General features: G+C 70.4%; 33 protein-coding genes and 1 pseudogene. 23 read left to right on the top strand and 11 right to left on the bottom strand.

What is annotated here, in order from left to right; translation table 11 throughout:
* Positions 1-62: 62 nt before the first annotated feature.
* The 3 genes from ABT300_RS19635 to eccE form a co-directional block, all read right to left on the bottom strand.
* A complete protein-coding gene (locus ABT300_RS19635; protein ID WP_502977961.1) occupies positions 63-3,857 on the bottom strand; it encodes an SCO5717 family growth-regulating ATPase in 3,795 nt (1,264 codons plus the stop codon).
* Positions 3,858-4,229: 372 nt separating this feature from the next.
* Positions 4,230-5,006, bottom strand: coding sequence for a hypothetical protein (locus ABT300_RS19630; protein WP_351677176.1), 777 nt, complete (start codon positions 5,004-5,006; stop codon positions 4,230-4,232).
* Complete coding sequence (eccE, locus tag ABT300_RS19625) at positions 5,003-6,325, bottom strand: type VII secretion protein EccE (protein WP_351677173.1); 1,323 nt, start codon at positions 6,323-6,325, stop codon at positions 5,003-5,005. Before eccE ends, ABT300_RS19630 begins: the two co-directional genes overlap by 4 nt.
* A 208-nt stretch (positions 6,326-6,533) precedes the next feature.
* On the opposite strand from eccE, the gene eccB reads away from it, so the two are divergent.
* The 11 genes from eccB to ABT300_RS19570 all read left to right on the top strand — a co-directional run bounded on the left by eccB (position 6,534) and on the right by ABT300_RS19570 (position 17,194).
* Positions 6,534-8,060 (top strand): type VII secretion protein EccB, encoded by a 1,527-nt coding sequence (gene eccB, locus ABT300_RS19620; RefSeq protein ID WP_351677170.1) that lies wholly within the window; start codon positions 6,534-6,536, stop codon positions 8,058-8,060.
* A gap of 14 nt (positions 8,061-8,074) precedes the next feature.
* A complete protein-coding gene (gene mycP / locus ABT300_RS19615) occupies positions 8,075-9,469 on the top strand; it encodes a type VII secretion-associated serine protease mycosin (RefSeq protein ID WP_351677169.1) in 1,395 nt (464 codons plus the stop codon).
* 622 nt (positions 9,470-10,091) lie between these two features.
* Positions 10,092-10,670 carry a hypothetical protein gene (locus ABT300_RS19610; protein WP_351677166.1) on the top strand — a complete coding sequence of 193 codons (579 nt, stop codon included), beginning with the start codon at positions 10,092-10,094 and terminating at the stop codon, positions 10,668-10,670.
* The gene (locus tag ABT300_RS19605; RefSeq protein WP_351677164.1) at positions 10,670-10,972 is read left to right on the top strand and encodes a DUF6317 family protein; all 303 of its coding nucleotides are present in this window, start codon (positions 10,670-10,672) and stop codon (positions 10,970-10,972) included. Before ABT300_RS19610 ends, ABT300_RS19605 begins: the two co-directional genes overlap by 1 nt.
* Entirely contained in the window at positions 10,972-12,246 is a 1,275-nt protein-coding gene (locus tag ABT300_RS19600) for a WXG100 family type VII secretion target (protein ID WP_351677161.1), read from the top strand. The genes ABT300_RS19605 and ABT300_RS19600 overlap by 1 nt, the downstream gene beginning before the upstream one ends.
* A 112-nt stretch (positions 12,247-12,358) precedes the next feature.
* Positions 12,359-12,754, top strand: coding sequence for a hypothetical protein (locus ABT300_RS19595; RefSeq protein ID WP_351677158.1), 396 nt, complete (start codon positions 12,359-12,361; stop codon positions 12,752-12,754).
* A gap of 173 nt (positions 12,755-12,927) precedes the next feature.
* Positions 12,928-13,359 (top strand): DUF2563 family protein, encoded by a 432-nt coding sequence (locus ABT300_RS19590; RefSeq protein ID WP_351677156.1) that lies wholly within the window; start codon positions 12,928-12,930, stop codon positions 13,357-13,359.
* Positions 13,359-15,059, top strand: a complete 1,701-nt coding sequence (locus ABT300_RS19585; RefSeq protein WP_351677153.1) for a WXG100 family type VII secretion target — start codon at positions 13,359-13,361, stop codon at positions 15,057-15,059. The genes ABT300_RS19590 and ABT300_RS19585 overlap by 1 nt, the downstream gene beginning before the upstream one ends.
* A 202-nt stretch (positions 15,060-15,261) precedes the next feature.
* Entirely contained in the window at positions 15,262-16,380 is a 1,119-nt protein-coding gene (locus tag ABT300_RS19580) for a S8 family serine peptidase (protein WP_351677151.1), read from the top strand.
* 87 nt (positions 16,381-16,467) lie between these two features.
* Positions 16,468-16,806, top strand: a complete 339-nt coding sequence (locus ABT300_RS19575; protein WP_319280847.1) for a WXG100 family type VII secretion target — start codon at positions 16,468-16,470, stop codon at positions 16,804-16,806.
* 85 nt (positions 16,807-16,891) lie between these two features.
* Positions 16,892-17,194, top strand: coding sequence for a WXG100 family type VII secretion target (locus ABT300_RS19570; RefSeq protein ID WP_107441627.1), 303 nt, complete (start codon positions 16,892-16,894; stop codon positions 17,192-17,194).
* 93 nt (positions 17,195-17,287) lie between these two features.
* Here the strand turns inward: ABT300_RS19570 and ABT300_RS19565 are convergent, their stop codons facing one another.
* Positions 17,288-17,566: a GntR family transcriptional regulator gene (locus ABT300_RS19565; RefSeq protein WP_351677146.1), complete on the bottom strand. Its 279-nt coding sequence runs from the start codon at positions 17,564-17,566 to the stop codon at positions 17,288-17,290.
* A gap of 161 nt (positions 17,567-17,727) precedes the next feature.
* Between ABT300_RS19565 and ABT300_RS19560 the strand changes: the two genes are divergently transcribed.
* Entirely contained in the window at positions 17,728-18,102 is a 375-nt protein-coding gene (locus tag ABT300_RS19560; RefSeq protein WP_351677143.1) for a hypothetical protein, read from the top strand.
* A gap of 17 nt (positions 18,103-18,119) precedes the next feature.
* Positions 18,120-18,317 carry a hypothetical protein gene (locus ABT300_RS19555; RefSeq protein WP_351677140.1) on the top strand — a complete coding sequence of 66 codons (198 nt, stop codon included), beginning with the start codon at positions 18,120-18,122 and terminating at the stop codon, positions 18,315-18,317.
* A gap of 790 nt (positions 18,318-19,107) precedes the next feature.
* Here ABT300_RS19555 and ABT300_RS19550 read toward each other — a convergent pair.
* From ABT300_RS19550 to eccCa, 4 genes are all read right to left on the bottom strand, one after another.
* The gene (locus ABT300_RS19550) at positions 19,108-19,761 is read right to left on the bottom strand and encodes a hypothetical protein (RefSeq protein ID WP_351677137.1); all 654 of its coding nucleotides are present in this window, start codon (positions 19,759-19,761) and stop codon (positions 19,108-19,110) included.
* On the bottom strand, positions 19,754-21,925 hold the full coding sequence (locus ABT300_RS19545; protein WP_351677134.1) for a hypothetical protein: 2,172 nt from the start codon (positions 21,923-21,925) through the stop codon (positions 19,754-19,756). The genes ABT300_RS19550 and ABT300_RS19545 overlap by 8 nt, the downstream gene beginning before the upstream one ends.
* Positions 21,926-21,929: 4 nt before the next feature.
* Entirely contained in the window at positions 21,930-22,376 is a 447-nt protein-coding gene (locus tag ABT300_RS19540; protein WP_351677132.1) for a hypothetical protein, read from the bottom strand.
* A 305-nt stretch (positions 22,377-22,681) separates the two neighbouring features.
* Positions 22,682-26,659: a type VII secretion protein EccCa gene (gene eccCa, locus ABT300_RS19535; protein WP_351677130.1), complete on the bottom strand. Its 3,978-nt coding sequence runs from the start codon at positions 26,657-26,659 to the stop codon at positions 22,682-22,684.
* A gap of 220 nt (positions 26,660-26,879) precedes the next feature.
* Here eccCa and eccD point away from each other — a divergent pair, with 220 nt between their 5' ends.
* Positions 26,880-28,391 (top strand): type VII secretion integral membrane protein EccD, encoded by a 1,512-nt coding sequence (eccD, locus tag ABT300_RS19530; protein ID WP_351677127.1) that lies wholly within the window; start codon positions 26,880-26,882, stop codon positions 28,389-28,391.
* 174 nt (positions 28,392-28,565) lie between these two features.
* Here eccD and ABT300_RS19525 read toward each other — a convergent pair whose 3' ends face one another.
* The gene (locus ABT300_RS19525; protein WP_351677124.1) at positions 28,566-28,871 is read right to left on the bottom strand and encodes a DUF397 domain-containing protein; all 306 of its coding nucleotides are present in this window, start codon (positions 28,869-28,871) and stop codon (positions 28,566-28,568) included.
* Positions 28,872-29,240: 369 nt separating this feature from the next.
* Between ABT300_RS19525 and rpsO the strand changes: the two genes are divergently transcribed.
* From rpsO to ABT300_RS19500, 5 genes are all read left to right on the top strand, one after another.
* Positions 29,241-29,528 carry a 30S ribosomal protein S15 gene (gene rpsO / locus ABT300_RS19520; protein ID WP_057579463.1) on the top strand — a complete coding sequence of 96 codons (288 nt, stop codon included), beginning with the start codon at positions 29,241-29,243 and terminating at the stop codon, positions 29,526-29,528.
* A gap of 406 nt (positions 29,529-29,934) precedes the next feature.
* Positions 29,935-32,154: a polyribonucleotide nucleotidyltransferase gene (locus ABT300_RS19515; RefSeq protein ID WP_351677120.1), complete on the top strand. Its 2,220-nt coding sequence runs from the start codon at positions 29,935-29,937 to the stop codon at positions 32,152-32,154.
* Complete coding sequence (locus ABT300_RS19510; protein WP_351677117.1) at positions 32,151-33,530, top strand: M16 family metallopeptidase; 1,380 nt, start codon at positions 32,151-32,153, stop codon at positions 33,528-33,530. The genes ABT300_RS19515 and ABT300_RS19510 overlap by 4 nt, the downstream gene beginning before the upstream one ends.
* A gap of 53 nt (positions 33,531-33,583) precedes the next feature.
* Entirely contained in the window at positions 33,584-34,336 is a 753-nt protein-coding gene (dapB, locus tag ABT300_RS19505) for a 4-hydroxy-tetrahydrodipicolinate reductase (protein ID WP_351677116.1), read from the top strand.
* Positions 34,337-34,348: 12 nt separating this feature from the next.
* Positions 34,349-34,804 carry a hypothetical protein gene (locus tag ABT300_RS19500; RefSeq protein ID WP_351677114.1) on the top strand — a complete coding sequence of 152 codons (456 nt, stop codon included), beginning with the start codon at positions 34,349-34,351 and terminating at the stop codon, positions 34,802-34,804.
* Between the two features lie 96 nt (positions 34,805-34,900).
* On the opposite strand, the gene ABT300_RS19495 is transcribed toward ABT300_RS19500, so the two are convergent.
* Together ABT300_RS19495 and ABT300_RS19490 are read right to left on the bottom strand one after the other, a co-directional pair.
* Positions 34,901-35,452, bottom strand: a complete 552-nt coding sequence (locus tag ABT300_RS19495) for an SCO5741 family PH domain-containing membrane protein (protein ID WP_351677111.1) — start codon at positions 35,450-35,452, stop codon at positions 34,901-34,903.
* 105 nt (positions 35,453-35,557) lie between these two features.
* Complete coding sequence (locus tag ABT300_RS19490) at positions 35,558-35,791, bottom strand: hypothetical protein (protein ID WP_351677108.1); 234 nt, start codon at positions 35,789-35,791, stop codon at positions 35,558-35,560.
* A 186-nt stretch (positions 35,792-35,977) separates the two neighbouring features.
* Here ABT300_RS19490 and ABT300_RS19485 point away from each other — a divergent pair.
* From ABT300_RS19485 to ABT300_RS19465, 4 genes and pseudogenes are all read left to right on the top strand, one after another.
* A pseudogene (locus ABT300_RS19485) lies at positions 35,978-36,268 on the top strand (FAD-dependent thymidylate synthase); the annotation flags it as partial.
* Positions 36,248-37,477, top strand: a complete 1,230-nt coding sequence (gene thyX / locus ABT300_RS44515; protein WP_502977962.1) for an FAD-dependent thymidylate synthase — start codon at positions 36,248-36,250, stop codon at positions 37,475-37,477. The pseudogene ABT300_RS19485 and the gene thyX, both read left to right, overlap by 21 nt.
* A gap of 205 nt (positions 37,478-37,682) precedes the next feature.
* Complete coding sequence (gene dapA, locus ABT300_RS19470) at positions 37,683-38,582, top strand: 4-hydroxy-tetrahydrodipicolinate synthase (protein WP_351677106.1); 900 nt, start codon at positions 37,683-37,685, stop codon at positions 38,580-38,582.
* A 128-nt stretch (positions 38,583-38,710) separates the two neighbouring features.
* Complete coding sequence (locus ABT300_RS19465) at positions 38,711-40,396, top strand: ribonuclease J (RefSeq protein WP_351677104.1); 1,686 nt, start codon at positions 38,711-38,713, stop codon at positions 40,394-40,396.
* Positions 40,397-40,456 lie beyond the last annotated feature (60 nt).

Below are 40,456 nucleotides of genomic sequence, written 5' to 3'. Positions count from 1 at the left end.
GTGTCCTGAACACCGGCCGCCCCTCGGCCGTTTCGCTGCTCCTGCTCCTGCTCCTGCTCCTGCTATTGCTGCTGTGGCGGCTGGGGCGCGTGCGGCGCTTCGGGAGCCTGCGGGTACTGCGGCCGCTCGGTCGGCTCGGGCTGCTGCGGGTAGCCGTAGCCGGCGGGGGGATAGCCGGGCTGCGGCTGCTGGGGCTGGGCGTAGAAGTCCTGGCCCGGGTGCGGTTGCTGCTGCGGCGGATACGGCTGGGCCGGCTGACCTGGCTGCTGGGTGTACGGCTGGGCCGGCGGCTGCCCCTGGGGCGGGCCCTGCTGCGGATACGGCTGCGGGTACGGCTGACCGGGCTGGGGCGCCTGCGGCGGGTACGCATAGCCCGCCTGGGACGGATAGGGCTGCCCCGGCACGGGCTGTGCGGGCATCGGCTGCCCCGGCACGGGCTGCCCCGGCATGGGCTGTCCGGGCATGGGCGGGGCGGCCACCGGGGGCGGGTTCCCGTCGTTGGTCCACAGTCCCTGGTGCTGCTGGTGGCGGATGAAGTCCTCCGCGACCAGCGCCGTGAGGTTGAAGTAGGCCTCGCGCACCTTCGGTCGCATCATGTCGAGGTCCACCTCCGCGCCCGCGGCGAGGTGCTCGTCGAACGGCACGACGACGACACCGCGGCAACGGGTCTCGAAGTGCGACACGATGTCGTCCACCTTGATCATCTTGCCGGTCTCGCGGACCCCGGAGATCACCGTGAGGGACCGCGAGACGAGCTCGGCGTACCCGTGCGCGGACAGCCAGTCCAGCGTCGTGCTGGCGCTGCTCGCGCCGTCCACGGACGGTGTCGAGATGATGATGAGCTGGTCGGCGAGGTCGAGCACACCGCGCATCGCGCTGTAGAGCAGACCGGTGCCGGAGTCGGTGAGGATGATCGGGTACTGGTTGCCCAGCACCTCGATCGCGCGCCGGTAGTCCTCGTCGTTGAAGGCCGTGGACACCGCCGGGTCGACGTCGTTGGCGATGATCTCCAGACCGGACGGCGCCTGGGAGGTGAACCGTCGGATGTCCATGTACGAGTTGAGGTACGGGATCGCCTGGACCAGGTCCCGGATCGTCGCCCCCGTCTCCCGGCGCACCCGTCGGCCGAGCGTGCCGGCGTCCGGGTTGGCGTCGATCGCCAGGATCTTGTCCTGGCGTTCGGTGGCCAGCGTGGCGCCGAGCGCGGTGGTGGTCGTGGTCTTGCCCACGCCGCCCTTGAGACTGATGACGGCGATCCGGTAGCACGACAGCACCGGCGTGCGGATCAGCTCCAGCTTGCGCTGCCGCTCCGCCTCCTCCTTCTTGCCGCCGAGCTTGAAGCGGGAGGACGCGGCGGTCGGCCGGCCGCTCTTGGCCTTCTGCTTCTTGTTGTTGAGCAGCCGGTCGGACGACAGCTCCACGGCGGCCGTGTAACCGAGCGGCGCGGCACCGGGGTTGACCGGCTGCCGCTGGTCGTGCTGGATCGGCTGCGGCCAGGCGGCCCCGGCCCGGGGGTCGACCGGCTGCTGGGGAGCCTGCGGTGCCTGCGGCTGTTCAGCCTGCGGGGCATGCGGGACCTGTGGCGCGGGCGGCTGCGGGAAGCCGTAGGCGCCGGGTGCGCCGGGTGCGGCGGGTGCGGCATACGGAGTCGGCTGAGGCACCGGGGGCGGCTGCGGTCCGGCGGAGCCGGGAGCGCCGGGCGCCTGGGGCGCGGGCGGCTGCGGGAAGCTGTGCGGCCCCGCCGGCGGGAAGTCCTGACCGCCGGCCGCCGGGGGCTGTCCGTCGCCCGGCTGCGGAGTCCCGGGCTGCGGGAATCCGGGCGCGGCCTGGGCAGCCTGAGGCTGCTGCGGGGCCTGCGGAGCGGGCGGCTGCGGGAAGCCGTATCCGTCGGGGGCGGCGGGCGGCGTTGGGTACGGGTGCGGCTGCGGGGCGGCTGCGGCGGGAGGCGCTGCCGGGTCCGTGTCGTGCTGCGGGAAGCCGTAACCGCCGGGCACGCCGGGCGGGTTCGGGGTGGGGGCGACGCCGGGCGGCGGGAAGCCGTACCCCGGCTGCGGGGCCTGGGGCTGCGGGGCCGGAGCGTGCGGCGCGGCCGGGGCCTGCGGAGCGGGCGGCTGCGGGAAGCCGTAACCGCCGGGGGCGGCGGGCGGCGTCGGGTACGGGTGCGGGGCGGCTGCGGCGGGAGGCGCTGCCGGGACCGCGTCGTGCTGCGGGAAGCCGTAACCGGGCTGCGGTGCGGCGGCCGGAGCGGGCTGCTGGGCCGCCGGGTTCCCGCCTGCCGGCGGCTGGCCGGCCGGCGTCTGAGCCGCGGCCTCGGCGGGTTGCGGCTGTGCCGGCCACTGGGCCGCCGCTGCAGGGGCCGCGGGCTCGTACGACGGCGGCAGCGGCGGCAGTTCGCCGTGCGGGGGCGGCGGGGGAGTCCATGCGGCTGGGGCGGCGGGAGCGGGCTCCTGGGGCGCGGGAGCGTCGTTCTGCGCAACGCTGTCCTGCGGCTCAGCGGCACCTTCCGGGGCGGCGGCGGCGACGCCGGCGGCGGGGCTATCAGGCGTCGGTTCCGTCACGCCGTCGGCGTCCGGGGCCTCGGGCTGGGCCTGGGGCCCGGTACCGGGCGCGGCTGCGGGCTGGGCTCCGGCCGTAGCGTCCGCCTGTGCCTGTGCCTGTGCCTGTGCCTGTGCCTGAGGCTGTGCCTCCGGCTCCGGCTCCGGGTCCGCGTCTGCGTTCGCCTCAGCGTCGGCCGGGGCTTCCGCGTCGGCGGCGGTGTCACCGTCTGCGTCCACCGCATCCGTGGAAGCGGTCGGCTCAACGCCCTCGGACACCGGGGAGACCTCCGGGGAGGGCTCCGTCGACGGCCCGGGGGAGTCGGCCGGCTCGTCGGACGCGAGGGGCTCGTCGGGCGCCTCGACGGCGCCGGCGGGACCCGTGGCGTCGACAGGTGATGCTTCGCCCTCGGCGGCGGGGCCGTTGGCCGTCTCCGCGGGGTTCTCGTGTCCGGGCTGCACGGCAGCGGCCTGTTCCGCGATGTCACGCCGGAGAGCGGCCGAGGAGAAGCGCATGGTGGCGCCGCTCTCCAGGTCGCCGTTGCCCGCGTCGCCCTCCGCTGCGGCGACTGCGTCGGCGCCCGCGCCCGCAGCCCCCCAAGGCGCACCCGGCTGCCCCAGGGGCTGCGGCTGGAAATGAGCCGGGGCCGGGGCCGGCGCTGAGACGTGTGGCTGGGCCTGTGGCTGGGCGTGTGGTTGGGGCTGGGCCTCGGGCTGCGGCTCGAAGCCGCCGCCCGGCGGAACGCCCGGCGGAACGCCCGGAACGGGAGTCGGCTCCGCGACGAAGGGCGCGGCAGGAGCCACCGGACCCGCAGGAGCCACCGGACCGCCAGGAGTGACCGGACCGCCAGGAGCCACCGAACCGCCAGGAGTGAACGGGCCGGCAGGGTTCATCGGTTCCGCGGCCCCAGTGGGCCCGGTCGGCGCGGGAGGGGCCGTGGGCGCGCCGGGCGGCGGAGGCGGGGCGGCCACGAACGGCGCGCCCGGAGCAGGCGGAGCGGCCGGACCACCCGCACCGCCCGGACCACCCGCACCGCCCGGACCACCCGCACTGCCCTGGCCGCCAGGGCCGCCCGGGGCTCCGGGCGCCGGCGGCGCGGGAGGAGCGGCAGGCGTTCCCGGCGCGGGCGTCGCACCCGGTGCCGAACCGCCGCCCGCGTTCTGCGTGTACCAAGCCGGCGGCGCGTAGTCGATGGTGAACTCGCCCGTCGCCTCGACGGCGGATTCCGCGTCGGGCTGGTCATCGCCGGGTGTGGCCCAGCCCCCGCGGATGCCGTCCCGATCGCTGCTCACAGTTCCTCCTGGTTGGTCGAGCACCCTCATGCCGTGCCGAAGCGACCATGTCTGTCGTCCGATGTGGGTTCGCGGCCGTCTGACGTCGTCGGATGTGCGGGCCCTCCCCCGGGGACGCCGACGTCCACCCCACGGTTTCCGGCCCTGCGCCCCGTACCAGCCTAATCACCGAACGGCCCGCCCCGGCAGGCCCGCCCACCCCTCGGCACCGGTCCGTCACGTCACGGACCGTCAGAGAGGCCGCGGGGGCAGGTCAGGGCGCCGGGAAAATCCTTCGTAGTGACGGAAAACGCCTGAACTGCCCCAAGTGGTGCCCGAACTGCCCCGAGCGGTGCTCGACCTGCCCCCGGGGGTGCCTGAACTGCCTTGAGCGTCACGCAGGGGGACAGCGCGGCGGCTGCCTCAGTCGATCCGTCTCGGCGTGCCCAGCAGGCCGATCTCCGCGTCGGTGGGCTGGGTCATCACGTACTGCCGGTCCCGGTCGCCGCACCACAGCGTGAAGCCGTCGGCGAGAGCGGGCAGGGCTTCCACGTCACGTGGGGGCAGTGCGAGGGCGCGGCCGAGTTCCGTCGCCTCGTCCGGCGAGATCCGCTGGACGCCCACGAGACGGGCCTGCCGGATCAGCCGGGGGGCGACCGGGCTGAGGTACGGCAGAAGGGTCAGCACGGACTGCCAGGGCCCGGAGGCGACCCGTCCGCGCGGCGGGCGCATGCCGCAGTCCCGCACCACCAGCGCGGGCGTGCCCGCCGAGGCGCCCTGCGGGGGCACCCGGCCGACCTCGTACACCGCCAGCCCGTTCTGTCCGCCGCCCATCGCGTGCACCATCTGCACCCAGGCCTGCGGCCGTCCCGTCTCCACGGCCACCCGCGCCCCCGTGGCCGCCGCCCTCAGCGCCAGCACCTGCGCCGTCCACAGGCCGCCGATGAGGACGACGTCGTACGGCGTGGGCCGGTTGACGCCCAGCACGGCCGGCCGCCCCTCGGCGTCCACGCCGATCACGACACCGTCGTCCCCGATGGGCAGGGCGAGCGCCGCCAGTTGCTCCAAAGACGCCGAGTGGCGGCCGTGCCGTGGCCCGAGGAGGCCGAACCCACTGCGCGGCGACCGGCGTCCCGGCCGGCCCGCGGGCGGCTCCGGGTCGCCGGAAGCGGTGGTTCCGTGCGCTGTCGTCGCCGTCATCGAGCACCTCCGAGGGGCAGCGTCGCGAGCATGCCGGGCACCTGCTCCCGGTCGAGGCGGGCGAGGCCCGCGCCGGTGTGCCGGGCCGCGCCCTGCACGGCGCGCCGGGCCGCCACGAGTTCGTCGTCACTGCGCCCGGTCACCCGGATGTGTCCGGAGAGGGACACCTCCTGCCGGTCGCCGCGCGCGAGCGTGACGCTGAACGTGGTGGCGAGCGCGGGAACGGCCGTCACCAGGGCGACGAACTGCGGCAACGACGGGCCGGCGCCGCCCAGCGCGGGCCAGCGGCGCAACCAGTACGTGGTGTGGCGGCGGTTGTCGCACCGCCAGCTGCGGCCGGTCTCCTCGGTCCGCCGCTCCAGCTGCCCCGTGCGGCCGGCCTCGGCCGTGACCAGCGGGTTGGCGCAGGCCGACGTGGCGACCGCGGCCGTCAGCTCCTCCTCGTCGAGGACGCTCGCCCGGAAACCGGCGCCCGTCAGCCGACTCGCGAGATGGTCCGCCGCCCGCACGACGCACTTCTGAGCGCCGGTCAGACCGCCCCCGCGGACCGCGACGGCCTCCGGACACAGCTCCGGATCCAGCTTCAGCGCGATCCAGGTGATCCGCACCGCCGGCGCTCCCGTCTGCTCCTGCAGCGGCGCGTAGTTGGCCACCGCCACCGACTGCCGGGGCAGGTGCAGGGCGGGCGCGGGCTGGGTGTGCAGCACGATCTGCGCGGACTCCAGGACGATGCCGTCCACTTCGAGGGCGTCCGCCACCAGCGCGAGGGGCAGCGGCTGCCGGTCGCGCTCTGCCCGCAACGCGGTCGCGTCCGCCTGCACCTGCAGGACGGCGGTGACGAACGTGCCGTCCCCGACCAGTCCGACCGGCCGCCGGTCGCGTCCGCCGTACGTATAGGTGCGCAGGCCCGGATCGCACTCCACGGCCGGCCCGAACCCCGGTTCCGTGCCGGCCGGTATCCCGAGCCGGTCGGCACGGCGTCGACGCGCCTTCAACGCCCGTGCGGTGGCCAGCCATTCCGGCAGCGAGCGGCCCCGGCGACGGGCGAAGGCGAGGACCACCAGCGCGACGGCGACGACCGCCGCCGCGACCAGCGCCACGGGCCCCGCCACCCAGCCGACGACCACCGCCGCAGCCGCGATCTCCAGCAGGACCAGGCGTTGCAACCGGAATGCCCCGCCTTGCACGGTGCGCGCCCTGAGGTGCGGCGCCCCGGACGCCGACGAGGCGCCGCCCCGCTCGGGCGGCTGCGGACCGGGGGGCGCCGAGCCCCGGTTCCGCGACCGGCCGGCGGAGCGCACGCCCGTTCCCGAAGCCATCACTCCATCTCCCCGTTCCGTTCACGAATCGCCCGTGTTCCAGCACCGCACACGGCACTCGACGGCCCAGGAACCCTACCCGCTCCCCGAGTCCCCAGAGTTACCGGGCATAGTAGGTGGCCGCTCTGACATCGGAGACGGGGAACCGGGCCCGCCCGCGCAGCAGATCACGCGGGATCGGCCGGAAAACGGGGAGTGACGAGCACAGATGGCATCTCGGCGGGACCAGCTCAACGCCTACACCTTCGCGAAGCGCAGGATGCTCGCGGCCTTCCTCCAGTCGTCGCCCGACGGCTCGGAGGAGGGGGCGCCGCGACCGTTGCGCGGGATCCTGCCCGGCATCGTGGTCGGGGTGATCGTGATGGCCGTCTTCGGGGCGTGGGGCATGTTCAAGCCGACCGCCCCCAAGGGCTGGGACGAGCCCAACGCCAAGGTGATCGTCGCGAGCAAGTCGACCACCCGCTACGTCGTCCTGCGCACCGGCAAGGAGGTCCAGCTGCACCCGGTCCTCAACATGGCCTCCGCGAAACTGCTCCTCGAGGAGGGGCAGGGCGACGTGGTGACGGTCTCGGAGTCCGTCCTCGACAGCGGCAAGGTCCCGCACGGCGTGACCGTCGGCATCCCGTACGCCCCCGACCGGCTGCCGTCCGCGTCCGAGGCGGGCAGCGCCAAGCGCTGGGCGGTCTGCGAGCGGCCGGGGGCCGGCGGCGGCGCCTCGGTCCAGAAGGCCGCACTGGTGCTGGCGTCCCGTGAGAAGGACGCCACCGAGGGCTCGGAGCGCCTGCACGGCGGCCAACTGCTCTACGTGGCGGGCCCGGACGGCAAGCGCTTCATCGTGGACGCGGCCGGCACGGCGTATCCGGTGGGCGGCGGCGACGAGTTGCTGCTGCGCGCGGTGGTCGGCTCCGGCCGGCAGCCGCAGCGGGTCTCCGCGGAATGGCTGGCGACCCTGCACCAGGGCGATCCGATCGCCTTCCCTGACGTCCCCGGACGGACGGGCTCCGCGGCTGCCGCGCCCGGCCAGCTGGACGATGCCGAGAACAAGATCGGCATGGTGCTCAAGGCGTCCGACAACCACAAGGACCAGTACTACGTGGTCCTGCAGGGCCGGGTCGCTCCCGTGTCCGCGTTCGTCGCCCAGCTGCTGCTGTTCAGCAAGGAACTGGCCCCGCTCGGCCAGGCCGGCCACGCCCGCGAGATGAGCCCCGGCGCGATCGTGCCGGGCGGCCCCTTCGGCACCGAGCACCGCTGGCCGACGGGGAGCCCCGTGCCGGTCAACGAGGCGTCGTCGGCCGCCGGGAGCCGCAGCACCGTCTGCACGGTCCTGCGGGGCGTGAACGCGGGGTCGGGCGCCACGACCCTGAGCACCTGGGCGGGCGACGACTTCCCGGCCAAGCTGCCCACGGGCTCCTCCAGCGCCTACGTCACCCCGGGCTCCGGCCAGCTCTACCGCCAGTTCCAGGGCGAGGAGACCAAGGCCGGGCCGGTCTTCCTCGTCACCGACACGGGACTGCGCTACGTCCTGCAGTCCAACGGCGACAGCGCGACGGACGACGCGGGCATCGGCACCACCCCCGAGCAGCGCGAGAAGCAGCAACAGGAGGCCAAGCAGGCCCAGACCCTGCTGGGTTACAAGGACGTCGACCCGGCGCCGATCCCGGCCGCCTGGTCGGAGTTCCTGCCCACCGGCCCCCGCCTGTCGACGGCGGCGGCCCGCCAGCCCCAGGGCTCGTGAGAAGGGAGACGGCCATGGCGCCGCGTACGGCGACGGAGGCGTGGGAGACGGCCGTGACGCCGCGTACGGCGACGGAGGCGACGTGGCGATCCACGCCGTGGCGTTCCGCGGCGTCACGGCGGTCCGCGCGGTCGCGGCCCGCGACATGGGCCCTGCGCACGACGCTCGCGACGGCCGCCGCCCTCCTCACCACCGCCACCGTCCTCGCTCCTCCCGCGGCGGCCGCGCCGACGGCGGGCAAGCTCCCCTACTCCGACCAGTGCGCCTTCCCCAACGGCGACTATCCGGGACGCCCCTGGTCCCTGCAGCGGGTCCTGCTGGACGAGCTGTGGAGCCGCTCCCGGGGCAAGGGCGTCCGTGTGGCCGTCATCGACACGGGCGTGGACGTCAAGAACCCGCAGCTCGCCCGCGCGGTGGACGTGAAGGCCGGCCGCAACCTCCTGCCGAAGAACCTCAAGGACGAGGACGGCGACCCGATCGAGCGCGGCAACGAGAACGGCACGACGGACACCGTCGGCCACGGCACCAAGGTCGCCGGCATCATCGCGGCCCGCCCCCGCGAAGGAACCGGCTTCGTGGGCCTGGCCCCCGAGGCGACGATCATCCCGATCCAGCAGAACGACGCCGAGGGCCACGGAGACACCAAGTCCCTCGCCCAGGCGATCCGGTACGCCGCCCAGGCCGGGGCCGGCGTCATCAACATCTCGCAGGACACCTCCAACGCGCTGAAGCCGTCCCCCGACCTGGAGAAGGCGATCGACGAGGCGCTGGCCCGCAAGATCGTCGTCGTGGCGTCGGCGGGCAACGACGGCCTCGGCGGCAACGTCAAGGAGACCTACCCCGCCTCCTACGAGGGCGTCCTCGCGGTGGCCGCCTCCGACCGCAACAACGAGCGCGCCTCCTTCTCCCAGTCCGGCGACTTCGTCGGCGTCGCAGCCCCCGGGGTCGACATGATCTCCACGGTGCCCCAGGGCGGCCACTGCTCCGACAACGGGACGAGCTTCTCCGCGCCGTACGTGGCGGGCGTGGCCGCACTGCTCAAGGCGCGGCACCCCGACTGGACCGCACGCGAGATCGTCGCCCAGATCGAGCAGACCGCGGAGCGCACCATCGCGGGCCACGACCGTCTGGTCGGCTGGGGCGTCGTCGACCCGGTCCGCGCCCTGACGGAGGACGACCGCCCCGTCGAGTCGCCGCGCCCCGAAGGCGGCCTGGGCAAGGCCGAGGCCCCGTCCCCCGCCAAGTTCCAGATCGGCGAGACCCCCGACGAACGCAACACCCGCCTCGCCACCTACGTCACCGTCGGCGCTGCCGTCCTCGTCGCCGGCCTCGCCGGCACAGCGGTGGCGATCCGAGACGCCCGCAAACGCTCCCGCAGACTTGCGGGGGCGGGTGCGGGAGCCGAGTAGCGGCGGCGCGAATAGGCCGACGCACGCGGCCACGGGGCGAGTTGAGGCGTGCAGGGGGCACGGAATACGACCATCACAACAGTCAGCGACTTGTGATGCCGATGTGTCGGGGGACGGAGGTACACCATCGGCCGAGGACGCCGTATGCATCCGTGAAGTGATGAAGCAGCCCCGCCGGTCGTGCTCCTGACGTCCATGCCCCAATGGCGAGCAGAAGTCGACGATGACCGAATTCGATGAGCGTTCGTGGTCCGAGGCGATCGACATCTACGAGCGCCGGGCGACCGTGCCCGACGAGTCCGACTAGGCCCCTGCCGTGGCCGAGTTGGGCATGGAGGTCGAGCCTCCGCCGCCGTACTGACCCGGCGGTTGGCTCGCCCTCGTCGCGGGCCGATTGAGCGCCCCACGCGCCGACTACGGCACCGGAACCCCGACGGACGCGCCCTGACGGACGTGCAGGTCATCTCGCGGTCAAGCGCTGATCTGGCCCCGGCCAAGCACTTGTATGCGTTCCGCATGCCCGGTCCCCGCCGCCCCGACATAGCCGGACTTGCCCGAAAGAAGCCTGGCTACGGTGGTGCCGCCACAGCATCCGCAAGTCCACGGGGAACAGGAGACGGCGGTGGGCACACCCATGCGTTCACGCCTCCTCGACTACATCGAGGCAGCACCGGTCGCAGCACCGCCCGCAGGGACGGACCCGACGGCTCCGCGGACGCCGGAGCCGGGACCGGAACCCGGTAGATCGCGCCTCCTCGAATACGTCGAGACCGCGAGCTCCACAGCAACCCGGCCCGCATCTCCGGGCGCCAGGCCCGGCGTCCCCGCCTACCACACCCCCGTGTTCGTCCCGGCCCATCCCCGGTACGCCGAGGTCACGGACGCGGACGGCCGTCCGGCCCGGGTGCCTTTCATCACGTACGAACTCTTCGAACGCCCAGCGGCAGGAACCGGGACCGAATCCGGGCCCGGAGCCGAAGCCGCGACCGTCACCGGGACCGTGGCCTTCGCCTTCACCACCCGCGACCGGCTCGTCGCCGCGCTCGGCGACGCCCAACCCTGGGTCGCCACCTCGATCGGCCCCCTGGCCGAAGCCGTCGGCGCGTACGACGCCACGGTCCTCCTCGACCCACGGATCGCCCCCGGCCGGCACAACTGGCAGCCGGACGACCTCGCCGCCTACGCCCGCGAGGTGCGCTGATGCCGCCCGACTTCAAGGCCGTCCTCGGCGACCTCACCTCGATGTCCAAGACCCTCCACGACGAGGCGGTCAACTACCGGAAGCTGCACGCCGACGTCGCCCCGCCTCTGGCCGGCGGCGGCGACGCCGGCCTGGACCACGCGCTCAAGGAGGTCGCCGACCTCATCGTCGCCCTGCACATCGGCTTCGCCGACCGCCTCGACGACCACGGCGACAAGGTGGCGTACGCCCGCGACTCGTTCCGACGGCACGACATCGACGTACACGGACTCTTCGAGGACCTGATGGCGGGTGACGGCTGATGAACGACAGCTGGGTGGGCGGCGACATCGGCGGACTGCGCACGATGGCCGAGACGTACAAGAACGCCAAGGACAAGCTCGACGACGTCATCACCCCCGTCAGTCGCGCCGTCGAGGCGCTCGTCGGCGACGCCGCCTGGAAGGGCGAGGCGGCCGAGACCTTCCGCGCAACCTGGAGCGAGGACGCGCTGACGGCCGGGGCCTTCGCCACGCTCGTGCACAGTGCGGGCGACATCCTCGACACGCTCGTCGGCGCGCTCTCGGCCTGCGAGACGGCTCTGCAGAACGCCGAGCACGTCGCCACGGGCAAGGGCGTCCCCATGGGGGAGAAGGGCGTCCCGCTGGAGATGCTCACGGCGAGTCCGCCCAGTGCCGACGACCAGAAGACGATCGCCGCCCTCGTCGAGTACGGCAAGGTCCGCGACGAGATCCTGCACACCGCCCAGCACGCCCGTCTCGTCGCCGCGGACGGCCTGCGCGGCCTCTACGCGCAGGTGACGGCACCGGTCTCGACCGGAGACAAGATCACCATCGTGGACGCCCTCCGCGGCCTCTACGCCTACGACGCCGAGGACGCTCGGGCCGGCGGCAGAAAGGCCCGCGCACTGATCGACGACGCCAAGGCCGAGGAACGTGCCGCCAAGAAGGGACTGCGCGCCGAGCGCAAGGCCTTCCAGAAAGCCGGCCGCGCACTGCCCGACGACCTCCCCGCCAAGAGCGCCTACCGGGACGCGGTGACACAGGTCGACTCGCTCGAGGACGCCATCGCCCGCGCCGACCACGGGAGCACGGCCCTGCCGTACGACCGGGCCCTCAACGTCAAGCTGGCCGACGCGGCGGATGCGCTGCGCCTCGGGGAAGGCGTCGCCAAACTCCCCGAGTTCCTCAGGGAGATTCCGGTCCTGGACGTCGCGGCGGCCGCCGCCTGCGGCCTGGTGGAGGCCAAGGACGACCATGACAAGGGCTGGTCCTGGCAGCACTCGGTGGTCGTCGACGGCGGAGTGGCGCTCGGCGGCCTGGCCGTCGGCGCCGCCGTGGTGGCCGCCCTGCCGGTCGAGGGCGCAGCGGCGGTCGCCGTGGTCGGCGTGGGGACGACGATCCTCGCGACCGACGTGCTGGACCACACGTTCCACGAGCACTGGAGCGAGGACATCCACGACCACGGGGTGGTCGGCGGCGTGCTGCACGGCGCCGGAAACGTCATCTCCGAGACCGGGGACGACTTCGTACGACTCAAGGATGACGTCTGGCATGGCATCAAAGGCATCTTCTGATGTTCCGGTCGCAGGGGTCCCCCCGAAGATCCCCAAACTGCCCGGCCTCGGAACGAGTTGGTACCGACGAGGTGCACGTTACTGGGCACGCAGGGTCCGGACGGCGCTCATCATGTTCTCCGTCCTGGCCTTCCTCTGTTACGTCGTCGTCCGGATGTACTTGGGGGTCCCTCGCAGCGATCTGCCGCCGACCCTGCGCACCGTATGGGACTGGACGCAGGCAGCCGCGTCCGGCGTGGCGGTTGTGTGGGGGTGGGTGAAGCAGCGCCGCGACCACCGCAAAAAGCTTCTCGACCCTCCCACTCCCCAGCAGATGTGGGACGCGAAGCGCCGAGACACCAGGCGCGCCTCCGGGCTGGCCGGCGCCGCAGTCCTCCCACTGCTCGTCGCGGCACCGGTCCTGCCCGTGATCGCCGCCTGGGGCGTCGGCTGGTTCACGGCCATGCTCACCGTCCGCGAGTACCCCAGCGAAGTCGGGGCCCGGCGCTGGGTGGCGGAGAGGATGTGACGTTCTGCGAAGAATAGGTGGTGTGCCCAACGAGCGGTAGCAGGGTTGTTGCATATGGCAGTTGGGACTGTCAGAGGAGGTCGATAGAGTGGTCGTGTTGCGGTCATGAACACGTGAGAGGCGCGCAGTGAGCTGCTCAGGACGGGCAGCGGAAAACGGGGAGATGGGCTGTCGTGATTCCTGCGGACACAGGTGGGGGCGCCGACATGCGGCGCGGCTACATGGCGCTCTCGACGTTCAAGAAGCGGGTGGACGACCTGCTCACGGCCTTCGAGAAATCTGCGGGCGGCTCCGCGAAAGTGGCGGGCCACAGCTTGTCGGCGGCCACGTTCGGAGCGGGTGAGTTCCCGGAGGCAAAGACCCTCCACCTGCAGTACGAGCGCGTCCACGAGCGCATCACGGCGTTGTCCAAGTCACTCGGCCTCCAGCTGGAGGCGATGCAGATCGCCGTGCACGGCGTGGACGTCACCTTCGACAACCTGGAAGACGAGCTGCGGTACCGATTCCATGAGATCCGGACCGAGGTCAACCGGGACCGGGACGAGGCGCTCAACGAGCAGATCCAGCGGACCAACGACGCCGACCACACCGACGCGGGGTACTGATGAGCGGCGACAAGAAGCCGGACCACTACCAGGCGGAACGCCAGGACGCGACCCAGCAGAACACCGGCGTGGACGACGCCGTGAACAAGGCTGTGAACATCAGCCCCGGCATGCTCAGCAGTCCCGGCGGATTCGGCAACACCAGCTTCGAGGGCTACGAGCTCAACGCCATGATCGACATCGTCGAGGGGGCGAGCCCGGAGACGCTGGAGAGCGCCGCCACTGCCCTCGTCGACGCGCGCGACGCCATCAACGACGCCGCCGACGAGCTGAGCCGCAACCTTGGCAACGTCGACTGGGAGGGCGAGGCGCACACCGCCTTCTACACCTGGGGCATGAACCTCACCACCACCGCGCTGGCACTGGCGAGTTACACCGACGAGGTGGGCACCCAGGTCCTGGCGGCAAGCTCCGGCCTTGCCTCCGTACGCAAGTCGATGCCCCCGCGTGACAGCCGCATCGTCCCCAAGAAGGTCGACGACATCCCGACGCCTCAACGCGTCGAGGGCAACGCGGAGTACACGGCAGCGGTCAAGGCCGAGAAGGACCGCCAAGAGGCCATCAACCAGATGTACCGACTGGCGTCGTTCTACACGGTGTCGAGCGGCATGATGGAAATGGCGAAGGAACCGGTCTTCCCGGAGATGCCCAGCGTGGGCGTGCCGGAGCCGCCGCCTTCGTTCGCACCACCGAAGACGCCGGTTTCGACGCACGAGTCGCTCTCTCCGCTGAGTGATCCAGGAACGACGCGGCGAGACTCGGTGGATTCCGGGACAGTGCGATCCCGTTCGGATGAGACGCTGCCGTCCCACAAGAGCGTGGACGAGACGATCAGAACTCCCGAGCGGCATGTGGGCACGGAGATCGACAGCGTCGGTACGCTGCCGCCCCAGGAGACGATGAAGCCGGCACCCACAGCGCCGCCATCGACGGCTCCCAGCGTCACTCCTGTGGGAACGACGCCACCTCTGACGCCTGTCGGAATCCCGGCTGCTCTGCGAGGGCCGGCTGGGCGTGCGGCTACGTTCGGCGGTACGACGGGCCGCACTCCTGCGGGTCGCATGGGAACTGGCCCTATGGGGCCGATGGGCCGGGCCGGTGGGCCTGTCCAGGCAGGCGGTCGTACAACAGGTCCTATGGGGCCCATGGGCCGGACGGGTGGGCCCGCTCAGGCAGGCGGCCGTACGACCGGCCCCCTGGGGCGAGGCGTAGTCGGTGGCCTGCCCAAGACCGGCGGACCGATGACCAATCAAGCCAGCGGTGTCATGCGAGGTCCCGTGAACGGCATGGCCGCCGCGAATCCCGGCCGCGCCGGCGCGGGCCGCACCACCAACGGGGTCGTCGGAGGAAGGCCGATCACTGGAGCCGGATCTGGTGCCAACGGTGCAAAGGTGCCACGTGGCACGGTAATCGGCGGTCAGGTCGCGCCCACCCCACCGGTTACGGGTGAAAAGCCCGGACAGCGGGGGGTGATCGGGGCTCCGAACCCAACCAAGGGCGCGGGACAGGGAACGCGTCGTCCCATCGCAACTCCTGACGGGGTGACAGGAACGCAGACCGGACGAAACCCGGGATCCAGGAATGGCGGGTCCACCCAGGGCGGAACCGGCGGCGGGCGTGGCTCCAACGGAAACCAGCGTTCCGGCGAAACGCGATCGCGCCGCAGGCAGCGGCGTGACGGGGCGTCGTCGACCGACTGACCGGACAAGAGCGAGGACAGACAGAGGCATGGTGTCAGGGATCAGTCGACGTGGCGGGTGGAGTGCGCCCTTCACGGGACGAAACAGGAGACGGGTTTCCATCGTCTCTTCAGCGCTCGGTGCCTTGGCGGTCCTGTCGGCAGGTCTGGCTCCCGGAGCGGCAGCAGCAGACGCCCAGTCCCAACAGTGGTACCTGTCGGCCATGAAGGCCGATGAGATGTGGAAGGTGAGCACAGGCAAGGGTGTGAAAGTGGCCGTGGTCGACACGGGCGTCAACCCCTCCACCCCTTCCCTCAAGGGCCAGGTGATCGTTGGCGATGTCTCAAAGGGCGTCGGTTACAAGGCCACTGAGGACTACACGGGTCATGGGACGACCATGGCGGAACTCATCGCCGGCACTGGCGCAGGCGGTGGGCTGAAGGGTCTTGCCCCGGGGGCGAAGATCGTCCCCTATCGGATCTCACTCAAGGGCCTGGACAGTAAGGCCGAACGAGAAAAAGCGCCGAATGAAGCAGCGGTGATCAGGGCCATTGCCGACAGCGACGTCCAGATCATCAACATGTCCTATGGTGGTCAAGTTGCCTACCCGGCCATGGATGCGGCGATCAAATACGCCCAGTCCAAGGGGAAGTTGATGATCGCCGGCACAGGGAACGATGCTGAGAAGAACAACTCGATAGGATATCCGGCGGCCTTCCCCTATGTGGTCGGTGTCGCCGCTTCGGATGAATCCGGCAAGGTCGGAAAGTTCTCGGAGTACGGGAACTATGTCGATCTGGCCGCTCCAGGTCTACGCGTGCCTACGTGGTGTGACAAGACATTGCGCTCGTACTGCGTCGGCGGGGGCACGAGTATGTCCACAGCCATCGCCTCCGCCTCCGCCGCCCTCATCTGGTCCGCCCACCCCAAGTGGACGGCCAACCAGGTCCTCGCCAGCCTCATCGACACCGCCGGACGCGACTGGGCGAAGGACGACCCGAGCACGTACCTCGGGTACGGCCTGATCCGCCCCCGCAAGGTGCTGGAGAACAAGAACTTCAACCCCGGCCCCGCCGGCATCGACCCCCTCGCCAAGGAAAACGTCACAGGCGTGACGGACGCGGCGGGCAAGGCGCCCTCCGCCAACGCCGCCGCTTCGGCCTCGCCGCAGCCCTCGAAGGGCACGACGGACGATCAGGCCCCCGCAGCCGCAACCGCCGACGCCTCCGACAACACCACAATGTGGATCGCACTCGGAGCCGCGGCAGCCGTCCTTGTGATCGGCGGCGGCGCCTTCGCCCTGATCCGCTCCCGGCGAGCCGCTGGATCGACCCACGCATGACGAGGACCGGTCACGCACGACGGTTCTGACACACAGACCACCGCGCAGTCAGCAGCGAATCGAAGCTCACGAAAAAGGAGTGTCGCAATGGTCGACCGCAAGCTCAATGACGGCGATGTACAGAAGCTCCAGAAGGAAGTCATCGACCGGTACGACAACATCCGGAGCTCCCTCGCGAAGCTGCAGGGCACGATCGACATGATCGAGAAGGCGTGGACGGGCCAGGGCGCCAACGCGTTCAACGCCAAGCAGACGGAGATCAACACCCACATGGTAGGGATCGGCAAGATGCTCGAGGACTTCCTCGAGGGCATCCACATGACCAAGACCGACAAGCAGAACCTCGAAGACCAGATCACGGCGGACCTGACCAAGATCTCGGTCGACGATCTCGGTGGAAAGACCTCGGCGCTCAGCAGCTACTGACGAGCCCGAGCCACGGATCGCGCTGAACCACACTGTTGCCCGGACCGACGATTCCGGCTGACATCCGCAAAGAAACGAGGGAAACATGTCCGGAGCCCATTACGAAGAACTTGCCGTCACCTACGGCACCATGGACGCGCTCGCCACCGAGCTCGGCGACCAGGCCAAGAAGCTCGAGGACGACCTCGAGGCGCTGCGGCAGGCCGTGCTCAACGTGTCGGCCGGCTGGGGCGGCGAGGCGTTCCAGGCGTTCCAGGGCAAGAGCGAAGAGTGGAACAAGCACGCACGGGGCATCCACACGGCCCTGATGCAGATCTCGCACAAGGTCCACGGCGCCGGCGGTGACTACCGCGGCGGCGACCTGAAGGGCGCCAGCTACTTCATGTAAGTGCAGGCAGGCCGTATTCCGCAGCACAGGGTGGGCACGCACGGGAGGTGCCCACCCTGTGCTGTGCCGCAGTTGGATGTCGTTGCGGGGCGGTCAGCCGTAGCTCTTGCCGTCCTCAGGCGCACCGGCGGGCATGGCGACGACGAACACGCCCTTGCCCTGGACTCCTTGAACGGTCCCCTCGGCCTGCAGTACCTCGATGGCGGACTTGATGGTCCGGCGGCTGACTGCTCCGCCCGTCTCCTGCTCCAGCTCATGGTGAGAAGGGATGCGGCGGCCAACCGGAATCTCGCCGCGCCGGATGCGCTCCCGCAGGGCGGAAGCAAGCTGCACGTACATCGGGACGATGCTCTCCCGGTCGATTTCTATCACATCTTAGAGCGTAAAAGGCCAGCTCAAGACAGCATAGGGCGGCCTAGCACGTGAGAAGACGTACCAAGACGTACTAAGTTGCCGTACAGTCGATGTCAGCAGAAGACCCCCGCGACGGTAGGCGCCGTCCGGGGGCATGGCCGCCAACCCGATGGAGGTTGATGACAGTGAGCATTATCCACGCGCTGCTGCGCTGGACCCTGGGCGTGTTCGCGCCCGGCACCGGCAGGCGGAGGGCGGGCGCACGCTCCGCCGTACCGGCCGTCCGCGTTGCGCAGACGCCCGAGGCGCGGGCCGTACACCGACGACTCCCCACAGCCCGTTCCCCCTACGGGCTTGCAGGGCCCCTCGACGGAGCCGCCACGGTCCCGGTCCGTCCGTACGTACTGGCGGCTGAGCGAACTCAGCACGGCGGCGAACAGCAACAGCAGTGGACGCGGCAGGCGCAGTCACGGCGGCGGGTGGCTCTGGTGCTCGCGGCGGACTTCGGTATCGACCTCGACCAGCATGTCGTCGGCGCGGAGAGGGCGGCGTGACGGGGACGGGGGAGAGGATGCCCCGCCCGCCCGTGCGGATGTGCGTGCGCTGCGAGGTGACCACGGAGACGCCGGTCGTGGTCGGAGTGGTCCACCAGAATTCGGGGCCGGGCTTCGTCGTCTACGCGTGCCAGGCGTGCGCCGCGCACTACCCGCCGCAGCCGGACATCCTCACGGTCCTGTCCCCGCCCCACCGCCCCGGCAACGCGCAGTGAGCCTGCGAGCGGCGGAAAAGGCAGGGGAAGCAGAGGAGTTGTCGCCGGAATGCGCCCTGGCGCACCGACCGGGCTACGAGGACGTCCACCTCGCCTGCCGCCGCCTGCAAGACATCCCACTCCCACACGGCGGAGGCCTGCTGCTCGTACACCGCTGCCCCTGCCCCTGCCACCACCCGTAATGGGAGGAGCCCGAACGGCCGCCGGCACCCCACAACGGCGAAAAGGCTGACGTCCGAAGCTGAGCGCCTATGTGGGTCTGGGGCGGGTCGCCACGTCGGCCCGCCCCAGACCCGATCCGAGGGCAGTGGCCCCGACGCGGGCCTGCGTTACGGGTTGGCGGTGGCCATCGCGCCACTTTGCTGTGGTGTGTACTCGGACCACGAATGCGGCCGTCCTCAACCGTTTCAATTGCTCGCGGAAGCAGGGGGAGGGGGCGGCGGCATGGGCGGATACGGTGGCCGAGAAGGGATCCTGGGCGTGGGTGGTGCCGCTGACGGGATTGCTGAGGGCGGTGACGGCGGCGGAGGCGGTACCTCCGCGAACTCCGGCAGGACCGGACCGCCTGCGCGTAGCCGCGCGATGGTCCGCTCGGCCCGGCGGCGGGCCGGCGGGGCGTCGTCCCGGAGGAAGTGAAGCCGGACGCGCCCCCGTCTGAGGTTGTCAGCGGCGATCAGCCGGTAGCCGAGAGCATGGCTGATCTTCTCCATGCGGTCCTTCTGCGATGCACGAATGAGAAATTCGCAGCGGCCACGCCCGTCGAAGTGCCTGATGATCTCCTCCTCCGTCATCAGTCGTCCTCATAGCGGGGCAATGCCTCAGGGAAGCCACGAGGTTCCTTGCACTCAGCCAACTTGTAGGCGTGCCGGGTGAGCTGGTATGCAAAATCCGTCAGGGCCTGACGCAGCTCGCCACCGGTGGCCTGACTCTTCCCATTCACGCTGACCTCCGCTATCAGGGCATATTTCTGTTTCCCAGCATCTTCTTTCATATTTCTCGGCCGGCATGGGACATAGACCGAGGAAATTTCGCTGTCGTCGTCCGTCTGTGCCAGTGCCTCGATGTCGCCTCGCGTAACTCTTACGACATGGTTACCTGCAAGACTTCCGTAGTGCTCTTCCCATGCGGACGTGGACGCATCTCGAAGGTCCACCATTCCGGACAGGGTCGAATTACCACTGGTGGAAACAGTGCAGTAGAAGTCGAAATTATCTCCGGTTCCTCCTTGGCTTGAATATTCCTCCGCCGCTCGTGCCCGCGGAAGGATCTGGACCGCGATGTCACGTTGTACGGCACCGTCGCACACCTTGTCGGGCAGCAGGTAAAGCCCTTTCATGAAGAACAGGGCAATGGCCCCACCTATCAGTCCGCAGGTCACCAGACCGATGAGGAGTCCTTTCGCGGCATGGAGGGTCGCCTCCCTCTCCCGTACCCTTTTACTCATACTGCTCCTTAGCGCGATTCAAATAGTAGTCACTGTCCTTCCAGCCATCGTTGACGGCTTGCCGCATGGTGTCCTTTATTTCATCCCTCGGTAGGTCAATCTTGTTTCGGTCAAGGGCATCTTCCATCGACCACTGCGTCTGTTGGCTGACCGAGTCGCGCATTCTGAACAAGTCTTGACTGGAGTGATATAGCGCTTCGTCTTTGGCGCCGTCGAGTTGCTGGCCATCGATTAGGCGATCAACCGCTGATCCGGCGACGGCGCCCAGCATCCCGCCACCCACGGCCCCCATTGCTGCTCCTCCGAGTCGCTCGGGGACCTCGATGAAGGTCAGGCCGACGGCAGCCCAGGTTTTAGCGAAATCACCTTTTGCCTTCAGTGCGCTGTTGTAGTCCTTCTCGCCGCTGATGCTGTTGTTGATCTCTGCGTTTGCGGCAGAATGACCTACAATCCCCTCGATGATCCCTGAATTTCTGCCGATATCCGCAAGAACCTTCTCGCGGCTCCCGTCGAACAGGGAGGGGTCTGAAAGGTGCGCTTCAAGAAGATTTCCGGTGTAGATGCTTTCTCCGTAAATGATCCCTGCTCTTCCGTATGCGTCTGCTGACGTCGCTGAAAGGAAGCGAGTTACATCCGAAACGTTGAGGCCCGCAGGTGCTTCACTGTTCGTGACGTAAATAGGTCCGGAGTTGGGACCTGCGAAGGCCTGGCTGATTTCCGGCATATAGGAAGCCGCCATGTTTCCGAAGCTGTCTCCCAGCCCTTTGGTCACGAGTCTTGCGCCGTCATCGGGCTGTGCCACCGCGTTCATGACGTTGGCCATGATCTCGACTTGTGCGGCGCTGTGAGGCGGTGCCGGTGATGTCGAGTCACCAGCGGCGACTCCTGTCACCGCCGCTTCCAAGGCATGCCCGAGGGAGGCTCCTCGATCCGTGTACACCGTGGTGCCCAGCATGTGGTTCAGGTCCGATTTGGACTCGAACGCATGCGTCGCCGCCTCGGGATTGTGCGACAGGCCCTCGAACAGCCCCTCCAACGGGTCCCGCCCGTTGCCGTCGCCGAAGACTAGGTCAAGGGCGTCATAGCCCTTGACCCAAAGTGCGTCCGTATTGCTGTCACCCGCGCCTTTGTCCGCCTTGAAAAGCGTCTTCCGGTAGTCGTCCAGGAACTCGGTGTCGTACTGCCCCTCGCGCATCAGGCTGCTGATGACCTGGGAGCCGAGGGCGCCGACGGGACTGAAGGAGTCGGCAGCGCGGAAGTTGGTGTTCCGCTCTGCGACGACGCCCTTCTTCCAGTCCTGCATCGCCTCCGAGTCCGAGAAGGAAGCCGTGGCCAGGGTGAGACCCAGGTTGCTCTGCAGGCTCTTCATAGTGTCCAGCTCCGAGCCCCTGGCTCCGGCGTGTGCCGAGGTCATCTCGGTCCAGAACTGGAGCGTCCCCTTGGGCCCGAGGCGGGTGGCGAACCGTTCCGCGAAGAGGGGATCGTCGTTGTACGTCTCCATCGTGCGGTTGAAGTTCTTGATGTCGTCGAGGCTCATGTCGGCCGGGTTCTTGGCCAGCTTCGCCAGCTTCTCCGCCGCCGCGACGGCCTTGGCAGCGGCGTCCCGGTCTGCGTACGAGGCGTCGGTGAAGCCGTATTTCGCCTGGTCGACGAGGAGCCGGAGAACCGTTGCGGCGCTGTTGTCGGCCTGCGTCGCCTTGGCCAGGATCGCCTGGATCTCGTCACGGAGCGCGTCCACTGCCTTCTGGTCCGTCGCCCCGCTCTTTCCGCTGGGGTCCGACGCCCAGTCGGGTCGGGTGTTCCCGGTCACGGTGAACGTGCCCTCGCCGGTGTCGATCACCGACAGGTTCTGCTGCGTGCCCCGCGTGATGGCGGCCGTCAACTGCGTGCGGAAGCTGACGAGTTCACCATGGGTGTCGCTGAGGATCTTGGCGATGGAGTCCGCCTGGGTGTGCGCGTCGGCGAACTCGGCGGCGGTCCTGGTGATGAACTCGCGGCTGACGGTGGCGTTCACGCCGGCCCACCTGGCGGTGTCCGCCTTCGCCTTGAGGTTGGTCTCGGCGTCCTTCTGCAGGTCCGCGAGCTTCTTCGTCATCTGCTGCCAGTCGGTGACCGCTTCACCGAGCTTGGAGAGGTCTCCGTGGCGCAGCGCGTCGAGATCCATCGGGTCAGTGGCCCTTTCGGTCGTCGAAGCCCTCGTCCAACAGAGCGATGCTGCTGACCGCGCCGGCGATGTAGGAGTCGTCGGCGGCGTGCTGGTTCTTCGTGAACCGCAGATGGTTGGAGATATGAGCGCAGGCGTCCAGCAGCGACTTGCTCTGCTCGCCCCAGCGCTCCGTCACATGGTCGAGGGCCGCGCCCAGCGCGAAACCCTCGCCCTTGAGCCCACCCGCGGCGGCCTCCGACGCCACGCGCGCGTGCCCGCTGTACGTGGTGAAGTCCTGGAACAGGTCATGGGCCGCTTTACCGACCGCTTCCAGGTCCTTGTGACCGGCCACCAGGTCCCCGTAGGTGCTGCCCACGCCGGGATCGGTCGGCACATGGTTGAGCAGCATCCGGGCGCCATGCCGTTCGGCTGCCCCGGCCTTCATCTGCTCCCATTCCTCCCACGCCATGCGTGGTCCCCCTCCGCCGTTGTGTGCGTCCTGTTGACGTCATCGCCGCACTCAGGCTCGCGGCCCGCGGCCCGCGGTCCACACGGCGACCGCGCCGTGCCAGTGACAGGAACAGTCCAGTGGATCACCCCGAGTGATCTCCCGGACTCACCCTACTTTCCGCAATGCTTTTGCCCACGGTTCGGCCGCGGCCAAAATCGAGAGGCGAGGACCGGCCACCGCCGAACCTCCGGGAACTCCCGGCGCAAAGCCGCGAACCCAGGTTGGCGACTCACTCCCACCCCTCCGCTGATGCCGCCCCCGGCTCACTCCGCCCCCTCGACCCCCTCTGCGACCAACCCCACCTGCACCAGCGGCTTCCCCCGCCGCCGCGACACGAAGATGCCGCGGCCTGCCGGCATCGGACGGGGGCGTACGCCGCCCAGGAGGTCGCCCTCGCCGGGGTCGCCCGCCAGGACCACGCCCTGCGCCCCGAGTTCCTTGATGCGCTGCATGAACGCCTCGTACGAGGCACGCCCCGCGCCCGCCGTCGAGCGCGCGACGATGAACCGCACCCCCACGTCACGGGCGAACGGCAGCAGTTCGGTCAGTCCCGCCAGCGGATTGCCGCTCGACGTGGCGACGAGGTCGTAGTCGTCGACGACGACGAACACCGTCGGGCCCCGCCACCAGCTGCGGTCCCGGAGCTGCTGCGCCGTCACGTCGGCCGTCGGCGTCCGACGCTTCATGAGGTCGGCGAGCGCGGCCATGTGATGGTCCATCGCGTTGGACATCGGGATGTACTCGGCGAGATGGGACGCCGGCGTCACGTCCAGCAGGGAACGCCGGTTGTCGACCACGAACAGTTTGCACTCGTCCCCGGAGTACCGCTGGGTGAGCTGCTTGATCAGCAGCCGCAGCAGGTTCGACTTGCCGGACTCGCTCTCGCCGAGGACGAGGAAGAACGGATCCTGCTCGAAGTCGACGAAGACCGGCTCGAGACGGTCCTCGTCGAGGCCGAAGGCGACCCCGCGGCGCGGGAAGCGGTCGCCCGGCGGCAGCGACTCGGCCGGGAACTCCCGCGGCAGCAACCGAACTTCCGGCGCGGGCGCGGCCTGCCAGTGCCGGGAGACCTCCGCGGCCAGCGCCTGCGTCGCGTCGGCGAGCTCGGTGTCCGAGGCGAGGCCGTCGATCCGCGGCACCGCGGCCATGAAGTGCAGCTTCTGGGGCGACTGCCCCCGGCCGGGAACGCCCGACGGGACGTTCGCGGCGAGCTTGCGGTCGATCTCGGAGTCCATCGTGTCGCCGAGCCGGAGCTCCAGCCGGTTCATCAGGTGGTCCTTGAGGGCGGCCCTGACCTCCATCGACCGCGAGGCCGTCAGCACCAGGTGGATGCCGTAACCGAGGCCGCGCGCCGCGATCTCGTGGACGATCTGGTCCAACACCTCGTAGTCCGCGCGGAAGTTGCCCCATCCGTCGATGACGAGGAAGACGTCGCCCCACGGCTGGTCCGTGACCGAGATCTCGCCCCGCGCCCGCCGGGCCCGAAAGTCGGCGATCGAGGCGATCCCCGTCGCGCGGAAATACTCCTCGCGGCGGGTCAGGACGCCGTACACCTCCGCCACCGTCCGCCGTACCCGCTCCGGATCCAGCCGGGAGGCGACCCCGCCCACATGCGGCAGGCCCGCCACCGCGGCCATCCCGCCGCCGCCGAAGTCGAGGCCGTAGAACTGCACTTCGTGCGGGGTGTGGGTGAGGGCGAACGCCGCGATCAGGGTGCGCAGCAGCGTCGACTTGCCGGACTGCGGGCCGCCCACGATCTGCATATGGCCGGCCGCGCCGGAGAAGTCGACCCAGAGCGAGTCACGGCGCTGCTCGAACGGCTTGTCCACCAGGCCGACCGGCACGACCAGCCGTCCCGCGCCCTCGTAGCCGGGCTGGGTGAGCCCACGGCCCTCCACCGCCGTGAGCCCCGGCAGCAGGGAGTCCAGCGACGGCGGGCTGTCCAGCGGCGGCAGCCACACCTGGTGCGCGGCCGGGCCCTGCGCCTCCAGCCGGCGCACGATCACGTCGAGCACGGTGTCCGCCAGCGCGTCGTCGACCTCCGCGTCGCCGGCCGGGCGGGCCTGCGGCACGGCCGCGTACCGCACCGGCACCTCGGAGGAGGTGAAGAGCACCGGCCGCCGGTCCAGGGGCAGCGGGCCGCCGCCCGGCGCCGTCCGCTGACCGCCCGAGCGGTAGACCCCGGACACGTACGCCGCCTTGAACCGCACCATTTCGTCCGTCCCGAACTTCAGGAACCCCGAACCCGGCACGTTGGGCAGCGAGTACGCGTCGGGCACGCCCAGCGCCGCCCGCGACTCGGCGGCGGAGAAGGTGCGCAGACCGACGCGGTACGACAGGTACGTCTCCAGCCCGCGCAGCCGCCCTTCCTCCAGGCGCTGCGAGGCCAGCAGCAGATGCACGCCGAGCGAGCGCCCGATGCGGCCGATCTGCACGAACATCTCGATGAAGTCGGGCTTGGCGGTGAGCAGTTCGCTGAACTCGTCGATCACCAGCACCAGCGAGGGGATCGGCTGCAGGGCGGCGCCCGCGGCCCGCGCCTTCTCGTAGTCGTGGATGTTGGCGTAGTTGCCCGCGTTGCGCAGCAGCTCCTGACGGCGGTTGAGCTCGCCCCTGATGGAGTCGCCCATCCGGTCGACCAGCGTCAGATCGTCCGCCAGGTTGGTGATCACGGCCGCCACGTGCGGCATCTGAGCCATCCCCGCGAACGTGGCGCCGCCCTTGAAGTCGGCGAGGACGAAGTTCAGCGTCTCCGACGAGTGCGTCACCGCCAGCCCCAGCACCAGCGTGCGCAGCAGCTCGGACTTGCCGGAGCCGGTCGCGCCCACGCACAGACCGTGCGGGCCCATGCCCTCCTGCGCCGCCTCCTTCAGGTCCAGCATCACCGGACGGCCGTCCTCGCCCACCCCGATCGGCACCCGCAGCCGCTCGGCCAGCGAACGCGGCCGCCAGGTGCGCTGGGTGTCCACCGACGCGGCGTCGCCGAGGTTCAGCAGCTCGGTGAACTCCAGGTTGGCCAGCAGCGGCTCGTCGTCGTCGCCGCCCGAGGCCATGCGCAGCGGCGCGAGCTGCCGGGCGAGCGCCTCCGCGGACTCCGGCGACAGGACGTCGGGCGTTCCCTCGTAGACGGCCCCGTGCCCCGACTCCAGCCGCAGCGCCCCGGGCTGTACGACGATGTCGAGCTCGCCGCCCGCTCCCGTCAGCTCACCCGGGACGATCTCGAGGACCGTCACGCCCTGCAGTCCTTCGGAGTTGGCCAGCACCGAGTCGTGGGGGAGGGACACCCCGTCCAGGACCACGACCACGTGCGGCTCGTCGACCAGCGGCGTCGCGTTGGGGTGGAACCGCGGCCGCCCGGTCAGCCGGGAGCCGAGCAGGCTCTCCAGCTCACGGGTGTCCGAGCCGATCAGCCGGCGGCTGCCCGCCCCGTCCACCGCGCCGGGCGCCTGGACGTGCGGCAGCCACTTCGCCCACTCCCAGTGCGGCAGTTCGTCCCGGCCCGCCGCGACCACGAGCACCAGGTCCTCGGACGAGTGCAGCGCGCCCAGCGAACCGGCCAGGGCCCGGGCACAGGAACGGACAGAGTCCGCCTCGCCGCTGATCGTCACGTGGTAGAAGGCACGCAGGGAGACCGCCATCGGCAGATCGTCCAGGCTGTCGTGCACGGCGAGGAAACGCTGCAGCGCGCCGGCCGTCAACGGCTCCAGCTGCTCCACCGGGCCGGTCTCCGGGGCGACCAGCGGGGTGGCGAGCGCCTGGACGCCGAGGCCCACCCGGACCTGCCCGAAGTCCTCGTCCCCGGGCCGCCGTTCCCACACCCGGCTGCCCTCGGCGACCAGGGCCCACAGCTGCTCGGGGGAGGGGTGCAGGTAGTACTGCGCGTCACGCTGGGCCCGCGCGGTGTCGAGCGCGGTGCGCCGGGTCTGCGCCAGGTAGCTGAGGTAGTCCCGGCGCAGATCCGCCAACTGACCCTGGGAGCCGCGCCGGAAGCGCACCACCATCGCGATCGACATGGCCACCGTCGAGGCGATCATGACCATGCCCATGATGCGCATGAACGGCTGCCCGCTCGTGAAGAAGAAGACCACCGAGCCGCCCATGCCGAGCGTCGGCAGCAGTTGCATCAGCACGCTCTCCTGATGCCCCCGTGGCAACTCGGGCGGAGGCTGCAGGACGACCTCGCCCATGGGCACCTCGGACGGCAGCGCCCTTGGCGGACGCTTCACGACGATGTGGCTCACTGCTCACCAATCCCCTTGCGAGGCCCCCGAAAAGTACCGTCCGCCACCCCGTGTCAGGCGGACGCAGGCCGCCGCGTGATCCTACTGACTGCTGGTACCACCACGGGGCGGTAGGGTGCCGGATGTTCGCGTGAGCACACCGCGGGCCGCGCGTGCGCACCAACCTGCGCGGGACCTTCACACAGCCGACGCGAGACCATCACTGAGGGGGAGCAGCAGGGTGAGCATCACGACCTCCGCGGCAGCCACCGGAGAGGGACGCGGCGCCGCAGCCGTGCCCGCGGCGGGGGCGGGGCTCGGTTTCTGCCGGGTCACCATCGTCGCCCCCGACAGCCGGATCGACGTGGCGCTGCCCGACGACATCCCGGTCGCCGACCTCTACCCGGAGATCCTCCGGCTCGCCCGGCAGAGTCCCGCCGAGGGCGCACCGGTCGGCTACACCCTCGTCCGCAGGGACGGCTCCGTCCTCGACAGCTCGCGTTCGTTCGCCGCCCAGCACATCCTCGACGGCGAACTCCTCACGCTGCGCCCGTTCTCCGAGTCGCTGCCGCCCGCCGTCTTCGACGACGTGTCGGACGCGGTCGCCTCGGCCGTCACGCGCGAGCACACCCTGTGGAGCGGCGAACTGACCCGCACCGCGGGCCTCGTCGGCGGAGGCGTGCTGCCGGCCCTGCTCGCCTTCGTGGCCTGGAACGGCGACCCGCGCCACGACATGCACGGCCTGCCCGGCGTCCTCGCCGCGGTCGTCGGCGTGCTGCTGGTCGCCCTCTCCGGCGTCCGGGCCCGCGTCTACGACGACCGCGGCTCGGCGATCGCCCTGGGCCTCGGCGCACTGCCCAACGTGGCCGTGGCGGGCTCCGGGCTCCTCCCGCTCGCCGACGGCCAGGGCATCGGCAAGCTGCAGTTCCTGCTCGCCTGCGCGGCGGTGCTGCTGGCGTCCGTGCTGCTCACCCTGTGCTCCCCGCGCGGCGACGGCCCGTTCGTCGCGTTCGTCGTCGCGTCGGGCGCCGGACTGGCGGCGGTGTTCGCGGCGATGCTCGCGCACTGGAGCCCGGCCGAGACCGCCGCCCTGTGCGCCCCCGTCGGGGTGGGCGCCCTGGCGTTCCTGCCCGGCCTGTCCATGCGCTTCGCCCGCCTTCCGATCGGCTTCGACGCCCCGGACTCCGCCTCGCGCCGTGCCTACGGCGCCGATCCCGCCCCCCGGGAACCGGTCGACGCCGAGCGGATCGCCGCGCAGGCCCGCCGCGGCCACGAACTCCTGGTCGGCCTCGTCGGCGGCTGCGCGGCGATCACGGTCGGCGCCTGCGCGGTCCTCGGCTTCTCGGACGACGTCTGGGCCGAGCTGCTCGCGCTGGCCACGGGCGCCGCCCTGCTGATGCGCGCCCACCTCTTCCGCTACACCGCGCAGGTCGCCCCGGTGCTGGCCGCGGGCCTCGGCTCGCTCGTCCTGCTCGGACTGGGTCTGGCGCTCAACCCGCCCCACCCGGCGATCCGCGCCGCCCTCGCCGGCGACAGCGCCGACCTGGACATCCGCACGGTCTGGCTGGTCGCCGCCGTCGCGGCGGCCGCCGCGATCGTCACCTCGATCGGCCTGATCAGCTCGCGGGGCGGCCTCACCCCGTTCTGGGGCCGCTTCATGGAGATCGCCGAGGGCTTCGTCCTGCTGACGCTGGTGCCGCTGACCCTGGCCGTGTTCGACGTGTACGCGGCAGTCCGCTCGATGACCGGCTGACCCCACGAGCCGAGAAAGGCCTCGGAGCGGACGCACAGGGCGCCTGCTCCGAGGCCTTCTCACCCGAGCACCGGTCGATCGCGGCGGACCCGCACCCGCTCGGGGCGGACCGCACCCGACGGGCCGCGTCTGCCGTGGAGCGGTCCCCGTGGTGCGGTCGCCGTGGAGAGGCGTCTACTCCGCCGCCCCCGTCGCCGTCCCGCCGCCGTGCGGCGCGGGCTCCAGGTCGAACTCGCCGTCCCGGGCGCCCAGCACGAAGGCGCGCCACTCCGCCTCGGTGTAGCGCAGCACCGTCTCCGGGTCGAGCGAGGACCGCATCGCTACGGCCCCGTCGGGCAGACAGGCGATCTCGACGCGCTCCTCGTGCTCCTCCGTGCCGGGCGCGCTCTGCCACTCGACATCCGAGATGTCGAGCGCGTACAGCTCGTCCCGCTCCCGTTCCTTGCGCGCCTTGACTGCCTCGTCCTCGGCATCGGCCATGTCGGCTCCGACCCTTCCCTCTGAGTTCCCGCTGTCCCAACGAGCTGCAGCGCCACCCTACTTGCCGACGTTCCCCCAGCTCAGAGGTTCTTCCGTTACGTTCCGGCCGGCCGGAGTCGCCCGTACACTGCCCCCGCTCACCCGAGCGCCGTCCGGCCGTCCGCCGCGATATCCGGGCAGGTCGGGCGCACCGGCCTGATACCCTGGCTCTCGGCCGTTTGTGTACGCACCCCCGGAAGCCTCTCAGGCAGCCCCTGAAGGTTCTGGAGGTCGCGCCCAGCGGATCCCCGCCTCCCGAGTAACGGAAGCTCCCCCGAGACCAAGACCGGGGGCACTCGGTGGCCACTGAAAAGACTACGAGGAGTACGCGTGCCGCTCGACGCCGCTACGAAGAAGCAGCTCATCAGCGAGTTCGGTCAGAAGGAGGGCGACACCGGCTCTCCCGAGGTCCAGGTCGCCATGCTGTCCCGCCGGATCTCGGACCTGACCGAGCACCTCAAGACGCACAAGCACGACCACCACTCCCGTCGTGGTCTGCTGATCCTGGTCGGCCAGCGTCGCCGCCTGCTGCAGTACCTCGCCAAGAAGGACATCCAGCGCTTCCGTGCGCTGGTGGACCGCCTCGGCATCCGCCGCGGTGCGGCGGGCGCCAAGTAGGACGCCGTGAGGGGAGCGGTTCCCGGACGATCGGGGCCGCTCCCTTTGCTGTACACCTCGGTGCGCACCACGCGGTACGCACCGGCACGCACCACGGACAGGGCCCGTCGTACGGCCGCCCGTGGAGCGGAAACGTGCGGAGTGTCACCGGCGCTTTGTAGTGTGGTAGCACAACGCCATACGTACGACACAGCGTGATGACGTGTACTCGCTGCGGGTAAACGTCACCACGCACACCGAACGAGGAGAAGCGCGCCTAGCCGCCGCCGGTCCTCGGTAGTGGCCCCCGGGAAAGAGATCCCCGGGTGCTTCGATCGAAGACCGGCCCGCACCGCACGGAGCGCTTCTCCGCAACCGTCCCCCTGCCACACGGGCAGCGAGGGACGAAGACGAGGAGAAAACACTAGTGGAGAACGAGACCCACTACGCCGAGGCCGTCATCGACAATGGCGCCTTCGGCACCCGCACCATCCGTTTCGAGACGGGCCGCCTGGCCAAGCAGGCCGCCGGCTCCGCCGTGGCGTACCTGGACGACGACACCATGGTGCTGTCGGCCACCACCGCCTCCAAGAACCCCAAGGACCAGCTCGACTTCTTCCCCCTCACGGTGGACGTCGAGGAGCGGATGTACGCCGCCGGCAAGATCCCCGGCAGCTTCTTCCGCCGTGAGGGCCGTCCCTCCGAGGACGCCATCCTCACCTGCCGCCTGATCGACCGCCCGCTGCGCCCGTCCTTCAAGAAGGGCCTGCGCAACGAGATCCAGGTCGTCGCCACCATCATGGCGCTCAACCCCGACCACCTGTACGACGTCGTGGCGATCAACGCCGCCTCCGCGTCCACCCAGCTGGCCGGCCTGCCCTTCTCCGGCCCGATCGGCGGCGTCCGCGTCGCGCTGATCAACGGCCAGTGGGTCGCGTTCCCGACGCACACCGAGCTCGAGGACGCCGTCTTCGACATGGTCGTCGCCGGTCGCGTCCTGGAGGACGGCGACGTCGCCATCATGATGGTCGAGGCCGAGGCCACCGAGAAGACCATCCAGCTCGTCGCGGGCGGCGCCGAGGCGCCGACCGAGGAGGTCGTCGCCGCCGGTCTGGACGCCGCGAAGCCCTTCATCAAGGTGCTCTGCAAGGCCCAGGCCGACCTCGCCGCCAAGGCCGCGAAGCCGACCGGCGACTTCCCGGTCTTCCTCGACTACCAGGACGACGTCCTGGAGGCCCTGTCCGCCGCCGTCCGCCCGGAGCTCGCCTCCGCGCTGACCATCGCAGGCAAGCAGGACCGCGAGGCCGAGCTCGACCGCGTCAAGGCGCTCGCCGCCGAGAAGCTCCTCCCGGAGTTCGAAGGCCGCGAGAAGGAGATCTCCGCCGCGTACCGCTCGCTCACCAAGCAGCTGGTCCGCGAGCGCGTGATCAAGGAGAAGACCCGCATCGACGGCCGCGGCGTCACGGACATCCGTACGCTCGCCGCCGAGGTCGAGGCCATCCCGCGCGTGCACGGCTCGGCGCTGTTCGAGCGTGGCGAGACCCAGATCCTGGGCGTCACCACCCTCAACATGCTCCGCATGGAGCAGCAGCTGGACACCCTCTCCCCGGTGACCCGCAAGCGCTACATGCACAACTACAACTTCCCGCCGTACTCCGTCGGCGAGACCGGCCGCGTGGGCTCCCCCAAGCGCCGCGAGATCGGCCACGGCGCCCTCGCCGAGCGCGCCATCGTGCCGGTCCTGCCGACGCGCGAGGAGTTCCCCTACGCGATCCGTCAGGTGTCCGAGGCCCTCGGCTCCAACGGCTCGACGTCCATGGGCTCGGTCTGCGCCTCCACCATGTCGCTGCTGAACGCCGGTGTGCCGCTGAAGGCCCCCGTCGCCGGCATCGCCATGGGCCTGATCTCCCAGGAGATCAACGGCGAGACGCACTACGTCGCCCTCACCGACATCCTCGGTGCGGAGGACGCCTTCGGCGACATGGACTTCAAGGTCGCCGGCACCAAGGAGTTCGTCACCGCCCTCCAGCTCGACACCAAGCTGGACGGCATCCCGGCCTCCGTCCTGGCCGCGGCCCTCAAGCAGGCCCGCGACGCCCGTCTCCACATCCTCGACGTGATGATGGAAGCGATCGACACGCCGGACGAGATGTCCCCCAACGCCCCGCGGATCATCACCGTCAAGATCCCCGTGGACAAGATCGGCGAGGTCATCGGCCCGAAGGGCAAGATGATCAACCAGATCCAGGAGGACACCGGCGCCGAGATCACGATCGAGGACGACGGCACCATCTACATCGGCGCCCAGGTCGGCTCGCAGGCCGAGGCCGCCCGCGCCACGATCAACGGCATCGCCAACCCGACGATGCCGGAGGTCGGCGAGCGCTACCTGGGCACGGTCGTCAAGACCACGACCTTCGGTGCGTTCGTGTCGCTGCTCCCGGGCAAGGACGGTCTGCTGCACATCTCGCAGATCCGCAAGCTCGTCGGCGGCAAGCGCGTGGAGAACGTCGAGGACGTGCTCGGTGTGGGCTCCAAGGTCCAGGTCGAGATCGCCGAGATCGACTCCCGCGGCAAGCTCTCCCTGATCCCCGTGATCGAGGGCGAGGAAGCTGCCGAGGACGCGAAGGACGACTCCGACAAGTGACGTCGAGTAGCTCCCAGGCGACGGCCCGCACCTCTTCGGAGGCGCGGGCCGTCGCCCGTACCCAAACCCTGATCAAGGGTGCCGCCGGCATCGGCGTCGTCCGCAAGACCACCCTCCCGGGCGGCCTGCGCATCGTCACGGAGACCCTCCCGTCGGTCCGCTCCGCCACCTTCGGCATCTGGGCGCACGTCGGCTCCCGCGACGAGACGCCGTCCCTGAACGGCGCCACGCACTACCTGGAGCACCTCCTCTTCAAGGGGACGAACCGCAGGTCCGCGCTCGACATCTCCTCCGCGATAGACGCGGTGGGCGGCGAGATGAACGCGTTCACGGCGAAGGAGTACACGTGCTACTACGCGCGCGTGCTCGACACCGACCTGCCGCTCGCCATCGACGTCGTCTGCGACATGCTGACCGGCTCCCTCATCCGCGAGGAGGACGTCGACGTCGAGCGCGGCGCCATCCTCGAAGAGATCGCCATGACCGAGGACGACCCCGGCGACTGCGTGCACGACCTGTTCGCGCAGACGATGTTCGGGGACAACCCCCTCGGCCGGCCGGTCCTCGGCACCGTCGACACGGTCAACGCCCTCACCGCCGACCGCATCCGCCGCTTCTACAAGAAGCACTACGACCCGACCCATCTCGTCGTCGCCGCGGCCGGCAACATCGACCACCACAAGGTCGTCCGCCAGGTCCGCGCGGCCTTCGAGAAGGCGGGCGCCCTGCGCAACACGGACGCGGAGCCCATCGCCCCGCGTGACGGCAGGCGGGCACTCCGCGCCTCGGGCCGGGTCGAGCTGATCGGTCGCAAGACCGAGCAGGCGCACGTCGTGCTCGGCATGCCCGGTCTCGCCCGCACGGACGACCGGCGCTGGGCGCTCGGCGTGCTGAACACGGCCCTCGGCGGCGGCATGTCCTCCCGTCTCTTCCAGGAGGTCCGCGAGAAGCGCGGCCTGGCCTACAGCGTGTACTCGTACACCTCGGGCTTCGCCGACTGCGGACTCTTCGGCGTGTACGCGGGCTGCCGCCCGAGCCAGGTGCACGACGTGCTGAAGATCTGCCGCGACGAACTCGACCAGGTCGCCGAGCACGGTCTGTCCGACGAGGAGATCGTCCGCGCCATCGGCCAGCTCCGCGGCTCCACGGTCCTCGGCCTGGAGGACACCGGCGCGCTCATGAACCGCATCGGCAAGAGCGAGCTGTGCTGGGGCGACCAGATGTCCGTCGACGACATGCTGGCCCGGATAGCGGCCGTCACCCCGGACGAGGTCCGCGCCGTGGCCCGCGACATCCTGGGACGGCGTCCGTCGCTCTCGGTCATCGGCCCGCTCAAGGACAAGCAGGCGGCCCGGCTGCACGACGCGGTCGCCTGACCCCCTCCGACAGCCGTCAGGCCTTCGGCAACTTCGGTAAGGAAGCACACAAGATGAGCAAGCTGCGCGTGGCGGTCCTCGGCGCCAACGGCCGGATCGGCTCCGAGGCGGTACGGGCGGTCGAGGCCGCCGAGGACATGGAGCTGGTGGCCGCCCTCGGCCGCGGCGACGACCTGGAGACGCTGGCGAAGGCCGGCGCCCAGGTCGCGGTCGAACTGACCACCCCCGCCTCGGTCATGGACAACCTCGACTACTGCGTACGGCACGGCGTCCACGCCGTGGTCGGCACCACGGGCTGGACGGACGAACGCCTCGCGCAGCTGAACAGCCGGCTGGCCGCCTCCCCGGGAACGGGCGTGCTCATCGCACCCAACTTCTCCATCGGGGCCGTCCTCACCATGAAGTTCGCGCAGATCGCCGCGCCGTACTTCGAGTCCGTCGAGGTCGTCGAGCTGCACCACCCCAACAAGGTGGACGCACCCTCCGGCACCGCCACCCGCACCGCCCAGCTCATCGCCGAGGCCCGCCGCGCCGCCGGCGTCGCCCCGGCCCCGGACGCCACCGAGACGGGCCTGGACGGGGCGCGCGGCGCGGACGTGGACGGGATCCCCGTCCATGCCGTCCGGCTGCGCGGCCTGCTCGCCCACCAGGAGGTCCTGCTGGGCGGCGAGGGCGAGACCCTGACCGTCCGCCACGACTCGCTGCACCACAGCAGCTTCATGCCGGGCATCCTGCTGGGAGTCCGCCGCGTGGTGTCGACGCCCGGCCTCACCTTCGGCCTGGAACACTTCCTGGACCTGAACTGAGCCTCTGACGTCATGCGCGCGAAGATCTCCTACGCCCTCACGGCCGCCGTCCTGGTCTTCTACTTCGTCCTGGTCGGCAGCCGCGGCGTCATGCTCATCCAGTCCGGCACGCTGCTGACCGTCACCTTCGGTGCGGCGGTGCTGATCCTCCCGGTCATCGGCGTCTGGTTCCTGTGGAAGAACACCCAGTTCGTACGCCGGGCCAACGCCCTCGCCGCCGAGCTCGACGCCGAGGGCGGTCTGCCCGTCGACGAGCTGAAGCGGACCCCGAGCGGCCGGGTCGACCGCGACTCGGCGGACGAGGTGTTCGCCGTGCGCAAGGCCGAGACCGAGGCGGCGCCCCAGGACTGGCGCACCTGGTTCCGTCTCGCCGTCGCCTACCACGACGCCCGGGACACCCCACGGGCCCGCAAGGCCATGCAGCGAGCGATCAGCCTGCACGACGGCAAGCCCGTCGAGGCCGCCTGACCCGACGCATCTCTGAGCGTCCCGCCCGCGCACCCGACCACGGGAAAGGGGCCGGCCCGCACTCGCGGCGGACCGGCCCCTTCGTGCGTTCGGCGATCAGCCGTGCCGGTTCTCCGCGGCCCATGCCTCGACCGCGTCCGCCGCGCGGTCGAAGGCCTCGCCGCGCGCCAGGAAGTCCGCCCCGTGCGTGGTCAGCAGCGGCGTGCTCTCGGCGGGCCGGTCCCGTCGCGCGACCGTCAGGGCCTGCCCCTGGACCGTCCGCGGCAGCCCCAGCCAGCGCACCGGCTGCTGCACGGTGTGCACCGCCCCGACCCGCTCCCAGGGCAAGGTGCGCGTGGCGAGGAAGCCGACCTGGCGCAGCCCGCGCGCGCTCACCCACACGCCCATGCGCAGCAGCCGCAGGGCGGCGACGATCACCAGCAGCGAGCCGCCGAAGACCATGGCGGCCTCGGACACCGAACCGGTCAAGGCGATGATGACGGCCGCGAACAGCACGAACGAGGCCAGCAGCAGGGCCAGCGCCGCGATTCCCACCCGCCAGGGGCCGGGCCGGTAGGGACGCCGCCAGCGCTCACGGTCCTCGAAGGGCAGGGCGACGTCGTCCGCCGCGTCGAACGGTCGGTCGGCCGTCAGAAAAGGCAGGGGCACGACTGGTCCTCACTCGTCCATGCGTGGGCTGTGCCCGGTGAGGCTATCCGGCTGTGTCCCCGCTCACCACCATCGGGGGTCCGTGGCGGCGACGCCCGCTCGGCGTCAGCGGCCCTGGGACGCCTGTGACGGCTGAGGCTGCGAGGAGTCGACGCGCAGCGCCGGCATCCCGATGACCAGCGACCCCACCAGCCCGGCCACGATGGTGAGCCCCAACAGCCAGCGCCCGGCTATTCGGCTCACGGAGGACCGCTCGGGGGGTGGGGGAGCGACATTGCTTCGGAACCTGTCGGCCTCGGCGAGGAAGGCGAAGGGAACGGGCTCGCGCCGACGGAACATGGTGGGTACTTCCTCCTGGACTGTGTGGGACGTCGTCTACCGGTACAGACGAGCGAGTGCCCGAAAACGTGCCCCATATCGGCAGACGTCCTGGAGGGATTCCGCGGCATGCCCGTGTCCGTCCGGCCCAACGGCCCCCGTAGAGTTGGCGCCGCTCCGAAGACGCGATGGAAGGACCTCCGCACCGTGACCGACAGCTCCGCCGACGACCTCAAGCCCGGCTTCCGCAGCGACGTGACCGTCGAGCTGGTCAAGCACACCGCGTCCGACGCCGACGTGCTCTTCGCCGCCCGGGTCTCGACCGTCGGCGAGCAGTCCCTCGACGAGCTGGGCAAGGACCCCGAGCGCTCGAAGGGCCTGATCAACTATCTGATGCGGGACCGGCACGGCAGCCCCTTCGAGCACAACTCGATGACCTTCTTCATCAGCGCCCCGATCTTCGTCTTCCGCGAGTTCATGCGGCACCGCGTGGGCTGGTGCCTGCCGGGAGACGCCATGATCCGCGTCGGCACCAGCAAGAACGGCAAGGCCAAACGCATCGCGGACATTCATCGCGACTGGAAGATCGGCGTGCCCGATTCCATGGGGCGTACGCGCAAGCTGAAGTCCTGCCGGAACCTGCTGGCCGACACGGTCAACCTGGAGACCGGGTTGGCGGAGAAGGCGCCCATGGTCGACGTCTTCGAGTCCGGCGTGAAACCGATCCTCAAGGTGTCGACGACGAACGGCAAGGCTCTGCGGTGCACCGCGGATCACCGTGTATGGACTCCCGACGGCTGGGTTCGCGCCGGCGATCTGCGCGTCGGTGACCGGATCGGACGATTGGGCCGCGTAGAGGTCGGCGAGCGGGTGGGCATCCCGAAGCGCCTGCGTGAGGGCATCCAGATCTGGACCACCGAACAGCGAGCCGAGCTCGTGGCGCCCATGGACCTCTGTTACCTCTGTGAGGAGAAGTTCGAGGCGAAAGACCTGGAGCTGGATCACGTCGTCCCGGTGGACGCCGACCTGACGAAGGCACTGGACGTCGCGAACCTGCGACCGGCCTGCAAGCCGTGCCACCAGCGGAAGACCAACGGTGAAGGAGTGCCGATCGGGGCGCGCCGCCGTGCCCTGCAGAACGGTGTGCGTTGGGAGGGCGTCCTCTCCGTGGTCCCCGACGGAGAGGAGATGACATACGACATCTCCATGCCGCCGCCGCACCACAACTTCATCGCGGACGGTTTCGTCGTACACAATTCGTACAACGAGGAGTCCGGCCGCTACCGGGAGCTCCAGCCCGTCTTCTACGTCCCCGGCGAGTCCCGCAAGCTGGTGCAGGAGGGCCGTCCCGGCAAGTACGTCTTCGTCGAGGGAACCGAGGCCCAGCAGGAACTCGTCGGCCGCACCATGGAGGCCTCCTACGTTCGGGCGTACGAGGCCTACCAGGAGATGCTCGCCGCCGGCGTCGCCCGCGAGGTAGCCCGCGCGGTCCTCCCGGTCGGCCTGTTCTCGTCGATGTACGCCACTTGCAACGCCCGCTCGCTGATGCACTTCCTCGGCCTGCGCACCCAGCACGAGCTGGCCAGGGTCCCGTCCTTCCCGCAGCGGGAGATCGAGATGGTGGGCGAGAAGATGGAGGCCGAGTGGGCCAGGCTCATGCCCCTCACCTACGCGGCCTTCAACGCCAACGGGCGCGTCGCGCCGTGACGAGGACGGGTCACGGAGACGTATGTACGGATCATCCGCCCGAAGTGTCCGTATTGCGGCATTTGGAGAAGTTCATCTAGCCTGATCAAACGGACCCGGCACTGCTTGAACCCCCGAGCAGGCAGTGCCGGGTTCCATCTTTGTCATGACTTTTCGCACCCCCCGAGGGCAGACCCCGCGGTGAGCAACGAGTAGCGTGTCACCCATGGCTCCGACCTCCACTCCGCAGACCCCCTTCGGGCGGGTCCTCACCGCCATGGTCACGCCCTTCGCGGCGGACGGCGCGATCGACCTCGACGGCGCGCAGCGGCTCGCCACCCACCTGGTGGACGCAGGCAACGACGGCCTGATCGTCAACGGCACCACGGGTGAGTCGCCCACCACCAGCGACGCGGAGAAATCGGATCTGGTACGAGCCGTCGTGGAGGCCGTCGGAGACCGCGCCCACGTGGTCGCCGGAGTCGGCACCAACGACACTCACCACAGCGTCGAGCTGGCCAAGGCGGCCGAGACGACGGGCGCGCACGGCCTCCTGGTCGTCACCCCGTACTACAACAAGCCCCCGCAGGAGGGCCTGTACCGCCACTTCACGGCCGTCGCCGACGCCACCGGGCTGCCGGTCATGCTCTACGACATCCCCGGCCGCAGCGGAGTCCCGATCAGCACCGAGACGCTGGTCCGCCTCGCCGCGCACCCGCGGATCGTCGCCAACAAGGACGCCAAGGGCGACCTCGGCCGCGCCAGCTGGGCCATCGCGCGCTCCGGCCTCGCCTGGTACTCCGGCGACGACATGCTGAACCTCCCCCTGCTCTCCGTGGGCGCGGTCGGCTTCGTCTCGGTGGTCGGCCACCTCGTCACCCCGGAGCTGCGCGCCCTGGTCGAAGCGTTCACCGCCGGTGACGTCCAGAAGGCCACGGAGATCCACCAGAAGCTGCTCCCCGTCTACACGGGCATGTTCCGCACCCAGGGCGTCATGACGACGAAGGCGGCGCTCGCCCTGCAGGGCCTGCCCGCGGGGCCGCTGCGCCCGCCCATGGTCGAGTGCTCGCCGGAAGAGATCGAACAGCTCAAGATCGATCTTGCCGCGGGCGGGGTACAGCTCTGACAACAGACTTCACAACTGAATAGGCAGGCCACCGGTGCCTGCAATCCACAACGACAACTGCTTCTGCACGAACGTCACGCGCGCCACGTGCCCACCGGTACGTGGCGCGGGTGTTTGAGGAGAGTCTTTTGAGTCATCCGCATCCGCAACTCGCTGCACCCCCGAAGCTCCCCGCGGGCGGCCTCCGGGTCACCCCGCTCGGCGGGCTCGGCGAAATCGGCCGCAACATGACGGTCTTCGAGTACGGCGGCCGCCTGCTGATCGTCGACTGCGGGGTGCTGTTCCCCGAGGAGGAGCAGCCCGGCATCGACCTGATCCTGCCGGACTTCTCGTCCATCCGGGAACGCCTCGACGACATCGAGGGCATCGTCCTCACCCATGGCCACGAGGACCACATCGGCGCCGTCCCCTACCTCCTCCGCGAGAAGCCGGACATCCCGCTCATCGGCTCCAAGCTGACCCTCGCGCTGATCGAGGCCAAGCTCCAGGAGCACCGGATCCGCCCGTACACCCTCGAGGTGGCGGAGGGGCACCGTGAGCGCATCGGCCCGTTCGACTGCGAGTTCATCGCCGTCAACCACTCGATCCCGGACGCCCTCGCGGTCGCGATCCGCACGCCCGCCGGCATGGTGGTCCACACGGGCGACTTCAAGATGGACCAGCTCCCGCTGGACGGCAGGCTCACCGACCTGCACGCGTTCGCACGCCTGAGCGAGGAGGGCATCGACCTCCTTCTCTCCGACTCGACGAACGCCGAGGTACCCGGCTTCGTGCCGCCCGAGCGGGACATCTCCAACGTCCTGCGCACGGTCTTCGCCGGGGCCCGCAAGCGGATCATCGTGGCCAGCTTCGCCAGTCACGTCCACCGCATCCAGCAGATCCTCGACACGGCGCACGAGTACGGCCGCCGTGTCGCCTTCGTGGGCCGCTCGATGGTCCGCAACATGGGCATCGCCCGCGACCTCGGCTACCTGAAGGTCCCGCCGGGCCTGGTGGTGGACGTCAAGACGCTCGACGACCTCCCCGACCACGAGGTGGTCCTGGTCTGCACGGGATCGCAGGGCGAACCGATGGCGGCCCTGTCCCGCATGGCCAACCGCGACCACCAGATCCGCATCGTCCCCGGCGACACGGTGATCCTGGCGTCGTCGCTCATCCCGGGCAACGAGAACGCGGTCTACCGGGTGATCAACGGCCTGACCCGATGGGGCGCGAACGTCATTCACAAGGGCAACGCCAAGGTGCACGTCTCGGGCCACGCGTCCGCCGGCGAGCTCCTGTACTTCTACAACATCTGCCGTCCCAAGAACCTGATGCCGGTCCACGGCGAATGGCGGCACCTGCGCGCCAACGCCGAGCTGGGGGCCCTGACGGGCGTCCCGCACGACCGCATCGTGATCGCGGAGGACGGCGTGGTCGTCGACCTCGTCGAGGGCAAGGCCAAGATCGCCGGCAAGGTCCAGGCGGGCTATGTGTACGTCGACGGCCTCTCGGTCGGCGACGTGGGCGAGCCGGCCCTCAAGGACCGGAAGATCCTGGGAGACGAGGGCATCATCTCGGTCTTCGTCGTCGTGGACTCGTCCACCGGGAAGATCACCGGAGGCCCGCACATCCAGGCCCGCGGCTCGGGCATCGAGGACTCGGCCTTCTCGGCCGTCACCCCGAAGATCGCCGAGGTCCTGGAGCGCTCGGCCCAGGACGGCGTCGTAGAGCCCCACCAGCTGCAGCAGTTGATCCGCCGCACCCTGGGCAAGTGGGTCTCGGACACCTATCGCCGCAGGCCGATGATCCTCCCGGTCGTGGTGGAGGTCTGACCTCCGTACGGCTCCCCGTACGCGCGAACCCGGAGCGGGGCTCCCCGATTTGCATCGGGG

Origin of the sequence: Streptomyces sp. NPDC001027, from assembly GCF_040299045.1 — a bacterium.
Taxonomy (GTDB): domain Bacteria; phylum Actinomycetota; class Actinomycetes; order Streptomycetales; family Streptomycetaceae; genus Streptomyces.
Note: the sequence above shows the minus strand (reverse complement) of the source record. Positions and strands in the feature narration are given on the sequence as shown.

What these genes read in the sequence shown, in the direction of transcription:
- ABT300_RS19635 (WP_502977961.1), bottom strand. Translation starts at nt 3,857, where the DNA reads ATGAGGGTGCTCGACCAACCAGGAGGAACTGTGAGCAGCGATCGGGAC.
- ABT300_RS19630 (WP_351677176.1), bottom strand. Translation starts at nt 5,006, where the DNA reads ATGACGGCGACGACAGCGCACGGAACCACCGCTTCCGGCGACCCGGAG.
- eccE (WP_351677173.1), bottom strand. Translation starts at nt 6,325, where the DNA reads ATGGCTTCGGGAACGGGCGTGCGCTCCGCCGGCCGGTCGCGGAACCGG.
- eccB (WP_351677170.1), top strand. Translation starts at nt 6,534, where the DNA reads ATGGCATCTCGGCGGGACCAGCTCAACGCCTACACCTTCGCGAAGCGC.
- mycP (WP_351677169.1), top strand. Translation starts at nt 8,075, where the DNA reads ATGGCGCCGCGTACGGCGACGGAGGCGTGGGAGACGGCCGTGACGCCG.
- ABT300_RS19605 (WP_351677164.1), top strand. Translation starts at nt 10,670, where the DNA reads ATGCCGCCCGACTTCAAGGCCGTCCTCGGCGACCTCACCTCGATGTCC.
- ABT300_RS19600 (WP_351677161.1), top strand. Translation starts at nt 10,972, where the DNA reads ATGAACGACAGCTGGGTGGGCGGCGACATCGGCGGACTGCGCACGATG.
- ABT300_RS19595 (WP_351677158.1), top strand. Translation starts at nt 12,359, where the DNA reads ATGTTCTCCGTCCTGGCCTTCCTCTGTTACGTCGTCGTCCGGATGTAC.
- ABT300_RS19585 (WP_351677153.1), top strand. Translation starts at nt 13,359, where the DNA reads ATGAGCGGCGACAAGAAGCCGGACCACTACCAGGCGGAACGCCAGGAC.
- ABT300_RS19580 (WP_351677151.1), top strand. Translation starts at nt 15,262, where the DNA reads ATGAAGGCCGATGAGATGTGGAAGGTGAGCACAGGCAAGGGTGTGAAA.
- ABT300_RS19575 (WP_319280847.1), top strand. Translation starts at nt 16,468, where the DNA reads ATGGTCGACCGCAAGCTCAATGACGGCGATGTACAGAAGCTCCAGAAG.
- ABT300_RS19570 (WP_107441627.1), top strand. Translation starts at nt 16,892, where the DNA reads ATGTCCGGAGCCCATTACGAAGAACTTGCCGTCACCTACGGCACCATG.
- ABT300_RS19560 (WP_351677143.1), top strand. Translation starts at nt 17,728, where the DNA reads ATGACAGTGAGCATTATCCACGCGCTGCTGCGCTGGACCCTGGGCGTG.
- ABT300_RS19555 (WP_351677140.1), top strand. Translation starts at nt 18,120, where the DNA reads ATGCCCCGCCCGCCCGTGCGGATGTGCGTGCGCTGCGAGGTGACCACG.
- ABT300_RS19550 (WP_351677137.1), bottom strand. Translation starts at nt 19,761, where the DNA reads ATGAGTAAAAGGGTACGGGAGAGGGAGGCGACCCTCCATGCCGCGAAA.
- ABT300_RS19545 (WP_351677134.1), bottom strand. Translation starts at nt 21,925, where the DNA reads ATGGATCTCGACGCGCTGCGCCACGGAGACCTCTCCAAGCTCGGTGAA.
- ABT300_RS19540 (WP_351677132.1), bottom strand. Translation starts at nt 22,376, where the DNA reads ATGGCGTGGGAGGAATGGGAGCAGATGAAGGCCGGGGCAGCCGAACGG.
- ABT300_RS19525 (WP_351677124.1), bottom strand. Translation starts at nt 28,871, where the DNA reads ATGGCCGATGCCGAGGACGAGGCAGTCAAGGCGCGCAAGGAACGGGAG.
- dapB (WP_351677116.1), top strand. Translation starts at nt 33,584, where the DNA reads ATGAGCAAGCTGCGCGTGGCGGTCCTCGGCGCCAACGGCCGGATCGGC.
- ABT300_RS19500 (WP_351677114.1), top strand. Translation starts at nt 34,349, where the DNA reads ATGCGCGCGAAGATCTCCTACGCCCTCACGGCCGCCGTCCTGGTCTTC.
- ABT300_RS19490 (WP_351677108.1), bottom strand. Translation starts at nt 35,791, where the DNA reads ATGTTCCGTCGGCGCGAGCCCGTTCCCTTCGCCTTCCTCGCCGAGGCC.
- thyX (WP_502977962.1), top strand. Translation starts at nt 36,248, where the DNA reads ATGCGGCACCGCGTGGGCTGGTGCCTGCCGGGAGACGCCATGATCCGC.
- dapA (WP_351677106.1), top strand. Translation starts at nt 37,683, where the DNA reads ATGGCTCCGACCTCCACTCCGCAGACCCCCTTCGGGCGGGTCCTCACC.